We start from the raw sequence: 57,671 nt of genomic DNA, 5'->3' as shown, positions 1-57,671 counted from the left end.
AGTCCTCGGTGCCGAGTTCGACAGTCAAAAACTCGGTTCTTTCGGTGATGCCGCAGCATTGAGTTTCTGTCAGAACAAGATCGTCCCCACGGGAGAGGGTGGCGCAGTCGTTACTGATGACGACGAACTTGCGGAGCAGGTGAAACTGTATCGTTCACATGGCCGCGCGTCGAACGACTACTTCGAGAGTTCGGGATCCGGAGACTACGCCGAAGTCGGAACCAACATTCGAATGTCGGATCTCACAGCTGCGCTAGGATGTTCTCAGTTCGATCGAATGGATGAACTCATCCAAGGCCGTCGTCAGGCAGCCAACGAACTCAGCGATCGTCTCGCAGATGCCGATGGAGTACGACCACATACGTCTCTGGATACGGGAACCCACGTCTACCAGTTATATACCATAGAACTTGCGGAAGACATCAACCGCGATCACATGATCGAGACCTTGGAGAATCACAACATCTCGTCCAAAGTCTACTGGGATCCGGCCGTCCACCAGACTGAATATTATACGCGAACGAAGAACGATACACCCGATCTTCCCATTACTGAGGACATCGCGAGCCGTGTGCTCTCGTTACCGATGTATCCGAACCTTTCCAAGGCAGAGACGGACCGGATCGCTGATGCTGTGATCAAAGCGGTGAACCAGTAACTACACGACTACTTCGAAAACGGTTTATTAACGGGTTTAGGCATTCAACATATGCCATCCCTTGAAGGGAAAGACATTCTCGTCACTGGTGGATGCGGGTCCATCGGCTCTCGACTCGTTAAGAAGATCCTAGCTGATGGCCCATCAGTCGTCCGTGTATTCGACAACAACGAGGAGGCACTATTTGGACTACAAAAAGAGTTGGATGACGACACGCCGGTCCGTTATCTCCTTGGTGACATTCGCGACCAAGACCGCCTTGAACTCGCCGTCGAAGATATCGATGTCGTGTTTCATGCCGCCGCATTGAAACATGTCACACTGAACGAGTACAATCCGTTCGAGACCGTTCAGACGAACGTTAATGGGACACAGAATCTTATTCGAGCTGCGCTTGAGGAAGAAGTCGAATCGTTTGTCGGAGTAAGTACCGACAAGGCGTCGAATCCGACATCGGTGATGGGGGCAACGAAACTTCTCTCTGAACGGCTCATTATCGCTGCGAATACGTACAAAGGAAGTCGTGATACACGATTCGGTTCTGTGCGGTTCGGAAACGTATTGGGTTCCAGTGGTTCCGTCGTCCCCCTATTCCTAAACCAGATCCGTGAGGGAGGGCCGGTGACGGTTACGGACCCGGAGATGACGCGGTTCATTATGCCGATAAATGAGGCGGCTGAACTCGTCCTTCAGGCTCACGATCGGATGACCAGCGGTGAGGTGTTCGTTCTCAAGATGCCGACTTTCCGCGTCGGCACGCTTGCTGAGGCCATGGTAGAGGAGTACGCTTCTGAATTCGGGTATACTTCTGACGAGATCGAGATCGAGGTCATCGGTGCGCGACCCGGAGAACGTGTTCACGAGAAACTCATCTCAGTGGATGAAAGCGCTCAAGCCCGAGAACTTGAGAATATGTACGTGATCCTTCCGCAGATAGATGTATCAGGATACGAAGAATTGAACTACTCTCAGGCGGATCTGGTTGATGGAGAATACACGTCATCAGACGAAAATACTCTCTCTAAAGCAGAGATCGTGAAGAAAATTGATCAACATGTGTCTCAACACGTAGTATAGATGCGAATTCTACTTACTGGTCTCGGATCGATAGGTAGACGACATGCCCGCCTCCTCTATGAGGAACTAGAGGAGGTCGAACTATTGATCTACCGTAGTGGGACTTCCCAATCCGGTAATCCCTTCGGCGCACCCGAGTATACCGACTTACAAGATGTACTCGCACAAGACCCTGATATCGCGTTCATCACGAATCCGACACACAAACACATCGAAACTGCCACCGCTTGTGCCAGGGCAGGCTGTCATCTATTTATTGAGAAACCGCTTTCTCATACGCTAGAAAATGTTGAGAGGTTAATTGGAATTGCCAAAGAAAATGATTTGGTGACACATGTTGGCTGTCAACTACGATTCGATCCAACTCTGAACGCGGCACGCGAAATCATCAATAGTAATGATCTAGGAGATGTAATCTCGTTCCGGGCAACCTCGGGGTCGTATCTTCCGGAGTGGCGTCCAGAGCAGGATTATCGTGATTCCTATAGTGCAGACCCTGAACGTGGTGGTGGGGTTGTACTCGATCTAATTCACGAGATAGACTACACGTACTGGTTGTTCGATAACATTTCGTGTGTCGCCTCAGCGATCGCTCACACGGACACATTGGAAATCAATTCAGAGGCCATCGCAGAGGCTGTAATGAGGGTTCCAGGCGATGTCATCGGAAGTATTCATCTCGATTACTGTCGTCGTCAGCCAAAACGGGTACTAGAAGTCGTCTGTGAGGGCGGGACAGTCATCGCTGACTTACAGGAACAGATGTTGACGATAGAATGGCCGTCAACAACTGATACAGAATCGTTCGATTATGGACGTGATCGACGATTTGTGGCACAACTACACCACTTCATCGAGAATGTTCACTCAGGTGGGAAGTGTGACAACGATCTTAGCGAGGCAAAGGAAGTGTTACAAATAGCACTCGACGTAAAGGGGGAATACAATGGCTGAGATTCTCTGTACCATTTGTGCTCGTGGTGGATCGAAAGGTGTCCCAAACAAGAACCTCAGGGAAGTCGGTGGGAAGCCCTTAATCGGCCATGCTGTTTCCGATGCGCTTTCCTGGGAACGTGAGACTGATGTAGTCGTTTCGACTGACGACGAAACGATCGCCTCAGTTGCAGAAGAATTCGGCGCAGCGGTACCGTTTATGCGCCCGTCCGAACTTGCGAGTGACGAAGCAGCGAAACTTCCAGCGATACAACACGCTGTGGAGTATATAGAGACTGAGCGCGGCAAAACGTATGATTATGTGGTCGATATCGATGCGACTACTCCACTACGGCAGCCATCGGATATTGAGGATTGTTTTGAGGCCGTCGTTACTGATGAGGAAGCAACCAATGCTTACACCGTCTGTGAAGCGGATAAGAATCCGTATTTTAATATGGTTGAACTCGATGAAGATGGGTATGCTTCTCTTTCGAAATCTCTCGACGACGAAGTGGTCCGTCGACAGGACGCGCCAGTGGTGTACGAGATGAATGCAGCAGTGTACGTCTACGAGCGTGACTTTTTGATGAAAACCGATTCTACTCACAGTAATTATACTAAGATATCGGTGATGCCGCCCAAGCGTTCTGTCGATATTGACACTAAACTTGATTTACAATTCGTCGAGTTCATGTTTGAACAGGGTGAAGATGTAGATGACTAACGATCTATTTGATCTCACGGGCGAAGTGATCATCGTTACTGGTGGTGGCGGTCTAATCGGAGCGAACGTCTGTCGAATATTGGATCGTCACGGTGCCGACATCGTCGTGGCAGATCTCGACGAAAGCCGAGGATCCAAGGTCGCTGATCAGCTAGATCGTGGTATATTTCACCATTTAGACATTACTGATGTTGATTCAATTGACAGGATCTGTAATAAAATCTTCGATAATCACGGTCAGATCGACGGATTAGTCAATATGGCGTATCCTCGAACAAATGACTACGGGAAGCGATTTGAATACGTCGAGAAAGACGATCTAATGGCGAATATATCGTTACATCTTGGGGGATATTACGCCATGACGAAAGCAGTTGCGCTCCGAATGGTTGAACAAAATCTTGAAGGATCGATCGTGAATTTCAGTTCGATCTATGGAATACAGGCACCAGACTTCTCAATGTACGATCAGACGGAGATGACGAGTCCGATTGAGTACTCTATCATTAAGGCAGGGATTCTGAATTTCACTCGATATCTTGCTTCATATCTCGGTCAGGATGGGATTCGGATCAACAGTGTGAGTCCTGGCGGTGTTTTCAACGACCAAGACCAACGGTTTGTCGAAAACTACGAACGCGAAGTGCCACTTGGACGGATGGCGAAACCAACTGAAATTTCTGGGGCAGTTGTGTACCTCCTCAGCAACGCCGCCTCGTACGTTACAGGGCACAACCTCGTTGTAGACGGAGGATGGACGATCAAGTAAATCGCTTGGTTTGATCCTCTGTATCGCTCTAGTAAGACAAGATTGTTACCATCGGTATCTAAACAAAGAATATGAATAATCAGAAGCGGTCTATTCTTGTTCTTACTGGAACGAGAGCGGAGTACGGTCTGTTGAAATCGTCAATGGAGGAGATCCGAGACCACGAGGGTCTTTCATTATCAGTCGTCGCAACCGGAATGCATCTCTCTCCGAAGCACGGTATGACTGTCGACGATATTCGCGAAGACGGTTTCACGGTCGATCGAGAGGTACTCATGCAAGTCGACGGAGACTCTGGAACGGCAATGGCCAAATCAGTCGGTGTCGGAGTGATGGGCCTTACAGACGCTTTCAAAGATTTGGATCCGGATATCGTGTTACTACTCGGCGATCGTGATGAAGCTCTCGCTGGGGCACTCGCAGCGGCCCACATGAACATTCCCGTCGCCCATGTTCATGGAGGTGATTCGATGTACGGTGCGGTCATTGACGATAGTATCCGACACGCGATCACGAAGTTTGCCCATATTCATTTTCCGGCCTCCGAACTGAGTGCGGAACGTATCCGAAAGATGGGTGAAGAGGAATGGCGCATCACGATATCTGGTGCTCCCGGTCTTGATGACATCCTTGCTGGAGAGTATGCTGATCCAGAGATCATCTTTGATAAATACGATTTAGATCCCAACAAGCCGTCGCTACTCGTCGTACAGCATCCGGTAACGACACAGTCTGATCAAGCGAGGGACCAGATGGCAGCGACGCTCGATGCGGTGGAATCGTTCGATGTACAAGTAGTCCTCATTTATCCAAACTCCGACGCCGGCGGCGACGCGATCATATCCGAGATCGAATCGCGTAGCGATGCTCAATCGATTCGGACGTTTCGAAGTCTACCGCGTCGAGACTATCTTGGAATTATGGATACGGTGGATGTGATGGTCGGAAATTCTTCAAGCGGGATCATTGAAGCACCGTCTTTCTCTTTACCGGTCGTGGACGTTGGACCTCGACAAGAGGGACGGGAACGAGCTGAAAATACACTTTCTGTTGCCCATGATTCTTCGGATATTCGAGACGCAATCGCGATGTGTCTTGAAGATCCCGAATTCCAACAGCAGGTTGATCTATGTGAAAACCCATATGATTATACCGGGGCAGGTCGTCAGATTGCTGATCGTCTGTTTGAAGTTGAGGTTGATGAAAAACTCACACGAAAGCATCTAGCATACTGAAGGTATCTCTAGAATCTAGAGAACATATCTCAAGTACCGATAGCCTGTTAGCTACTATCTAGTTCTAATTCAGGAACGATGTCTACTTGTATGTAATATTTTTTGTTTTCTTTTTCATAATATGCTGCTTCTTCTATTTTGTTAGTAGTTAATGCCCGTATTTTTTTAATTAATTCCTCTGTTTTAACAGACTGTTCTAAGTTCAATTTTTGTATTTTTTTCAATTCATCTCTTGTGTGGGTAGTTGCTTCCGTCTCCGACTGAGGACTAGTAGTATAATTGAACTCAGCAAGATCTGGCCACGATTGTTTGAATAATTCGAACTCAGCAGTCAAAGCTTTCTGATACAGAGTATTGGCCGTATCTTCTGGTTTGATCTCGATCCTCTTTCGTGCGATTATATCTCCTGCGTCTATCTCTTCTTCCATAAAATGAAGTGTCGCACCGTAAGGTGTTTGATCAAGTATAGCCCAGCTCGGTGTGTGCCATCCACGATTATATGGCAAATATGCTGGATGTAAATTGACTACACCATGAATTGGTATCTCAAGAATTTCTTTTGGAATGAAATGCTGGAAATGTACTGAGATCATATAATCTGGAATGATCCTCTCGAGCCTCTTTTTGTTACTTTCACTTTTGAATTCTGTTCCTCTGAAAATCCGATCATCGTCCAAATGATTACATAATTTGATTAATTGCTCATCGTGTGATGCAGAACCTATATTTGGCAGGCATAATCCAGAAACTCTAACATCACTATCCAATAAATATCTCAATACGTTTACTGCTATTTTTCTGTCACCCGCAAATATTATCTCAGGTTTTTCCATTATAATTTACTCACTTCAACATCTATATCTGCGATCGTTATTGGCTCTCCCTGAGAAATACTTCGAATTATTTTTTTTCCAACAACGGAATCATACTTTCGTGGTGAGATACCTTCTTCGGGTCGGAGGAGCGCAATATTGCTTTCTTCCAGTAGATCTCCTGAATTGAGGTCTGAGGCAGCATGAAGGCTTTTTCGTATTGTTCTGATATTCTCCTGTTCGCTTTCAGTTGGTTGCTTTCTTGGATTTCCTCTAATTCGCGCCGCAGTATGAACTAAAGCGACAGCGCGGTCCAGCTCTTCTGGTTCAAGTGATGCTTCGTGATCCGGTCCGGGTAGTGTAGAATCTAGCGTGAAATGCTTTTCAAGAATGGATGCGCCAGCTGCGACAGCGAAAGCCGGTGTTTCCGACAAAACGGTATGATCTGAGTATCCTACAGATACGTCTAGTTCTTTTCTGATCGTCTCCATCGCTCTGAGGTTCACGTCATCCGGGGAACAGGGATATGTCGACGTACAATGGAGAAAGACGACATCTGCTCGCGGATCTACTGATTGGATCGTGTCATACGCTTCCTTCACCTCCTCTAGTGTACCCATTCCAGTGCTCACAATCAGTGGTAAATCGAACCCAGCCACATGCTTGATTAATGGGATATTGGTGAGTTCACCTGACCCGAGTTTGATCGCGCTTACTCCAAGCTGTTTTAGCATATCTGCGCTCTCACGGTCGAATGGTGTTGAGAGAAACGTAATCTCTTTTTCAGAGCAGTAATCCAGTAATAATTTGTGTGCTTCCCGATCAAGTTCGTACCGCTTTAGCATCTCATACTGGCTTCCTTCACCAGTTGTTTCCGTCTGGTAATCTGCTTTATTAGCGTTGGGAGTAACCAATCGCTCTGCGGTGAACGTCTGGAATTTCACTGCATCAGCTCCCGCCTCTACAGCAACATCTATGAGTTCTTTTGCTTTTTTCAACTCTCCATTGTGGTTGACACCTGCCTCCGCAATGAAAAACGGCGAAGAGTCTGGACCGATTTGGATGCCATCGATCTCCATAGTCCAATTGTTATTTAGAAGAATATAGACTTGATCATCGATTCATCTCTACTAATCAAGCACTCTTTGGAAGGGATAGTCATCGACACATGTCATACTGAGATCAATCTCTATTGTTGAATCTCGATCGTTGGAGGGCTACCGATTCGCCTGGATCCCGTACAGCTCCGCGTACTTCCCGCCTTCTGCCACGAGTTCGTCGTGCTGTCCCGTCTCCGTAACTCGTCCCTCTTCGATAGTGTAGATCCGGTCGGCGTTCTTCACCGTCGATAGCCGGTGGGCGATCGTGACGACCGTGTAGTCCCGATCCATCTCCTCGATCGCTTGCTGGACCTGCTTTTCCAGGTTGGAGTCGAGGTCGCTCGTCGCCTCGTCGAGGATCAACACGTCGGCGTCCTCGAGTAACGCCCGCGCGAGCGCGACACGCTGCTGTTGTCCGCCCGACAGCCGAACCCCGTCATCGCCGAGAAGCGAGTCGTACCCGTCCGGGAGTTCGTCGATGAACTCGTCGACCTTGGCGATCGAACACACTCGGTCGAGGTCGTCATCCGATACAGCTCGATTCCCGAGCGTCAGGTTGTACCGGAGCGTGTCGTTGAAGATGAACGGATCCTGCCTGACCATCGAGAGTCGGTCGCGCCATTCCCCGATGTCCATCTCGTCGATCGGGATCCCGTTCGCTCTGATCTCGCCTTCGTCGACCGGATACAGCCGAGCAAGCAACGAGACGATCGTCGATTTCCCCGCGCCCGATTGCCCGACGAACCCGACGAAGTCGCCCTTCTCGACGGTGAAGTCGATCCCGCGGAGGACCTCGTCTTCGTCATCGTACGAGAAATGAACGTCGTCGAACTCGACCTCCCGGATCTCCTCGGGGACCTCCCGGCTCGATCCGGTCGGTTCGTGGTACGTCGCCAGCTCATCGGTGAACTGGATAGTGCGGACGAGGTGCGGGAGGTTGTTTTCGACTCTATAGTACAGCGTGTTCACTTGGCTCGCCTTCGGCCCAAGTCGGAACATTGCAAAGAGGAAGACACCGAGTTCGCCGACCGAGAGGCTCGCGAACGTCAACGCGAGATAGATGAGCACGAACACCGAAACCGCGACGACGAGGTTGTAGAAGTTCTGAATTGCGGCCTCGTTGCGCCGGAGAGCGATTTGCGACTCGGTGAACTGTTTAATCGCCTCTGTGAAGTCCTCGAAGAGTTCCTCGGCGAGCCCGAAGATCCGCACGTCGCGGATCCCTTGCGTCCCAGCCTGTGCGGCCTCCTGTCGCAGTTCGTTCGCCTCGGCGACCTTCTCTCCGACATCGTACCCCGAATCGATAACCCGGCGGAAGAAGACCGAGAATCCGCCGAGAACGACTCCCGTTATAATCGTCAGCACCGGCGCGATCACTAGTGCGACAGCGAAGTACACGCCGGCCAGAAAGAGTTGCTGAGTGAACTTGACCCCCTGATCGATCACTCGTCCCGCATAGTTCGTCTGCGTCACGATCGCGTTCAAAATATCATCAGATCCCTCCTTATCGAAGTACTCCACGCGCGCGTTCAGCGCGTTCCGGAACGCCCGCGTCTGGAGGTCCCGGATGTAGTAGGTCCGCAGCGCCTCCCGGAACCACGCGACCGCGAAGCTGGTCGTGTACCGTGCAACCATCACGGCCGACACGCCGACCACGACGTAGCCCAGCGTGAAGGGGATCCCGACCGCCTGATAGGCTGTGACGAACACCGCGAGCAGCCCCTCCGCCTCCCTCGCGGGGTCTTCGAGCTGGACGAGTTCGACGATCGGGAGGATGAAGCTTAGGCCGACGCCCTCGAGCACCGCGGCGACGACCCCGAGCACAACCACCGCCGTCGTGTACGTCGGGTTGTACTTCGCGACGTCGCGGAGGGCGTCGAGTTTCTCGCGTCTGGAGACCGGTTCGGGATCTGACGATGACATACAGGGAGTTGTCCGATTTCGGATGGCGACCCGAATAATGTCGTCGGTCTCGTCTCACGCTCCACTCACGATCCGTGTACGGACGTTCGTCGACCGAGTTCGCCCGGACCGCGCCCGTCCCGTCGCGACCTCGGGAAACACTGCGCTCCGCGTCCGTCTCGAGCGCGCGTTCGGACGGCGCGTCCGAGATCCGAACGCCCGCCTCGCGGCGCCCGTCGAGTGTCGTTTCGAGGTCGACTGCTCCCCGACGCACGGCGGAGGATCCCCACGACGCCGGTCACCGGTACGTCGTGACGCGTGGCGGTCGCCCGGCCGTCACTTCCTCGTCTCCGCGCCCTGAGCGCCGGCGAGGCGACCGTTCATCTGGATCGACCCGCTAGATCCGGGTCTGGCACGGTCGTCCGTCCGGATCGTGAGCGAATTCTACGACGAACCGCACATCGAGGGGCGACGCGTGACGGTACGGCGGATCCGCGGACTCGTCGAAGGCGCGAGAAAGTCGGCCGAAGGGTGGCCGCCCGGCTCGATCTGGACGTCGCTGACGTGTACGGCGCACTCGAGTACTCCCACAGTCACCCCGAAGAGATGCCTCGACCCGAGTGAATTGCCCTCTCGCGTGGCGGACTTCTCGGATCCCGTCACAGACCGACCACGCCATTGATCCCCGTCAGCGAGCCCGATTCTGTCTCGAACCCGATCTCCTTACGACTCCCGCACCAACGGCTCGTACCACTCCCGGTTTGCCTGATACCACTCGATGAACTCTCCTACCCCCTCCGTGATCGTCCGTGAGGGCTCATACACGATCAGCTCACCGGCCTTCTCCATACACCGAATTAGCGAAAGTGAAACGAGAGATCGGCGTACATATCACGTGTCTGAATGATCCGTGCGCATCATACGCTGATCGACGACCCAAACGAGACCAGCAAGCACCGCCGCGGCGACGACCGGCCACCGATCACTACTGAGATATAACCCATCGACGGCAAGCCCATGTGTGACGAACGGCCACAACAACGGACTCGTGATCCCGGACGGCTTATACAACAGCAAATCGAGCACGTAGTGGGAGCTGGCACCAACGGATAACAGAACGAACACGACACGCCGATACGCGTTCGGGACGAGGAGTGCGCCAATACACACGATCAGGAGCGTGCCACCGACGCGGTGGAGCGGACTCCACGTGAACGGGAGTCCCAAGAGCACTGAAATCGTTTCCTCGGGGACCACCAGATCGATCCGATTGAGGTCTGGGAGCGTCGACCCGATCATCACCGCCGTGACGAACGGATAGGAGATCCACTCGTACCGCCACGAGAGCACGATCGCGAGGACGTACCCGACCAAAATATGCGTGAAGAGATCAGCCACTGGCTTCCTCCTCCGACAGATAGCGGGTGTGAAGTGGTGTGTCCCGGGGTGAGAAGGCGACCGTCTCCGGATCGAATCGCCACCCATCGGCGATCCGGAGTGCAACGAACAGTGCGCCAAGCACCGAAACCGCGTACATGTACGTCGTCTCCCACGGCTCCCGGACGACCGTCCGGTCCCGATCCGCAGCAAGTGTCCCGTCCGTCGTGAGCGTGCCATCGACGATGACGTCTTGGCCAACGGCGACGTCCGGTGCATTCTCGACAGGGAGTCGTTGTGTGGTGGTGCCGTCGGTGACCTCGATGATCACCGGGTCAGTTGCGATCACGACGCCACCGGTCTCGACGTGGTCGCCGGCCAGATCGGCTGGTGTCACGTCAGGCTCCGCGAGGTCAGGTCCCGGACTCGTGGGTGCTGGATATCCCGCGCCAGCAAGCACAAAGGCCCCGCTGAGAAGGACGACACAGACTCCGAGTGCGACGAGGCGGTACCCGACAGCACGAGACATCTAGGGAGTCGTCCGTCGGTAGCGAATAAAGATCCATCGATGGAGTGGTTCAGTGACCTGTCCACTCCTTTCGGCTTTCTGAAACCGGATCCACCTACGACGACCGCACCAACGGTTCGTACCACTCCCGGTTCGCCTGATACCACTCGATGAACTCGCCGACGCCCTCCGTGATCGTTCGTGAGGGCTCATACCCGATCAGTTCGCCGGCCTTCTCCACGGACGCGTGCGTGTGCTCGGCGTCGGCCTCGCGCGCGGATTCATACACGATCTCCAGTTCGGGCGCCAACTGATCCCGCACCGTCTCGGCCAACTCCTGAATCGAGATGTTGTCCGAGCTCCCGATGTTCACCACGTCGCCGTCAGCCGCATCGGAATCCAGTAGCGTCCGGTTCGCGTCCACCACGTCAGCCACGTAGGTGAAATCACGCGTCTGCTGTCCATCTCCATAGATCACCGGCGGCTCGCCGTTCAGACACCGCGAGACGAAGTTCGAGATCGCCATGTTGGGACGCATCCGCGGCCCGTACACCGTGAAGTACCGCAGACACACCGTCGGCAGGCCGTGAAGCTCCGTGTACACCCGCGCCATGTGCTCCTGGGTCAACTTCGTCACCCCGTAGGGACTCACGGGCTCGGTCGGGTGGTCCTCCTCGTAGGGCAATGAGTGCGGCTTGCCGTACACCGACGAGGAGCTCGCGAGGATCACTCGCTTCACGTCTGCCTCCTTGGACGCCTCGAGCAGGTTCACCGTCCCGTCGACGTTGATGTCGGTCACCGTCCGGGGGTTGTCCACGCTCTCGCGGACGCCCGCCTGCGCGGCTTGATGAACGACGATATCCGTGTCGTCGACGATTTTGTGGACTGTCTCGGGATCACGCACGTCGCCCTCGACGAACCGATACTCCGAATCGCCTTCGTCCGCCACCTCGCGGTGGACATCGAGGGTGTGGCGTTTGATGCCCTCGGCGTAGAAGGGTTCAAAGTTGTCGAGGACCGTCACGTCGTGGCCGTCGGCGAGGAACGACTCGGCGAGGTGGCCGCCGATGAACCCGGCCCCTCCCGTCACGAGAATTTGCATACGGGCCCTTCCAAAGGCCGACACAAAACTCGCGCGGTTCGTCGAACGGGTTGCCGGTCCCGAGTCTCCGCCCCGGGAATCGACTGGCGCGCTCCGGAAGCAGCCGTTGGCGAGACTGCGAACCACGGTTTCGAACACCAACGTGAGTATCGGAGTGCTCCTCGTGGGCAGCGACTACTCACCGACGCTGTTGAGCGCGCTATTCAACTCGAAGAGCTCGCGGACGACATCGCTGTCTGCGACCCGATACCGGCGTGGTGACGTGTTCGGAACTTCCTCGATGAGTTCGACCTCACACAAGAGGTCGGTGTAGTTGCCAACAGTTTGGCACGTGACGCCGGCGTGTTCCGCGAGTTCGGTTTTGTTGAACTCACGATTCGGCGGGAGATCAAGCAACGCGTCGACGAGAATCGGGATCGCATCGTGCTGCGTGAGGTAGAGCCACCCGCTCGGGTGTTCCTTCCGGAGTTGCTTTGTCGCCCCGCGGTCATCCGCGTGCTCCATACTGCTCATACAGGGAGACTCTATCTGTGTGTATAAGCGTTCTCACCAACGTTAACGGTCATTAACAGTCTTCGTGTAAGAAGGAGAACCGAAGAGCATGATCGGAAGTGACTCCACTATACTGAAGATCGATCGCGCCCCCGTCGCATTCATCGCCACCCCCACCCCACCATGTCAAGTGTTCTCTCCGGGGCAGGGTAGGACGCCCTCCGGTGTGACCCCAGCACTTGTTCCCAGGTCTGTCTAGACGATCGGCTCGACGACGATGTGCTCCTGTGTCAGTCGGGGACTCTTCGCGTTGCCGTTCTTTTCGTACCGAACGATACCTAGCTCTGCGAGCTTCGCCAGATCTTGACTGACCTGCGATTTGTCTCGATCCAGCTCCCGGGCGAGTCCTCGAACAGACCCGATTTCCTTCTCGCGGAGTGTCTCGATAATCTCACGACGCTTCGGTGTGAGAGCGATCTCTGCGCTTTCCCAGCTGATCACTTGGACACCTTCCATCCCACCTCGGGCGAGCGAGCGGGCCATCTCACCGCGAAGGTGACTGCGATCTTCCCGCCCTTCCATATCAATGGCAGTAGTTTCTGATTCAGTATCGGACATGTATTAGTCTCCTTATCGTTGTTTTAGAACCACAACGAGTTAAATGTTTCTGAAAGGCTAAATTGCGACGAATAGGGGCAGTTTTGATACCACAACGGTCAAAATCAATAGATTTAACTTTATCCGATACGTATACAATAAATGTAGGGGCGGTCTGCGTCTCTGAGACTGATTCACTACATACATGACTCGACAATCAGACTTTGAGTATGTCTACGAGGCGGATCGTGTTGGAGGAGTTGTGTTCCAGATCGGCGCGCGCGCCGATCCGAGCACAAACAATCCAGAGTCTTTTGCGGCCATCCTATTTTTCGAATTGGCTGATGGGTCCCGAATCGAGGTGGCAAAGGTGGATAACGCTGAACACGATGAGGGAGAAATCCACCTAGATCGGTTCTACCGGGAGATTGGTGCAGATATCAAGGATTTCGAAGTACCCATCTCAAATCTTTGGGAGGCTGAGGATCACCTCAATGAACACGCTCGAACGTACGGCCAAACCTACCTCAAAAACCACGGGAAGGGACTACGAGACGAAGGATAAGTCGGTGAGGAAGATTAGTCGTTGAGAATCTGCGAGAAGAAGGTACTTTCCACGGACCAACCTTGGGGTCGTGTCAGGATGAGGCGACAGATCTGTTGAGATGCCCAGAGAGAGACACGTTTCGGTCAGTACAGAGGACTCACGAATCGCTCGGCACAGGGTGTCCGAAGTATCACGTCCGATTCGGTAATGCCAAACACTATTATCTAGTACATGAATTATAAATTGTATGTCGAAGGCAGTTGGAGACCCCGAACGCGCCGTCAACGGCCTGCTGTCAGTTGCACAGCTGCTGGAAGAGCCACGACTGGCGCGGCTCTACACCTTCGTGCTCCGGCAAGAGGAGGTCACTATCGACGACATTGTCGATGAACTGGAGATTCCCCGGACGACAGCATATTCGGATGCCGGCTCGCTCGTTGAACTCGAGGTCCTCACTCGAGATGAGGACCAGAAAACACACACGTATTCAGCAGTCCCGATCACACTCTCGACAAATCTCGGTGGAGACGAGTATACGATCACGCCGACGCTCATCGAAGCATTCGGCCGATCGTCTCGCGATCAAGACCTCAACCTACTCATCGAGAGAGACGGTCTCGGAAAGCTCGCCGCCGCCCTGACGTATGCGATCCCGTACGCCAACGGGAACATGTCGGAGCGAGTTGCAGCACGAGAACTCGACCTTCAGCACGCGTTCGCAATTGCCGTGTTACAGGCACTACGAGACGTCGTCCTCGATATGGAATCGGTCGATCCCTATTTTGACGAGATTCGGGACGCTAATGAGAATCCGACGATTGAAGGCTGACTACGAGAGCGATGAGTGAGCCGTTCAACCCGTTGCAGAATTCGGTGACGTGGATCGCGGATACAGGATTGTTCATCGCGTGTGGTCGCCAACAGAACAACAAGTACACGGCTCTCGAACGCTTTGCTCAACGGAACGATCTCACATTTGTCATTCCGCAGCGGGTCTATGACGAGCTCGGTGGTGCGCCGAGGCGAAGTACGCCGGGACAGACTCCGATCAATAGCGCCATTGACGCCGGTTGGGTCACAGTCGCCGACGAGCCTGATTACACGAACGGCACCGTGTCAAGAGTGATGGACGACGTTCGGTCGTACATCGCTCGGTCCTCGAACAGAAGCGAGGATCGGATCGAAAAGGCTGACACCGTGCTTGCTGCGGCCGCAGTTGAATGGCTCGAAGACGATTCCCGTCACGCGCCCCGCCTCGTCCGTCTCGATCACGCCGGTCGTCGTCGCGACCGCGGGCTCGACGCTCCCCGCGAAGACGTTGTCGCCGTTCACTGAAACGCCAGTGTCTCCGGAACGAGTCGCGGGACGATCCCGTCGAAGTCGTCGTCGAAACTCAACACCCCGTCTATCTCGTGGTATTCGACCATCGCGACGGTCATCGCGTCCGTGAAGCTGAACTCGTGGTCGGCGTACGTCTGGTGGACGGACACGGCACGATCGAAGAGCGTGGGAGACGAGTGGAGTGATTCGATGGCCGAGGGATACCCCGCACCGCGAATGCGCCGTCCCACTTCGAGCCCGGCGTCGACATTTCCTGTCCGCCGCTGCGTCAGCGTGACTGTTTCGTCGTAGACGTAGTCGCTCGTCATCACGTGCCCGTATTCTGCGGACGAAAGGACGGTATTCAACGCGTCAGTACCGACCGTGTGTCGGCTGGCGTCGGTGTCGTGATGGGCGTAGAACACGCCGGTATCGACGAAGACGCTCATCCGTACAAGATATCGTCGATGTCGTCTTCCGTCGTTTCGACACCGGAGGCGATTGTCCCTTGGTTGAATTCCTCGAGTTCCGTTTCGTTCAGGGCTGTTGGTCCATCTCGGAACGAATCGATGAACTCCGCGCGGGAGTTGACCGCCGATTGGATCAGGGTAGAGAGAAGTTCCTGTTGGGTGACTTTCTTTCCCGTTTTGAGCCGGATCTCTGCCTGGAGTTCTTCGAGCTTTGATTTCGCGTCTTCATCCATCTTGACCGCTGTTGACATACAATCTGGTTGCGACTACAACCTAGTTAATGTTTCTACCAAAATCAGCGATGGTGGTTCTGACTGAACCAGACCGCTTTCTCTGTGGGCTCAACTTCGAGGTGTCAGCGATAGATCCCTCAGAATCCGTATTGTTATCACCCACATCCCACTCTGTTTCTCACTCCCGATATTTTGAGAACAACAATTAATTCTCATACTTCATTCGACACGAACACACCAACCGCACCGACCCCGCTGACCACCCAACACATACTCACCGTGAGCCAACCACGACGAACCCCACACCCCACATCCCGAACCGCCACCCCAAGTGACCACGCCCTCCCGCTCTCCCGCTAAATGGCCGCAACCCCAGAATCCCCCCAAACCGAAGACAACCGCGCTGAAGATGACCAGGAAGACTCCGCAACCCCAGACACGCTTCCAGACGAGAAGTTCGAGCCCAGCACACGCGCCCGATTCGAGCCATCCAAAGACAAACCCCAACGACGCTCGGCCTTTCGAATTCGACTCCCCATCATCAAAGACGAGTTCGAAACGCTCCCCGACTACATCCGCGGGTGTATCACCCAAGTCATCGAAGAAGTCCGCAAGGAAACCGCCGGTGGAATCAAACAGTTCGAAGTGCTCCAGTTCCCCGGCCCGGTTGGCTTGGAACTCATCTTAAGCATCGAGCCAAAACGAAACGACGGCCGAAGTATCAACCAGAGTACGATCGACGATTTCATAGACAGGACCCATCTGCCGGGCGTCAACAAAATCACCAAAGCGATCCAAAAATACGTTCCTGAAGAATGTACCGTCGAACGTGGGACCCTTGACCTCTCTCCACTCGGTAACACCCCAGTCAACGCGTCTCGGCTTCATCTCAAGAACACCCACGTGGTCAATCCCGTTGGCACGAGCGGTGTCGACGTGCTAGCGACGACGTTTGAGACACTGCGTGAGCACTCAGTAGCATTCTTGTATCAAACAATCTTTACACCAGCAGAGCACGGCCAGTACACTGCCACCGTTCGACTTGCGACGTATCCACCCCAGTTCGTCTTTACTGGCAAAGAGGGCTTCGCCGAGATCGCTGAACGCGGCCACCCATTTGATCTGGCGACGACGTTCAGCAAGTACAACTTCACGTCTAACTTTCGGGGACTCACTGACCGGTACTGGGAGACTGAGTACACCGAGAAAATCAATGGTAAGCCCGTAGCTAGCGCAAGCTACACTGACGAGATGGTAACAGCGCGCAAATCAAAAGCGCGGGCACGGCGTGAAGCGAACAAAGTGAAAGACATCGTGCTTGGCAAATCCGATTACTGGCATATGTTGTCTGCGAACGCAACGTGGGACTCACTGCTCGAAGATGAGCTCAACCGCTATGCCCGATTCTCAATCTCGGGACCGTTCTTGCCACAACTCACGGGCCTTGTTCGGTCACGCTGGAAGACCAACCCGTGGGCGGTCGTTCCAGGTCGTGATGCGCCCAGATTCTTCACAGAAGAGATACTCAGTACATACGGCTCAACGGCGCCAAACTACGGCGAAGATGATGAGTTCATCCCTGTCCCCGATGAGTCAGTACAAAACATCGGCAGCCCTGGACACCAGGGACACGTCCAGTCGATTATTGACATTTTCACCGAAGGCGGCGATGAGATCTACGAAATCACCCAGAACTCAAAGTCGCTGCCGGATATCGAACTCCACACAGAGACCGGTGCGATCAGTACCATCCCACTGACTGTTGACGATTCATACGTCTCTGTTGAGGCTGAATATAAGAACAACACAAAGGCGTCGACCACACTCGTCAACGCTGACCGCGCCTACGCCATGGGTCGCCACGTCATCTTCGTCTATACCTCACGAAAAAACGCAAAACGGGGCTTTACCCACCTCAGTCAGCCGTACAACGACGACCTCTCAGACCGAGATGATTGCGGTGTTCGGCTGTACAACCGTACAAGGCCAGTGCGGTGTCCCGATGACCGCATTCCGGTGTTGAAAGGCAGTGTCACAACCACCTGGGAGCTGTTTGGTCGCGATCGGCTTGTCGCTCGCGTCAACGGCGAGCGTATCGCGGGCGGCGCACCCGGCGGCGATGTCGGTGAGTTCTCGTGGGACACCCACTTCTACCAGGAGGTCGACGGCGTCCACCGCGTCGAAGAAGAAGATGGCACTGTCATTGCGGAGTACAATACCCCAGAGACGTTCACTTCAGAGTGGACGAAGATCAGCCTCCCACACATTCCCATTTGTGGTAACTACCTTCATTTCGCGACAGTTGCGTACCGTACCGAAGAGGGTGGTATTGACGTCTACTTCGACCCTCCAAGCTGGGATACGCCTGACAGCGTCGGCAAGATGAATCGACACCGTGGCTGTCTCGAAGCGTTCACTGATCAGCTCATCTGTGAGCGCGAAGACGCGCGCATCTCGTCGGGAGCACTCCAAACGTGGGCCCAACACTACTACACAGCTTCCTCAACACACGACACCCCACCGGGATCGATCATCGTCCAAGCGCTCCCCGACGAGATCAAAGACGCAAAGAAAGGCGGCACCAACAACCGCAATCCGCACTACCCGGAATACGACTGGGTCATCCCCCCAGAGATCGACACGCCCCATCGCCCGGGCGTTGAAGAGGGACTCACCGACCTCACCGAAACACTCACAGAGACGTCGGTGGCCGACGTCGAGATCGACACAGACGAGGCGGAATGAAACACATCACAACGGGGAGTCATCCCGCTGCGCCGTGGGCTGCTGTCGAGTTCGTCACCACGAGCAAGTCACCAGCTGGATACCACGGGACGCCCATCTCACGACTCCTCGCGCGGGTGATCTATCGGGCGCTTTTCGACGAACACCTCAACACTGTCACGTTGCTCGCGGTCTCTGGACACCATCGTGAGCGGTATCTGCTCCGCTCGCGACCGACCACACACTCCACTGAGAGCACTGAGAGGCTCGCCAGCATTGCCAACGATGAACTCCCACTCGACGTTGGCATCTCAATTGTCGAGGTCGACCCAGCACCACTCGGCAACACCCCCGTGCCCGTCCACCGACTGCTCACAACACGCGATCACCCAGTCGAGCGCGCCCGGACATCGACGCCAACACCAGTCGAACAACTCCTCGAGATCGCCGCCGGTATTCGCCCACATGCGATCCAACTCGTCGTCGGTCGATTCGAGAGTGAGTGTGTTGAAGTGAGCCTCCGCATCGCAGATTTCTCACCTGAGGTGGCCACCCACACGGCTGCGGGTGACGCCCACTATCATCAGGACGCGCCTGATATGACAGCCCCCTTCGACGCATTCAATCTCACGACGAACCGTGAGCTCATCTTCGATCACGGCTGGGAACTCCACACAGAACCCCGCGTGTCTGGGCCACCCGCCCCGATGGTGACACACGAGCACGGGGCGACTACAAAAATCTCGACGATTGCGTCTGCTCGCACGCTCTCACGGACCCCAACAGAGTATGCGGCGTTGTTCTCTGACCACCCACCTGCGGCCCCACTCACGTCGACGTACGCCCAACATGGCGTACTTCCGTGGATTCGGCTCGATACAGAACTCTTACCAGCATTTTGTGGGCTGCGAGAACAAACGTACCACGTCTCGCCGTGGGACACTTTCGGTCGCGCACCACCACGGATTACCCCTCAGTACACCCTGCGGAAGCCAACGCCGCCGGCAGCGTCGCCGCCGCCATCGGCTCCCATTCCGACCGCTGCGGAACTCGAGATTGAATCCTCGTTTGGTCGAACCGCTCTCGAGTGGGCCCGTGAACAGGGTGGGAACATCACCGACGACCACTCCAGTCCGTTCGAGGAGTTCACCGCGGTGTACCCAGACCGGACACATCGCTGTGTCATTGTGACCGATCCACAGTTCGTGCGTGGCGACCTGATTGCGGTCGCCGCTGACGTCCATCAGTCGTCGACAACTGATCGGCTCACGGTCTTCACAGACGCAACCGAAGTCGCTGCTCGCGCACGGCACTGTCTCCAACAACCGTTCGAGATCACCGCCGCTGGCACGCGATTGTACGAACGATCGACACCCCTTCGTGAAGACATCGCCACGGCCGTTCGAGAACGGACAGCCAACACCGAGTGGACGCTCACTCCAGACGGAGTGGTAGTGTACCACCACAAGGGGAACGCGGTACTGAGCCGATCTCGCGATGGATCGTTCAGTACACTTGTCTCGGACTTCCCGCGAGCATACCAACAGGACGATGAGATTCTTGTCCGGACCGCTGCTGGCGACAACCAGCTTTCGTATGCCACCCGCGACGCGTTTTTCGAGGCGTGTGCGTTTGTTCGCCGCCCAGCCGTCCCTACCTGGCTTGCCGCCGGCCTCGAGTTCGTCACGGTCCTCACTCAGGAAGCGAGTGCCCTGCGAGAATATCAGCAGCAAGCCTCGTGGGATTGCCCGCAGTTACCCACCCGGGATCAGGCTGCCGCGGCCGACTTCTTCGCTATCTATACTGTCTCAGATTCTGAGAAGTCACTCGCTGTTTCGGCCGTCGAAGCCGAGTTTGTTGCGTGGCTTCGCCACCAATCTGAAGAGCCGATATCGGGGTCGTTCGCGCACAATTTGAAGAGCCAATTTCCCGGAAGCCTGTCAGATCTTCATGTCGATGAGCTCCCGGGTCGAACGTGGCGATACCCGTTCGAGACGTCAGGGGGATAGGCTCGGATAGCCCTACGTGTGTGGTCCTTGCTCGTGGCACGCTCATTATTGTCTAATTGTTGACTCTCTACAGATCGCATCTCTTCAGCTACTCATCCGCTGACTCTGTGTCGGATCAAGTCGTCAATAAGCCCAGATCGTGGATGAGTGGGATCGATGAGCGGGGTTGAATAAAAATGAGGGGAATGAGGGGGTAATGAGAGGGTCTAATCGCAAGACGTGAACGACATGATGGGGTCACCGAGACGACTGATAATAGTAATAATAACCCCCAACCAACGGGTGATCAGAGACCAGCGGAACCACTCTCAGGACGGAGCCAGAACAACCCCGAGTTCTTCGCTCAGAGATAGAATCGATCCATCTCTATCGGATATCTAACTGGAGTTGTAGTATATGCTATCTAATAGGTTCTTGTGTGTCGCGTAGCCTCTGTTCTGTTGTGATTCACTTCTTCCTCACTGCCGTAGTAACACCGATAGTTGGATCGGCGAGCGGATATTCGATGAAACCGAACAGATATCTTCTGGCCTCAAAATCTGGAGATCCTCCAGCCGATGCTGAGGTGAGAAACCGAGTCAAAATTGGGGGGCTGACGCGACTCGAGAAAATATATGAAATATGAGAGTATCTCTCCAGTAGACGAGCAGTTTTCCCAGACATGGGGATCGCCAGTCCTGTCCGTCCACCGCTTCGACAGCGCAGCAGAGAGGGTTCGTGGAGTGACTCCGAGGTGAATTCTTCTGGCTTGCTAGTGGGTCAACGCCGAAACGAGAAGTGAACTCCCTTATCTTCCTCGCTCCTACACTCGCTCTGTAGGGTTGGAGGCTCCACCTTGTTAGGCTGAACTTGGGTGCCTCTGTCTTGGGTTTGCGTACTGTGTCGCCAGGAGTCCTCGACACTGCTATCCCGATGTGAATTTTCTTGCCTCCGGGCCGGGAGGTGTCGATACTGGGCTCACAGCCGTAGTGAGTTGGTTCTTATTATTACTATTATCAGTCGTATCTGAATCCGCTAACTCCCTCACGTCATGCGATTTTTATCGATATACCACTCATCTAAGTTCGTCGTAAGTTTTGTCCCACTAATTGACCCCCTAATTGAATGTAGTGTATAAAAGCCCGCAAAACGCATCAAATCGTGAGTTCTTGTGTGATCTGCTGGCTGGTCTGTGAGTTAATGTGGCGACGCCGTGAGGTACGGCAAGAAACCACAAGAGCGATCGGTGGTGTCGCTTACGCGATCAATTCGGAGTCGTACTGCCTCGTAGTCCAGACTACTGTAGTCGAAGAGCCTGTCACGGGATTTCCTCCACAGCGCTGTCGAGTTCCTCGATGGTCGGCCCACCGTTACTGTGCTCGCGATCCTACACGATTCTCATACCAGGAAATGGACGAGAAGCGGCTTGAAACCCGTGATCCGGCCGATCGTGGCGTCTATCGCGATCAGGACACTATGGGTCTGGCTAGCGATCACTCCAGAGGGAGCGCTTCGTCGACAGTCTGGGGGCTGGCGTCACCGAACTCGGGACCTCCGTCTCGTCACAATGGCGGTTAAGTACCACTGTTGTCCGGTCGATCGGGTTCTAAAGCCCGAATCGTATCGGCTTCGGCGCGTTCGGGTTCGTTGCTATCTTTCTTCGAGGAGAGAATCCCGGCGTTTACAGTAGTTGCCGAATCAATTCCTTCTGTGATTAATTCTTGTTACTCGGGTTGAAAGGAATGTTAATGGCTACCCCGGTATGAATGCGCATATAAATGATTCCACTAGTCTCCGGGAAAACTACCGGAGACCACACGATCTGTTGGTAGTCAGCGACACTCAACTCAAGGTTCGGCAACTACTGTTTACGGCGGGAGTGAATCCGACAAGTCCTCTACAGACCACGTTCTGACGCTGATGCGGATATTTATGTAGCGTCACGTTGTAGCATGACGTACACCGAGGCGGTTTCACCGCCACACCGATAAACAGATAGTATGTCTGCCCCCAAAGTTGGCGAAAACGGAGACGAGGACAGTGACGAGTCCTCAGAAGCCGTTTCTGCCGAGGAAGCACTCGATATGCTGCCTGATAAGGAAGAATTCGAGTCTGAATTCTAACGGCAGTTTTTATTTTCCTCTATGCTCTGGGAAAATATATATCCAAGGGGTCGTAGATATTTATCACTCGTTTTTGAGCGCGTCGTACATGTTCCGGTTCGAATCTCGGTCGTCCGCCGCCACCCGCCGGACCAGTTCCCGCCGGATGTCCTCTATCACCTCATCGAGCGGAGATGCTGTTTCCGTCCTGTCCTCCGTGGCCATACCGAAACGGATATTTCGAACGCCGTTGATCGTTCGGGTTCGAGGGGTCACCGGTCAACTGGTCCAGTCTGTACTGGACGAGTTCGTCTCGCCATTCGTCGATCTCACCGATCAGAGCCAACTCCTCGGTCTAAAACATTGCTAGCTACCGGCGATTCGTCGGTATCGTTCGTCGTCGAGCCCGGCCTCGACTCGATCGACTCAAACTCCGCCGACTGATGTCATGTACCTATTCATGCGATCATTATATATCTCATGAGACGCTATCTGAGAGCGGCGATCGACTCTCATGAGCCGTAACGACACCAAGCACGTTCAAACCGAGCTCGACGCGGACGAATACGAACGATTCCGAGCGTTCGCGGACGAACACGGACTGTCACTCAAGGAGGCCGGACGCGAGGCGCTGGTCGAATGGATCGATCGACAGCAGCGAGCGGACCCAAACGATCAGGCGTTCACCGTTCTCGAGACCCTCGAGGAGGACTCCTTGCCGGAGTCGGCTGAGACCGACGCCCGCACTGAAACGGATCTCATCGACGAGTGGGACGGAAGCGACGAATCGTTCACGCTCGCCGACGCTCCTGGGCAGTCTCGATAATGGCAGAGCCAGTCGAGACGCCTATCGGTACCGTGACAGCCGAACACTTCCGGCCGGGGCACGTCCGACATCGGATCGTCATCGGCCCGAAGTTTCTCTACGCGCTGTTCAATCCTCGCGACCAGATGCACGCCGTCTCGCGAGCGTTCATGACCTTCCTTCGTGACGGTGATCTCCCTTATCGACGACTCATCGTCAACGACCACATCGTCGATGAGGCGGCCACCCGGCTGAAGAAACAGGCGTCGATGACGAACGCCGTCTCGTTCCTGACAACGCTCGACGAGAGTTCCCTCTATCGGTTCGAAACCGTCTCCGAGAGCGTCTTCACCGACGCCAAAGCGACGTTCACCGAGTGGACGGATCTGGACGCGTCGTTCACTGATTTCGTCGTCGCCGCACACATGGACGAACTGGACGTCGATCACGTGCTCACGTTCGATCGTCACTACGATGCCTTCGACGTCACCACGCTTCCGTATCGCAGCTAGGTATGAGAAGAGCGTGTCGATGGCCTCGTTCCTGCGGTGCTTGGCGCGGTCAGGGGACGATCGAGGCGGCCTCGTCCTATCTGGCCGCGTCCATGCGGGAGACGCCGCACACCGATCACCGAACCCCATCGACGGGACTACCGGGTCCAGAAGCCACGCTGGCGGTCTTCGATCTCCGAAAGCACCGTCGAGAGAACGTCACGCCAGTCGGTCGGGTGTGTCGTATCGTTGCCGGGAGTTGGGGCCTCTGGTCCCGGATGGACGTGGTCGCGAGCGTTGTGACCAGACGGATGTCTATCCCACCGGTGATCGAACGCCCCCGTCTCGTGGGTTTCGTGATAGTGGAGCGAGAAGTCCCCGTTTTCGAACCAGACAATCTCTAACCGGGCACTCCGAACCCGGTTAGGGTAGAGTTGCCTATTGTACTGACAGACCAGTCGTTCGGGCGCGAAGCCAGGCTGGTCATCAACTTCGGTGAACCGATCATCCGTCGCGAGACGCTCCCGAATGACCTCTATCCGGTCGAAATCGATAGGCCCACCGGAGATCGAACTCCTTGTCTCGTCCTCGCAGCCGGCAGTCATGCCGCGGATTCGAGATCCGTGGCGTCGCCGGACGTGGGAGTGAGTGCTCGTTCGAGGAGAGACACACGACGACGAGCAGTTTTCCACGACGAGAGTTGCTCCCAGACCGCCTCGATAGACTGGTCGCTTGCTGCGGCATACTGTGTGATCGAGACGCCCGTCGGGGACTCGGCGTCAAATTCAGCTGCGAGTGTATCCGCCCGCTCTGATTCCGACTGTAGCAGGGCAAGCAACTCTTCGGTAGCGTATTCGCGTCGGAGCGTCTGGACGCGTCGCCAGTTCAGGTACTCCTGATTCCGTTCGTAGGTGACCGGCGAGTCCGTGACCCGGGTGACGATACCCATCCGTTCGAACCAGTCCAAGTATTCACGTGCGGCGTCGACCCCGTGTCCCGCACGCTCGGCAACCTCGCTGGCTGTCGCCGGGTCGTCGAGTCCGAGCACGGCATCGAAAAAGTCGTCCCGTGTTCGATCACCACGGACAACCTCCTCCGGCGGGGTCAGCGCGTCAAAGTTCGGCGCCCGTTCGTCGGTGTCGGCTTGGATATCCGAACCCGGATCCTCCATATCCCACCAGACGGCTCAAAACGTGATAAAACTTTCTTGGACGGATTATCCCGCTTTAACGATCTCGTCGTCGCCACACACATGGACGAGCTGGATGTCGATCACGTGCTCACGCTCGATCGTCACGACGATGCCTTCGACGTCACCACGCTCTCGTATCGCAGCCAGATGAAACGAGCGTGTTGACGGTCCGTCACGGGATCTCCTCCACAGTGCGGTCGAGCTCCTCGGTGGTTGACCACTCCAGGACCCGCTCACCTACCGCCACCTCGAGGGCGGCCAGATGCGAGGCAGCCATCCCGTTCTCGTATTGCGCCCGCTGTGTGTCCGGATCGTCGTACACGCGCTTTAGCAGCCACAGCACATCTCGCACGCTCGTCTGCTGGCGGTACAGATAGCCAAGCTCCCAGACGTGCCCGCCATCGAAGTCCTCGATCACGCCGATGACCCACGTCGCCTGCGCCGACAACACCTCGAAGGCTGGCGCCCACAGATCGAGGTCGTCGGCGTCGAACCCGAACTCCTCCAGCCTGAACGCGATGGCGTCCCGGCGGTCGTCCAACCGAGCGCATACCCGCCGGCGACGCTCCCCATGCTCGCCTGACCCGCTGCCGATCACGAGATACCGACGATCGGCCCGGCGGACATCGTCGAACCGGGGTCCATGTAGTCCGTTCTTGAGTCGCTGGTGTTGCTCGGGCGTCAGAGACAGCGACTCCCCGTCGTATAGACCCGCCCCCTCGACGCTCCCGACGAGGTCGCCCTTCGAGTCGTTTCGAGCGGTACCGTGGGTGTCGTTGTGAGCGTGGTCGTCTCCCTCGTCCATCCTACAGAGACATCCAATTCGGGATCCAATAGTAGTATCGGTTATGTTACTATTTGATCAATCGATTGTATTCAGCGACCAAGTGTTTATCTCTCCCCCGTCCGTAGGAGCGCGTATGAACCCTCGAACCGCGGAGACGGACGCGACGGATCCCGGCGGAACGGACGCGCCGAACGCGGGGTCGGCGCCCGACGGGTTCGACACGTGGCGGGCGCTGCAAAAGGCCACCGACCGGCCCCGTGCGAACCTGATCGCGGACGTGGTCGGTCACCCGCAGGGTGCGCCGAGCGTGCGGGAGCTCGACTACATGAACCCGGAGCTCGGAGAGGATGCGATCCGGCGGCACCTCGGTGTATTGCGGGACGCCGGTGTGGTCACGGAACTGGTGGTCGAGCCCGGAGAGCGCGTGCGTGGCTACCCATACAAGTTCTACCGACTCACCGAGGAGGCTCGGGAGCTGTTCGACCGGAACGACCTGTTTCCGGCGGACGCGTGGCGGCGACAGTACGCCCGCGTCGAGAAGACCGGCGAGATCGCCGAACTCGAGTCGATGCCCCGCCCAGAGTGACTGGTTGTGTGTCTCTCGGTCAGTCCCCACCGACACCAACTGAGAGAAACACTCGATACGGTGAGGTAGCAGGCAGAAATATCCAGCTGTCCACATCGAACAAATCACCCATCGCGATAGACTACATGAATCGGCGACACAAGAATAATATAGCCACTTCTACTATCGACTGCCATGACCTCCGACGATCCGGCCGGAGCGTTCGGACTCGCCGAGGGATTCGGCGCGGACCTCGAGTCCGAACCCGCCGACGAGCGGGTGTATCGGGTCGCGCTCCAGCTGTACGACCCGGCGGGCGTGTCGGCGATCGCGGAGCGCGCCTCGTGTGCGCCGGACACCGCCCGGCGGCATCTCGAGCGGCTGGCCCACATCGGGGTCATCGAACCCGTCTCGGAGTCCCCGCTCACGTACGTCCGAAACGAGTCGTACTTCGAGTGGCGGCTTCGGAACCGGCTCGCGGACCTGTCACATGACGAGCTTCACGACGCCCTTGCCGAGCTCACCGACCGCGAGGCGACGTTTCGCGAGCGCTTCGACGCGGCGTCGCCGACGGCGGTGGACGCGTTCGACCACGCCGACTACGACGATCTGGAGGACGTGTGGCTCGCGTTGAGCGAGTGGCACACCCTCCGAGAACGGATCGACCGACTGGAGGCCGTCCGGCGGGATCGCGGCTCGGACTCGTCTCTCGAGGAGAACGCCGCGTGACCGGTTTCGACCGGTCACGGTCCGTCGACGAGGCGACGCTGCGCTATCTCGCCCGCGCGTTCGGTCGCCGACCCGAGGTGGAACACACGTCGCTGTTTCCCACGAACAACCTGGAGAGCCTCGTCGTGACGCTCGACGCCGAGTACTATCCCGAATATGTCGAGAGCGTCTCGCTCGAGCTCCGTGCGTACACGAACGGCGACTTTCACGTCTCGTACCACGAGACACGCGCCGGCGACCGACGACGGTGTCGATGGGATCGACACGACCAGCCACACAACGCTCGGGATCACTACCATCCACTTCCGGACGCAGGCACGGCCGCCGCGGTCGACCGGAACTACGCGACGGATCTCACGCGTGTTTTCGAGGAGACCGTGCTCCCGTGGGTCGACGACCGAGTCGGCACGCTGTGGGAGTCGGCCACCGACTGATCCCATCGAGGACGGAGATCTGGATGCTCTCGTCGCAGTACAACAGCCGCTTGACTTCCTCCCCGCCCTGAACAGTAGTTGTCGAATCAATACCTTCTGTGATTAATTCTTGTTACTCGAATTGAAAGGAATGTTAATGGCTACCCCTATATGAATGCGCATATAAATGATTCCACCAGTCTCCGGGAAAACTACCGGAGACCACACGATCTGTTGGTAGTCAGCGACACTCAACTCGAGGTTCGGCAACTACTGTGAAGCGTGAGGCTTCCGCTTGCTATCGGTCATGTGGAGACAGACTCCAAAGGCGAGATCCGGAAGTCGTCGGTGTGGTCGTCGTGGTACGCAAGCATCCGGCAACTCCACCTTCAGTATGGTAGTTCAAACTATTATAGTTCAAACTATTATTATTTAGACTCTAATTACGAGGCACATATATACCTCCCACCCTGACTGGAGGTATGGATCAGTTCGTCAATCGCGTCGATGAACTCGATCGGTTACAGACGCTCTATAAGAGTGATGCTGCGGAACTCGCGATCGTCTATGGACGTCGCCAGATCGGCAAGAGCGAACTCGTCCGCCGATCGATCGCTGACCGCGACGATGCGGTGTACTATCAGGCGGTCCAAGGAACGTCGAGGACACAACTCAGGCGGTTCGTCGAGGCAGCAGCGACGACGTATCCAGATATCACGGCCGTCAAAGAGGAGTGGGAGCCGCTCTTGGCGTACCTCACCGAGAGAGACGCCATTATCGTCATCGACGAATTTCCGTACCTTATCGAATCGAACGACGGGCTCCCGTCGATCATACAACATTTGTGGGATACGGCCGTCCACGAAAGCCAGGCAACGCTCGTACTCACGGGATCTGCGATCGGCATGATTCATACCCACGTCCTCGATGGCGGTGCACCGCTCTACGGCCGGGTGTCCCAGACACCGAACGGCCGCCTCGAACTCGCCCAGCTGCCGTTTCGCACCGTCCACGAGTTCGTGCCGACGTACGATCCCGAAGAGCGGGTGTTCGTCTATGGCGTCTTCGGCGGCACACCCCGATATCTCAGCCCGCTCGATCCGTCACAGAGCCTCGGAGAGAACATCACGCGGCTGCTGTGCGATCCGGATGGCCCACTCCACGACGAGCCCGAAACCGTCCTCCAAATGGAGCTCAACGAGGTGAACACGTATTTTTCCGTGCTCGAGTCGATGGCTAGCGGGAACCGTCGTCGAAACGAGATCGCTCAGGGGGCTGGGATCGAGAGCACCAACACGTCGTACTACTTCGACCGGCTGGAAACGCTCCAAATCATCGAGAAACACTATCCGGCACTCTCCGACCCGGCACGCAGCAAGCGGACACGATACCGGATTCGAGACCCTGTCTTCCGGTTTTACTTTCGGTATCTCTACGGCCGCGAGGGGCAGTACGAACTCTACGGCGAGAACGTCTATACGGATCTCATCGAACCAGAATTGCCCGATTTCGTCAGCGAAACGTTTGAATCGCTCTGTCACCAGGCGGTGCCGGCACTCTATTCAGACTACCAGCTCACACAAGTGCCAACCCAGTGGTGGTACAAGAGCCGGGAGGTGGATATCGTCGCGCCAACTGACGAGTCAACGCTGATCGCTGGTGAAGTGAAATTCACGAGTACCCCCCTCAGTTATGCTGTACTTTCGGATCTCGAAGACGACGTGGAGCACGTCGACTGGACGCCCACGGGGGGTGGTGAGCCGACGTATGAATTCGCCTTGTTCAGCCGCTCCGGGTTCAACCCCTCCGTCGAAGAAGCCGCAGACGAACGTGATGACCTCCGCCTCTTCGATCTGTCCGATACCGTTGCCGTTCTCGAGAATGGACCCTCTCACTGAGCCGAATATTGCTGACGGAGCCAGTCGACGCCCATTGGTACCGTGACGGCCGAAGGCTCCCGGTCGGATCACGAGACATCGGATCGTCGTCGGCCCGAAGTTTCTATTCTCCACGCGTCAACTCGCTCGCCTGCTCCACGTTCGCGGGCGTGTTCACGTTCACGCGCCCGCCGAACCGCACGTTCAAAGCCTCGTAGCCCGCCCGTGCCAACGACCCCACGCCCTCACTCTCGAGACCATCGAGAATGAAACCCATAGACGGTGGGCCAGACGCAGTCGGTAGCGGGTGCTCATGAATCGTAGATCCTGATCTGTCTCTCCCGGTGTCGAAGAATTAAAACTGCTGTTTTGGAGGGCAACGACATCCACAACGGAGATACACGATGTGAGTCTTAACGATTGTGGTTACCTACTCTCTTACTCGCTCGCGGCTGGCATCGCTTGGCAAGTAGGGGATGGACTGTTCTGATGAGCCGCATCGACATTGGGATTTAAAAACACAAATTTACTTGGAAAAATAACCTTATTCATGAAAATTAGAGGCCAGATATTTTACAGACAGCAGATTTAGTCAGGGCTTGATGATCTTCAACGACACATTGAGACAGACGAGAAAAACGTCTTGATCTGTATTACTATATACAGATCTACCCACTGATGGGGTTAATGGTGGCTGATAAACGGGGGAAAATATTGCGAGTAGAGACTCATAGAACGACGAGCTTCAACTCTCATCGCTGTACTGAGGACGGAAGATCTGCGAAGTTCCTGAAAACACCTCCTGTCGACAAACGCCTTGTCTGTATAAGCGACTGTGAACCGAGCAATACAGCTCTACACGATATTGGTCGTCAATACCAGTCGATACAAAAGAGAGTGGTTACTGCTGGTCAGGACTCTCTGTGTCTCCTTGCCGAGAGTGGGGTCGGCTCATGACGACGACACGCAAGCAGTTTAATGCGGTCTTTTTTTCGTGTCTCATGATCATCTCGATGGTCGGTGGGTCCGTCGCCTTTGGTGGTCTCGCAACGGCGGCCCACGATTCGACCGTCGAAGGAAACGATGGAACGCTCACGAACGAGGATCCGGGGTCCGAACAGAACACGACCAGTGAGTCCGAGAGTACAGGCACTGTTCAGTCGGACATCGTCGTGGCGGCCGATCCAGCAGTAGGTGATTTCGATTCGATCCAATCGGCGATCGATGATGCGACCGACGGTGACACGATCGAAGTTCGTCCGGGAACGTACACGGAGGCAGTCGTCATCAGAAAGAACATCTCGCTTATTGCGCCGGATGGAGCAACGGTCGAGAACGAGTCGATCGACTATCCAGCAGGGATCCAAGTGTTGGGGCCAGCCACGCCGACTATCTCCGGATTCACCATCACAGGATGGAGGTCGGGATTCAGCGCGGGAGGATCCGAGGGTGCGTGGACGCTCCGGGATACCATGATCACGGATAGTGAATTCGGAGTCGGTGCTGCCGGGACGCCAGCCTCGTGGACGGTCGCCAACGTAACTGTGACTGATACACCGACCGGCCTGGTCGCATTCGAGAGTACCGGTGACTGGAGCGTTCGTGAGTCGACGTTCCGGCGGACCGGCGGAATCTCCGCGGACGACTCTACCGGCGACTGGACGATCTCGCGGACCACCGTCCGAAACGGCACCGACGAGGAAGCCATCAACGCCGAGGATTCCACCGGTCAGTGGACGGTGGCGAACGCGACGTTCGTCGACAACGAAGACGGTATCCGGGCCGTCGGAGCGACGGACGACTGGACGGTTCGGGACTCGACCATCGACGGCGCGACGAACAACGGTGTCAGCGCCGAAGAAACCGACGGTGACTGGACACTCGACAGCGTCACCATCAGCGAGACGGGCGGCGCCGCGGTTGATGCCACAAGAGCCGAAGGGCAGTGGACGATCAAACAGTCACGACTGCGAAACGTTTCGGGAGCGGGTGTCGTCGCAGACGAAGCGACGGAAGGCAACGCCACACACAACTACTGGGGCGCGTCTGATGGACCAAGTGGTAATTTCAACGGCTCCGGCGCTGCGGCCTTCGAGAACGTCGTCATCAGCCCGTTTTACACGGACGCCGAGCTAACGACGCTCTCCGAGGAACCACCCGCAAGAGAAGTGACCATCGAGCACGATCCGTCCTCCGGAAGTACCAGCGGCATCGGAGGCGATCCGAAACTCGTCGCTGAGAAGCTCAACATCGTGCCCGGAGGCAGTGAATCTTCGATCGCCGTGGGTGGTGACAGTTCCGTCGCGTTCGAGATCGCGAAACCATCGACTGGTCAAACGGTGACCGTCGAACCAGAAGCCGGTGAACCGACGGTTTCTGCTGAATCGATCGGATTCGGGATTTACAGTGGCGACGGAACGATTGGAGATTCCGCCACCATCCTTGCTGACTCGACGCGAATCAACGTCTCCGTCTCCGGTGACACTGGAATGTTTGCCGATGGTGTCGCCAACGACAGGACCGAAACGTCCGATCCGTTCGCCGAGTACGAAGTCCGATTGCTACGGGACGGCGACGTCGTCGACTCGACTGAGCCACGGTTGATCGGTATCGGATACAACATCGGCGACGGGATCAAGCAAAACGCCACGGCTGGTGAGATCGAATTCAGTATTCCCCGCGAAAACCTGAACGAAGGGATTGACTCCGAGTGGGTTGCCGCATTCAGTCTGGGCAACGATATCGAGTTTGCGCCAGTCGAAGTCGAGAACGAAGCGGGCGATGAGACGTTCAATTTCACCGTTGATGTCAGTGATGTGCCGCCGGGCGAGTACACGTACCGGCTCGAGTTATACGACCACGACGGATTACCGGGCGGTGGAGAGTTGGACGACCGGGTGATCAATGTCTTCGGCGTCGATGAAGTCGTGGTCGAATCCGAGAACGTGGTCGATCCTCCAGTCTCGATCGAACACAACCCTGGTTCTTCAACGATTAGCACACCAACCGGGGACGGCAGTGTGTACGCAGATCAACTCGACATCTTCGTCGACACCGACGACCCGGTCACCTTCGGCGGTGAAGGCGATCTGCGGCTCCGGGTCGTCGATCCCGATACCGGGGACGCCGTCACGTACACGCCGACGAACGACGCGCGGACGGTTCCACTCGATGAGATCTATCGGCTCGGCTTCCAGAACGACGGAACCGGCGAGCCGCAAGCGCAGATTCTTCCGTTCCCCGACAGTGATTCTGCGTTGAATTCCGACAATATCGACGTAACCGTCGAAGGAGATACGGGTATCTACACTGACGGGACGTTCAACGAGTACGTCGTCGAGTTGGTTGATGAGGAGGGAGACGTCATCGATAGCACCGACGAACGGCTCGTGGGAATGGGCTATGAGGCAACGTTCGAACAGAACGGGGACATCGCCACCATCACGCGTGATCCAGCCGTCGGTGAAAACTGGACCGTCGAATTCCGGGTCGTGGGTGATAACCGTACGATCCCACCTAGTGAACAGATCATCGATCAGGTCGAGATCGATCACGCAGATAGCGATGGCGAGTTCGAGATCCCGTTGAACGAACTCGATGTGGATCCGGGTGAATATCGATGGGATCTCGTGATCGTCGACGAACAGCGGGCGGAGTTGGACCGTGAGCGGATCATCTCGCTCAGCGGGAGTCCACAGACAGGAAACGGAGTCCGTATTCGAGAACCAATCGCGAATGAACAGCTCGAAATCACCAATATCAACGCGGATGGAACCGTCTCTGCGGGAGAGATAATCGAGATAAACACTACCGTCAGAAACACCGGAGAAATAGAGACAACACAAGACGTCACGTTCACCGTAAACGATACTCTCGTCGAAACGAGAGACACTATTACACTTGGAGCCGGTGAGACTCAACAGCTTACATTCACGGCGCCAACCAACGAGGTCGACGCCGGGAAGACGCTTCCATTTACGGTCGAAACTACCGACGATGACGGGTCCGGGAGTATTGAAGTGTTGAATGAGTCGGAATTCACGGTCTCGCTCGATTCAAACGCCACTGAGACCACACTCACTGAGGAGACGAATCTATCCGTCGTCGTTGAAGTCGAGAACGTCGGCGGCGTCTCCGATTCTCAGACGATCGCCGTGGATCTACTGAACCAAACTGAAGACGGAACCAGAACCCCCGTCTCCGGACCGCGTGAATCCGTCGAACTCGACCCCGGAGAGAACACCACGATCGAAACCACGGTAGAAACCGATGGGCTTGCTCCGGGAGCGTACACGATCACGACCTATTCCGAAGATGTCGAGGACAATCTCGGCGTGACGATCCGCGACGAACCCGAACTTGAGTTGGCGATCACGGAGTTCAACGATTCAGTCGTTGCCGGCGATACGGTGAGCGTCACAGCGAACGTCACGGACATCGACGACACCACCCATGGAGAACAGCTCGAGTTCGTCGTCGACGGTGAGATTGTGGAAACGCGGACTATTGAACCGAGTACAACCAAATCAGACTACGACGTCTCGGGACAACGAGGAATCGCTCTCGCCGAAGACTCCATCTACGTAACCGAAAACGGAGACATAGTAGAGATCGACCGCGAGACTGGTGATATCGTCTCGCAATTTGCCGCGCCTGACGGCACTCCTCGTGGGCTCACGTATGCAGACGGCTCACTCTGGTTTACCGACACGACGGATGCCAACTTCGAAGGCGGGATCGTTGAACTCGATCCCGAGACTGGTGCCGTTCGATCACAGATCACCAACGACCGATACGATCCTAGCGACCTCGCATACGAAGACGGGTCGCTGTGGGTCCTCGAGGTCACGTCCAATAGCGTTCGAGAGTTGGATCCAGACACGGGCGAACAACTCTCACAGTTCGATGTGGGAGCTTCACTCGATACGACCAGTCCGAGGGGGCTTTCGTATCAAAACGAAACGCTGTGGGTCGGCACCAGCGATACAAACGAACTCGGACAGTTTACGACTGATGGGAGACTGATCCAGCGTACCGGCAAGCGTGTGACGGGTTATCGAAGCCTCGCTTCCGATGGGAGAGCATTGTACGGTCCCGATACGGACGGACATCTAACCGTTCTCCGTCAGTTCGATGATTCCGATCCCGTCTCGAGAGAGCAGCCGACGGAGAGGTTCGTGTACCAAACGAACGAGTCGGACGTCCCGGAGATCACTGCTGCGGTCACGAGTGAATCCGCGAACGATAGCGTAACCGTGTCTGTAAATGAGCCAGCAGGGTCGGATCCGACGGACCAGCTTGTCGTTGATAGCATTCAGGGCCCGAGTACGATTACACAAACACAGCGGCCCTCCGTCTCTGCGACGGTCACGAATCCCACGTCAAACAACACGACAGAATCGGTTGCGTTCGGGTTTGACGTCGATCAAGACGGCACTCTCGAGACGATCAGCACGCGAGAACTGACGCTTGCGCCAGGAGCGAACACCACGGTCGGATTCACTGCCCCGACTTCCTTCGACCCTGGTGAATACTCGTACGGCATTATTGCGGCAGACGAGACGCAACGGCAGGTGACGGTGGTCGGTGAGGAATTCGAAACGGCCGTGTCGACTGGTGACCCACACCTCGTGACGTTCGACGGGGTTGCTTACGACTACATGGCGGCCGGCGAGTACACGCTCGTCCGGGAGCCGGCGGGATCGCTCGAAATTCAGGCTCGTCAGGAGCCGATCGACCGTAGTAACTCAGTCACGATCAACACGGCGCTCGCGACGACAGTCGGCGGAGAGTCAGTCGTGATCGACGTGACCGATTCGACGCCCGTCCAGATCAACGGTACACCCACCGAGATCAGCGATGGTGAAGCAGTCGCCGTCGGCAATGGAACGATTGAGCGTACTGGAAGTAGCTACGCGATCGTCTATCCGGGCGAAGATGACGACCCCGGCCCAACCGATGAACGAGTCGTAGTCGACGTCTTCGACAACCGGATCGACATCGAAGTCCGACTCGATGCGGATCGAAACCGCCCGGTCGAGGGCATCCTCGGCAATATCGACGACAACAGTTCGAACGATATCGCGCTCGCGAACGGGACCGTGGTGTCGAACCCGTCCAACTCCAACGAGCTGTACGGGTCGTTCCGCGATGACTGGCGAGTCACCGAGAACACGACGCTGTTCGAGTACGAAGGTGACAACGGTCCGGAGACGTACTACGACCCAACGATTCCCCGTGGTAGTTTCACGGTAAACGATATCGATCCGGACACGCGTACCGAAGCAGAACAGCTCGCAGCAGAAGCCGGCCTCACACCGGGCACGTCGGCATACCGGAACGCGCTCATCGATTACGCGTTGACGGGTGACGAGAGCTACTTCTCCTCAGCGCAACAGCAGAACGCGAGTACCGATATCAACGAGACAGTCACGCCTGACCGGCCACCCGAACTGAACGGGTCGAACACGCTGTCGGTGACGGCGACGAACGCGAGCGGTGACATCGTTCCCGGGGCCGAAATCAAACTCTACAATGACAGCTTCGTCATTCTGAACAGCCGACAGGCCAATCAGAGTGGTATTGGGTCGTGGTCCACGCTGACTGCCGGCGAGTACAACGTCGAACTGTACGGGCCTGAGGGTTCCTTCTGGGGCAGCACAAGCGTCACAGTGGATAACGGCGCGAGCACGACGGTTCAGCGGACGGCTCCGCGGCTGTCGCAGGTCACGCTTGAGGGTGATGAGAACGGCGACGGTGGCTTCTACGGTGGTCAGCCGGTTACGATCAGCCCGGAGGTTCGTAACGACGGTCCCGAACGTCCCGTACGGGTGCAGATCCATGTGGATACGAATAACGACAACTCTGCGGAGAAGAACGTCTTTCGGGGAGGCTTGGGGACGAACATCTCGTCCGATGAAACTGGGTTCTACGGCTATGAGTATGATCCGTCCACGAATGGAACGAAGCAGGTGCGGGTGGTTACCGAAGCATACCTCAATAACGAGTGGACAAAGACTGATGATAGTAAATTGTCTGAGAGTCTTAAAGTTGAACACAATATTGTCGGGTACGATCCCCAGAATCAGACGTATAATAATATTACAACTAGCATAAATACTCGAACAAACCCCTCGGCATCTGCTTCTCTACCGAATGATGTTCGAATATCGAATGTATCCTTACCAGGAATGGATTATACAGGTGGAAAAAGAGTTATAAATTCAACTCGCAAATATCCGTGGAGCCCGGTCGGGGAATTAGTGCTTTGGAATAACCGTGGGAATAGCCCTGGTTACAGGGAACAGGGACACTGTACAGCGACTATTATTGATGAAAACCATATTATTACTGCCGCACACTGCGTGTATGGTAGTGACTATTCAAGAGATTCACTAATCTCGAGTGGTCAAAGAATATGGGCTACAGAGGCAACTAAACCAGTAATAGAAGATACTGATGAAATTAGATTTGTGCCAGGGAGCAACAAAAGCAATAATATTGCGCCGAATGCGAGGGTAACTTACATACAAACCTACAAAAAGTGGACAAATAAAAAGAAGAGAACCCACGATTTGGCAGTGTTGACAATAGACGATCCTAATGGAGATATTAATGAGACAGTTATAGACAATCTTAATGGAAATGTCAACAGTACATTAGCATCCGAAACTGGAACATTTGGTTATGAAAGCTACTCTGAGGATAGCCCAGTATATGGCGCTGAAAACAGCCTCTTCACCGATAGTTCAGTTGATGACGTACATGCAACTGGCTATCCAAAAAAAGGCCCTTACGTTGCTAGAGACAAAGCGGGGTATCCAGAGTCCGAACAGTGGGACATAATTGGTGATGGCCAAGGCACCTCTCCTTGGACATACGGAGATTGTAGATCTAATAATATGTGTCATCAATTAGCCACCAGTGGACCGCTTGATGAATCGCTTTACGGAGGACAGAGTGGTGGGCCGGTGTGGAAGGATTCGGAAGGTATAAACGCCAAACCAGAAATAATTTCTATTCTGAGTGCTGCTCCTTTCATTCGGGGCCCAGCCGATGCGATAAAAGATAATATTGCTATTCGTATTAATGATAAAAAGTATAGTGATATTGGGGAAATGATCAATAATGGTTATGAGCAGATTCCACAAGAGAATCCTGTGTTGGATCTACCCACACAACCGGATGGTGACGAGTCCGGCTCCGCCACCGGCGATCCACACCTCACCACCTATGACGGCGTCGCCTACGACTTCCAGGCCGCCGGCGAGTTCATCCTCACGAACGACAGCGACGGCAGCCCGCACGTCCAGGCTCGCCTCCGGCCGGTCGCCGATCGAGACGTGAGCGTCATCTCGGCGGTCGCGACGGAACTCAACGGGACGACCGTCACCATTGATGCTCGCGACGAACAGATGCTGACCGTCGACGGGATCGCACGCTCGCTCGAAACCGGAGAATCCCTCGCGGTCGGCGACGGGGAGATCTTCCGGACGCCAGAAACGTACATCGTAGTCTATCCGGGAGCAGACGGCGACGTTGACGATGGTGACTCACGGCTGGAAGCAACCGTCGCGGGTGATCGTCTCGACGTGGTCGTCAAGCCGAACCGAACTGCCGTCGATTCGATGACGGGACTCCTCGGAAGCCCGGACGGGAACCCGGACAACGACCTCATGCTCGCGGACGGGACGACGCTGTCGACCTCTCCGTCCTTCGAGACACTGTACGGACAGTACCGCGAGGACTACCGCGTCACGGCCGAGAACTCCCTGTTCGATTACGACGCGGGTGAGAGCGCGGCCGGGTTCTACGATCCGAACTACCCGTCCGATCCGGTGACGGTCGACGATCTCCCGGCAGATGATCGTGAAGTGGCGATCGAGGCGGCGACGAACGCCGGACTCGAACCCGGAACGGCACAGTTCCGTGACGCAGTTCTCGACTATGCGCTCACCGAGGATCCGTCGTACCTCGCGTCCGCGTCGATGGCGGCAGACGAGACGGAAGTGACGACTGATACGACGTCGGCTGAGACAACGCTCACGGCACCGGAACTGACCGTCGAAGCGGGTCAGGTGACGAGCGAAGCCCAGCCACTGGACGTTACGGTCGGAGCCGACCATTCTGCTCCTGACGACGTGCGTGTCGTGATCGCCAACGGAACGCAAACCGTCCTCGAAAAGAACGTCACGGGCGCCTTCGAGAGCGAGGAGACGATCTCGTGGGATACGACCGTTGATGGCGAGCCGGTCGCCGACGGGGTGTACACGCTGGGCGTCATCGCGACCAGCGAGACCGGCGTCAGGAACACGAGCACTCGCGGTCTGCTCGTCGACAACACGCCACCGTCGGTGACGGTCGAGACGAATGACACAGATCTCAACGCAACTGTCGATAACACGACCGTTGCGTTCAGCTACAACGATACGGCCGCCGGGGTTGACCCTGATTCAGTGAGCGTCCTCGAGGACGGCACCACCGTCACAGAGAGTGCTCGGGTCAACGAGAGTACCGTGAGATACGAACTCACCGACCTCGAACCGGGTGACAACCGGACAATCGAAGTCCGTGTTGCGGATGCCGCAGGAATCGAGACGAATCAGACGGTCTCTGTAACAGTTGCGACCGACGACGACTCTTCGGAAAGTGATGCTGATGGTGGCGGTGGTAGTGGTACTACTGGTGGTGGCGGTGGTGGTGGCACTACTGGCGGTGTCGGTGACACCACAGATGGTCAAGACGGCGACCTTGAGACACCGGACGGCCCGTCGATATCGACCACGAAGAGGGCAACGATCAGCGATACGGAACCCACGACTGCTGGAACGACCGTCAACGTCTCAGTCGGTCCACTCGAATGGGTCCGGTTCGGTGCTACTGAGATCGATGGATCGCTAACCGTTGGCGTCTACAACTCTACACCAGCACGCGGTCCACAACTCGCTGCTGACCAGCCATTCATTACTGGCGTGGATATCGGGACACCAGAGAGAGTGGCCAATCGGTCTGCGACTCTCCAACTGGAACTCACAGAAACGCAACTGAAAACCGTCAGCGCCAACGTTTCGACCAACGACCTCGTTGTTCTTCACGCCAGTTCGGGTGACGAGACGTACGAGCCGATCGAAACGGAGACGACGAGGGAGAATGGTCGTGTGGTACTGACTGCTGAAACGGATAGCTTCTCACGCTTCATCGTCACAGTCGATGATGACGCCGGTGAAGATGTCGAAGAACAGTCTTCGGACGCCGAAGAGTCATCGACTACGGATGAAACGGACACCGGGGAGCCATCGACTACGGATGAAACGGGCACTGGCGAATCATCGACCACAGATGACTCGACAGCAACAGCAGAAGGTGACACACCAGGTGATGAATCAACAGAATTCCCGCTCTCCAGAGTTGGGCTCATCATGGTAGCGTTTGTGCTCACCCTCGCGGCCGTGTTTGTGGGACGGCAAATAAAGAAACGGTGAAGCAGGAAGCCTCGGGGCGCCCCGAGGCACTCGCCTTGAACCGCCTGAAGATTTGGGGAATCTCACCGAATATATTCCGCGTACAAGTCCTGTATCCCCGGCATCCCGTCAGACACCCACACCACGATGCCCACGGCGGTGAGGACACCTCCAAACACAATCATCGGTGTCGCTTCAAGCGTGAGAAAGAATTCGATGAAACTCCGGGATTCACCCTCCGGTACTGGAGTCAACGGCCAAAGCCAATACCCGAGTCCAGAATACTCCTGTGAAAGCATTGGATGGATGCTATCCGCAACCAGATGCGAGAAGTACCCGATCGCAAACGCACCGACGAGTGTGCGCTGATCAGGGTACTGTGTGAGTGTTCGTAAGACGAGTACGATCTCCGTGAACGTGATCAGTGAGTGTGAGAGAGTTCGTCCGTACGGAAGCAGTGGGATCGTCCACGTCAGTGGCTTATCGATGAGATCGGGAAATTGTGTCCCAAATCCGAGCGTGAAGACCGTTAAGCCGATCGGTGGATGCCCGATCCTCCAGCGAGAATACAACGAGTAGATGAGATAGACGACCAATATCCGTTCACTCCTTCGGGAGGGGTCGCATGGTGCCGGTCGACACCGGATCCTTCCGCTGCGGTGAGAGTCTTGGATCGACGTGGATAGTTCACCGGGGCATCCGTTCCGTGAACGTCTCGTAGGCTTCGGCGATTGTCTCGACAATTTCGGCTTTGTCTTCGTCTGCGAGGCTGTCGCCCCGAAATTCGATGAGCGAATCGAGGACGACTTCAAATTTTGGCTCTGTAGTTTCGGTACACGGCGGCGGATTTCACGGGTATCTGACGCTCCGGCGAAGGTTGTAGACGGTGGCTTTCAGCAGCATTTCGCGGAACTCTAGCCACCAGCTGCGCGCACGCACGGCGGAGCCGAGCGTGCGCTTGATCGACGAGAAGACGGTTTCTGACATGGAGCGCTGGTGGTACCGATCACCGTCCATGCGGGCGTTGTGGGCGTGATCGAGTGGATTCATGATCCGGTGTTTAATCAGCGGTCTGATGCCGTTTTCGCGGAGTTCATCGCGGAAGGCTTTGGCGTCGTAGCCGCGATCAGCAGCGAGGCTCCGCAGGTCGCCGGCGTTGCGCCGAGCGACCTGCGGGCCGATCTTCGCATCGTGTTTCTTGGAGGTCGTCGAGTGGATGTCGGTGATGTACAGCGTTTCGACATCCACGAGAGCGGTGACTTTTAGCGCTCGAACGCGGTAGTTCGTGCGGTTAGCGTAGTGGCGGCTGGGCTGATCACGGTCAAAGCCAGTCGAATCGATAGCAGCGTGGCCGGTGCGTTTCTCGGCTGACGCGCCGAGAAACGCACGCCACGTCTTGGTCGGAATCCGCTCAAACCACGTGCGAAGCACCGTGTAGTGTGGAAGTTTGGTGAGTCCGATCTCTTCAAGTACGCCGGGCATTTCTGAGAGCAAATCCACCGCAACGCGGTAGGATTTGCCCAGCTCGATGCGGAGTGCATGCACGGTGAGCATCGCCCACTCTGCGAACCCGCCTCCCCCTTCGGGGTCGGCGGGTTCGTCCGGATTAGCGACAACTGATTTAGCCTTAGCCACCGTAACACGCGTGAAGAGACGGATTTCGGATCTCACACCGATCTGTCTCTTCGCTTTCTACCCAGATAACGGAGTCGTCGGCTTCACGTCTAGCGAAACTACAGAGCCCAAATTTTGATGGATCAGTAGCCTTTGCCACGACTGTCCAGCCGTCCGCGTCGGTGTATGCGAGAGACGCCACGACGTTCGCCGTGAACACGAGGATGTCCCGAATGCCGCCAAGCGTTCCGTCGTCTCCGACAAGACTGTCCGGAGTCGTCGGTATCACGAGTAGGTTGTCACGCTCGTGGGACAATGTGAGTGTCTCGCTAGCCAAGAGCGGCCGGTCGGGGAGTCCGCTGATCATTCTGCTCTCGACTGGGTGTGATACTCTCGTCCGGTCTTAAACTGCGTCAACTCTTCGATCCGGCTCTCCAGTTCTTCGATCTCCTCGCGAAGTTCCGTGGCCTCGGGGTCGTCGCTCGTGGCGAGCCGATCTTTCAGTCCTTGTAGTCGCGTTTCTCGCTGTTCCTCATCCACTTCGGCCTTCCGGACGTACTCCGTCTCCTCGATGTCGTACACGTCCGATTCGGAGAGTTCCGTCACGTCGAGAGCGGAATCGACCTTGTCGCGGTCGACGCTCAACACGCGCTCGCGGTCGATGCCCGCGTCCTCCAGCGTAGCCAGTACCTCCTCGTCGTCTCTGAGGTCTCGGTTGCGACGCGCCGTTCGTTGCACGGAGCCGAACTGGCCGTGAACGGGCTGGTCGTGGTGCAGCCGATCCAACAACACGTTGGTCACGTTCTGGCGCAGGTCGTTGGCATCGCGCTGAATGTCCGAGAGCAAGGTGTAGAGATTGATGAGGGCGGGCGTATCGAGCGCCTTGAGCGAGGAGAGATCGTTCCGCTCTAGCGCATCGATGAGAAGGAGCGCATCGCTGTAGACATCCACGTCGGGCTCCGTGCGCTCGGTGGCTTCCTCCGCTGATTCGGTGTCGTCTGCTCCCGTGATGATCTGGCTTCCGGTCGGTTCGTCGGTTTCGCGGATCACACCCGCGCTCTCGCCGACCTCGAATCGGGGATGCAGACTCAACACGGCGGGATACGGATCGGCATCGGGCGGGAGCCGCGAAAGATCGAATCCATCGGAAGCGTCACTGATGCGCTCGTAGAGCGTCTCGAACTGGTCGCGCTGGAGCGGCCGTGTCTCGTCCACGTCACGGTCGAGAAATTCGACGACGATTCGGTGTTCCTGTACGTCGGTGATCTGGAAACGATCCTGAGAGAGTGGTGTGAGCAGAGTCGCATCCGCGGCGAGACCCTCGCACTCGTCGAGGAGCGTGTGCCATGTGACGCTGAACGGCATTACCGGGTGTATCGTCGGGAGACAGGTAAAGCGTGAGGGTGGTTCGCTCAGATACCGAGATCGCGGAACGTCCAGTCGTTCGGCAGGTTTGCGTCGAAGCCGGCCTCTTCGACGAGATCACGGATGCGCTGTTCGACTGTTTCGTCCAGCTCGAACGTGTAGTCGAATTCCTCGTCCCAGTCGTAGTACTGCGGCATCCCCGGCCAGTGGTCGTCCGTCTTCAGCCCGTAGACGCAATCGAGAAGGTAGCGACGATACGGCATATCGTCACGGGTGATGCGAGGGAGCGTCCCGTCGATCGACTGATCTCTCACCAACGTTTCGAGCAGATCGACCGCCGCGTACTGGTCAGCGTAGAACGCGTGTTCGAGCGTCGGGTTGACGGAGAAGATGTCTTCCGAGGCGCGGGCGCGGAGATGGTCGACCACCGAGTAGTCGGGATGGCCGATTCCCCACCCGTATGCGTGGACTTCCTCCCGCGCAGTATCAGCCGTATCGGCGGCAGTGACTGCGACGCCATCGAGGTACTCGAGCGCCGCAACTGGAATCGCCGACACGCCATCGGTCAACCGCGTGCGGATCACATTCCGTCCCACGGCATTCGCGATCGTGGGCGTCACAAGCGGAATCTCGTCATCGACAGTCGGATCGTGCGCATCGATCATATCCTCGAGAAAACTCCAGCCATCTGATCGCGCCGCCTCGTCAAGGGCGTCACTAACCCGCTCGTGGTACGGCCAGAACACGTCCCGGTATGTATCGCTACTGTTGGCTTCCTCGAGCGCTGACTCGAACTCGCCCCGAAACCCCTGTATCGGAACCTCACGCGACACGGGCACGAAGTCGGATATTCGACGATCCGCGGACGGGTGCGTGAACTGGAGGACCGGGATCTACTACGGAAGGACGACGATGGCTATTACGAACTGACCGAGCGAGGGCAGTCGTATCTCTCCGGCGACATCGACGCAGACGAACTCGAGTAATTGCCGACCCAAACCTCTACGCAGCTCGGAGTTCCCGCACCGTGTCGGCCGGGATCGTGATTCCACCGTCATCGACAGTCACCGAGCCGTCTACCACGTCGTCGAGGAGGTATCGAAGGTCTTGGATGAACGACGCCGGTCGGTTGACTTGGATGCGTTTCGTCGACTTGTCATCGTAGTTCAATCCGCGGTGACGAACGTAGATCTGTGCGAACGACCGGCGGGCGGGGGCCGGTACTTCCCACACGACCGGTGGAAGCCGCTCGAGCGTCGTCTTGTCCCCGTGAGCCGCCCCCATCGTGACGAGGCACCGACCGAGTACTGAGGCGTCCTCCTTCGGGACGAGCTCGGTCGCGCGACTGTCGGCATCGGCGTTGCGGGTCGTCGTCTCGACTCCGACCCGCTTGAAGGCGTGTCGTATCTCGTCGAGATCAACACGTCGGCCGGGAGCGACGGCCGGAGTGAACCATTTTTTCGAGATACTGCCGCCTGCGAGGACGTGCGCGAGGAGATCGACGAGACCGGCGGCCACCTCGTTGTCGGGTTCGGGCTCGAGCCATCCGTGATCGATCGCCGTGTTGATCGCACGAACCGGATCAGGAACACCGTCGTCGAGCCATCCGCGGACCCGACTGGCAGGGAGTTCGAGCGCTCGGCCGACGCGGACTCGTCCGGCCTTCGGGTGTTCGGCTGCGTACTCCTGGACGCGACGGTAATCGAGGACCTTCTCCCACGGATCGGGATACACCCGATCGGTGTACGTTCGCGCGAGGGCTTGGGGCGTGGGCTCCATTAAGCACATCTTATACGTTAGACGTTTTCACTCTATTGAACTAATTTTCATCCGTGATATTCGTGCCAGCAAATACTTATACAGGGTTCCCTTATCTTCTATTAACCAGCAACCGGTCGAGGGGTCGAAAGATATGTTCGTCCGCTCGAATCGGTGAACAGCTGGGTTCAACTATGAAACCAAACAAACTGTTCAACACAGACGACCGTGCTGTGAGTCCCGTGATCGGCGTCATATTGATGGTCGCAATCACCGTCATCCTGGCTGCCGTCATCGGGACGTTCGTGCTCGGACTCGGTGACTCGCTCGGAGACAATCAGCCGAGCGCACAATTGACTTCTGACGTTGACGAGACCAACCAAGGAATTACCATTGAACACGGCGGTGGGGATCCAATTCCTGGTGGAGAAATGGAAGTGATTTTCACTGATGTGACAAATGATGAGAGCGTTACTGTGGGAGAAGTTAGTAGTGGATTCTCCGTCGGAGAATCCGTCTCTGGTCAGAATGCAAGCATTGCGGCAGGTGATGCCCCTACTGTTGATGTTGCCAGTGGTGAAAACTACCGTGTGAGAGTTATTCACGTGCCCAGTGAGTCTATCATACTTGAGGAGACCTTCCAGGCAGATCAGAGCTTTGAGATGGGTATATTTGATCTAAGTTAGACCCTACTTCCGCCGGTTTTTTTTATTCTCAACGAAGGCCGTAATCGTATGATAGACTTTATCGACGATCATATCTGAGATGGTCAATACATCCGATTCGCTTTGTTCCTGTTCTTAATCATTCACCGCCACCGGCTTTCGACTCGTGTCCTGTACCGCAACCCAAGCACATCGGTATTGAACCGCTGGATCGTCACCGGATTCAGTTCATCGCGGGCGTTCCGGATGTTCTCCTCTGACTGAATGAGGTGTGCGAGCGCGGCATCAATTACCACGCTCATCGCGGATCGTCGTCGGGACCGCTCGCGACAATTTCGCTCGCCTTTTCGAGCTGCCACTCGCGTTCGTCGGTGAGTTTCAGGCTAGTTCGACGGCTCATTCATATACCTCCGTATGTACGGGGGTCGCGATCCCGTCGTTCTGGAGTGACTGAACGGGTCCGCGTTGAAGTGGCACCGACCGACCGACCACGATCTCGACGACGGCCACCCGCAACCCAACCGATTTCTATGTACTTCGGTCGTCTTCGAGGACCATCGAAGTACATAGATCGCGGTTCGTGAATACATCCACGTCGAACCCCACGGGGTCGCCTCGAGAACCCCCTTCCGGCGGGTTTCACGCGCGATCAACTCGATGCCATCGTCTTTCTCGGCGAGCGAGGGGGTGGCGGCCCCGATGAGTACAAGCCAGACGAGCCTGTCTGCGTCGAATTCTAGTGGCCGCACCATGCGGAGGTGGATTCGGAAGATGAGGTCAGAAAGTCGTGAGTGTGGTCGTAGTAGTACGCGAGTGCCCGGTGGACGTCGCTGAGAGTGAGATCGGGGTATAGTTATGTGATCTCGTCAGGGCTGTACCTGCTGTGTTCGTACGCTGACGCGATGTCTTTAACGCGGATCCCCGTCTCCTCGATGGTCGACGCACCGTCCCTGTGCTCGCGATCCCGAACAATTCCCATACCTGGAAATGGCCGAGAAGCGGCTTGAAACCCGTGGTCCGGCCGATTGTGCCGTCCGCCGAGAGCAGGACACCCCGGATCTGGCTAGCCGATCACTCCAGAGGGAGCGCGTTGCCGACAGTCTGGGGATCGGCGTCACCGAACTCGGGAACCTCCGTCTCGTCACAATGGCGGTCAAGTACCACAATTCTATTGAAATCCTCTTCTTCAGATAGGTTATCGTCTGAAACAACTGTTTGCTGAAGACTGTATTTCCAACGAAAGACACATTGACCTACGTATGGTGATTGTACATCTGGACACTTTTCAAGGTCTGTACCGGCAGCTAGACGATTGTGTGTGGCCTATTCCGTGTTTCCTACGCTCTTCTCGTTGGTCTCGTCTCCGCAGTGGGTGTATTTGCTGTTAGGCTCTTACTGCCGGGTGATGGAAGTTTTGGACCAGTAATGATGGGAATCACAATGGCTGTCGTCTACTATGCCTTTGATCCAAATATGCGACCTTCTTCTGTACTGACTGAAGCTAATTTAGAACGTATCATCTGCTGAAGATGTGAACAAAGCCCCACGCCCGAGAATGTCAACAGGGAACACACCTGCCACTGACGCTCCTCGAGTACGCATGACCCACTCGACCCGCGATGTCGACGGATGGTCCGGTGGACGTATGGCGACGCCAGTACCCCCGCATCGAGAAGACCAGTGGGATCACCAAACTCGAAGAGATGCCTCGGCCCAAGTGATCTCCGATAAATCCGATCTCTCGATATGAAGCCCTTCTATCCTCCCGAGAAGGGCATAGACCCCGTACGATTCGTCGAATTCGAACACATGGTTCGAACCCACACCCCTCGTTTCGTCTGTTCTTCTCCAGTTGAACACCCTCCACTCGTTTCACGACGTATCGTCACGGCCCATGGTCTCGAAGGTCTACCGGACACACCCCTCGTTTCGTCTGTTCTGCCTCCCAAAAGAGGGCTTCACGTCGACTCGGCTTCGATCGCATCCCGCGTTTCGAGGACGATGGTCGGATCGAGTGCCAGCTCGTACTGGTAGTGGGCGCCACCTGCGCGTCCCTCGTTGTGTTCAGTTCGTTCGAGAAACCCGAGCATGGTGAGATCGGCGAGATGATTTTGGATACTCTTGAGCGTGGTGAGCGGGTCTTGCTGTCTCCCTTCAGCTACGCGAACGTATGCCTGCTGTACTTCCTTCGACTTGGCGGGCGTCGATCCGCTGACTTCGAGTTTCGCGAGTGCTTCGAGGATCAATTGACCGTGCATGGTCTGATCACGCAGCTTGTTCTCGACACGACCGCGCTGAACGCGATCGACCGCGACCTCGATGTGTTCATCCGTGACCTCGCTGGCACCGTTCTCCTCGGCAACGTCGCCACCCTCTCGGAGCAGGTCGATGGCTTGCCGTGCGCTTCCAGTGTCCTTTGCTGCGTTGGCCGCAGCGAGTTTGATCGCCGAATCGTCCCACGCATCCTCGATCAACGCTTTCTCGACTCACGTCGTGAGGATCGACCGAAGTTCGGTGTCTCGGCGGTTTCCTACGAACCGATTTGCTAAGTCGTCGTTTCCCTCGATGGGAGAGTACGTTTCGTCTGTCTTGTGGTCGGAATCATGGCCGGAAGCGATACACGGACGGTATATTTCGTCTGTCTTCGACGTTGTCGAACGGCTCGGTCGACGAGCGTCCGCTGTGTGGGTGGCTCTCACACGTAGTGTCCTGTGCCGTCGTTCGGCGTTTCGATTCTTGGGAGCGTGTGCTTCACTGGGAGAGAGTTCGTTTCGTGTGTCTTGGATTCGTTGCGTGGCGTTCACCGGTGAACACGGTCGTCGTGGCTCACACGGAGAGTGGCTTTCGTCTGTCTTCGTGGGAACCGTTGCGCCCGTGTGACGTGGAAAACCATCGAGACGGGTGGACGCACGACAAAGACAAACGAGACTAACAAAAGCAGGTTTTAAATATAATTGGGCAGTGTTAGCTAATAGACCAATGGCCGGGCCGTTCAGCGACATCGAGCGATCGATATTTGCTGCCAAAGAGGTCCTCTCAGAGGATCATCAACCCGATAAGATCCTTGAGCGTGACGAGGAGATCGACGAGTATCGCCACGCGCTCCAGGACGTTCTCTTCGGTCGGACTCCACAGAACGTCATGTTGTACGGGAAGGCGGGCCTCGGGAAAACCGCCGTCACGAAATACATGATGGAAGCACTCCGAGACGAGATCACGGAACGGCCGGACGCCGACGAGTTACACGTCCACGAGTTGAACTGTAACGGGAAGACCGTCTACTCCGTCGTCCGTACGCTCGTCAACGAACTACTTCCGGAGACTGCGAGCGTGTTTCCGAAACGTGGATTGAGTACGTCCGACGCGTTCGAGGAACTCTACGCTCAACTCGATCGGCTCGGCGGAACACACCTCGTCGTCTTCGACGAGATCGATCACCTCGATGACGTCGATACGCTCCTGTATGAACTGCCTCGTGCGAGATCGATCGGTCACATCACGAACTCGAAGATCGGCATCATCGGGATCAGTAACAACTACACTTTCAGACGGAGTCTCTCTCCGAAGGTCAAAGACACGCTGATGGAATCTGAGATCTCCTTTAGCCCGTACGACGCGAGCGAACTACGAGCGATACTCGACGACCGCATCGACCGTGCGTTCGTTGACGGCGTCTGTGACGACTCGGCAATCGCGAGAGCAGCGGCGATCGCAGCGAAGGATCGGGGTAACGCACGACAGGCGATCGATCTCCTTCGGGTCGGTGGAGAAGTGGCCAAAAAGCGGGGCGACGATCACGTCGACGATTCACACATCGTTGAGGCACAGGAACTCGTTCAACGTGGACGGTTACGAAATCGGATCCGAGACCAGACCCAGCACGCCCAACTCCTCTTGGAAACCCTCGCGTACATCGAGCAGCGAGGGGATACACCGACTCGTTCGAAGACGATCAAAACTCGGTACGAAGACGTCGCTGCGTCTCACGCGGCCGATCCGCTCACGACGCTCAAGAGTATTCAGAACCATCTCTCGGATCTCCACATGCTCGGATTCCTCCAGCGAAGTGGCCAGAATCACGGTGAGAGTGGCGGAAGGTACTACGAGTACAGTCTGGATCTCGATCCCGAGATTGTTCTCGACATCAGACGGGAGATCGAAACGGAGCGCGATCCCCGTTGATGTCAGGACAGCCCCTCCACTCTTCCGAGTAAGACAGACGAAACGTACTCTCTCAGTATCGTTCTCTCAGTACCAGCTCGACACGTGGCGTTCGGAGTTACTTGTCGAGACAGAAGAAATGTACTCTCCGTCTCCTCCACGACACGTCGAGACGGATGGCAACCTGGACAGACGAAACGTACTCTCTCACTTCTCGAGCGACGTGCCATTTCTCGAAGGACCTCATCTCGGACGTACATCTCCTTCTCAACGATCTACAGACGCCCTGGCGTCCGAATCCGAACGCCTTCGAAAGGGGAACCGTTTTACTCCCCGCCTAATACCCATGGGATAATGCGATTCACGGGTGGTCCCTCATGGAACTGATCGACGACGACGGCGACCTCTTTGGCGTCGTCAACGTCGTCGACGCGCTCGTCGTGCTGTTGGTCCTCGCGGTCGGCGTCGCCGGTATCGCGCTCGTATTCTCCGATGACCCCGCGCCTGAACCCGATACTGACACCACGTACGCAACCCTTGATATGGGTACACAGCCGACCTACATCGTCGACGCGATAAACGAGGGCGACACCTACAGCCCGAACGATGTCTCGACGATGACCGTCACCGATGTCCACCTCACGCCACGTGGAGACGACATCGGCGTCACTCTCCGAGTCGAACTCGAGGGTGAACTCGACGGTGATTCTATCGCCTACGGGGACGCCCCGCCACGACTCGGCCGGAGCCTCACGCTCGCGACCTCTCGCTACGAGGTGAGCGGACAGATCCGCGGCGTCAGCGACGGCGACGCGCTCGAGCGCGAGGAGACTACCGTGATCGTCCGCGACACGCTCGATAGCGAGACTGCGGCCGATATCGCCGCCGGCGACGAGGTACGCCTGGCCGGCCGCACCGTCGCGACCGTCGAGGACGTCACGACGTACGCGACGGGCGACCCGTCTCAGAGCCGGGTGTTCCTCGAGACAACGCTTGATGCCCACCGCGAGGACGGTCGGACTCGCTTCGGTGGCGTTCCCCTCCGCCGCGGACAACCGCTCACCCTGCCTGCCGACGACTACACTGTCGACGGGACGATTGAGCGCGTCAACGGCGACCTCCAGTTGGGCGAGACTACGACCCGCACGGTCACCATCCGGATGGACGAGGTTCGTCAGGACATGGCCGACGCGATCCGCCCGGGGATGCGCGAGGGATCCGTGAGCGACCCCGTCGCCGAGATCGTTGCCGTCGAGACGGAGCCGTCGATCATCATCGCGACCGGCGAGAACGGGAGCGTCAACGTCGTCGACCATCCCGTCAACCGCGACGTGACGATCACCGCGGAGTTCCAGGTTCGCGAAACGACGACCGGCGTCCAGTTCAAGGGTGAATCCCTGCGTAGCGGGTCGACGGTCACGCTCGACCTCGGGACGGTCGTCATCGACGCGGAGGTGGTGAGCGTCGCCGGATGATCCGTGGTCGTCACGGTCCACGCGTCCGCCCACAGTCCTCGAGCGCCCGCTCTCCACGCGGCCGTCCCTCGGAGGTGTCCGCCGCGTGACCACGCGCTCAACGGACGGGTCCGGTCACACTCGCTCGGGCGGATCGTCGAACGGCGACGAGCCGGCCGCGATCGCTGGATCGACGATCGTCTCGGCAATGCGAACCGTCGGGAGTCACGTCGCCGCCTGGGTCCGCAGCTCCGCGATCTACGCCTGGCTCACGGCCGAGCCGGATCCGGAGGTGATCGTTATCGACCTCCGCGAGACGTGGACGGTTGGCCCCTTCCTCAAGATCCTCGACTGGGTCATCGATTTCCTGATCGGTGCCATGGGGGGTTCGATCTTTGCGAAGGCGGCCGGAGCTGCAGTGAGTCAAACTCGAGAAACGCCGCTGCGTGTCGGTGGCGGGTTCACGCTTCTCGCAGGACTGGCACTCTTCCTCGTCACGGTCGCCGGCGACGCCGTCTCGACGACGCTTCTGGTGGGCGCGCTCGTCGTCTCCACGGTCGGTGCCGTGGGGCTGCGCGACCGGCGGAGCTGGGGAGAACTCCGCGACACGCGCGTCGTCGAACTTCTCATCCGCGCACTCGAGCCGCCGGCTCCTCCGGAGGGGGCCGATGGATCGGCTGCTTCGGATGGTTCCGTTGTTTCCTCTGAGTCTTCCGACCCTGACGGACCCAGTTTGACGGAGCGTGACGCCTCGTCGAGCGACGCGGAATCGGACCCCGTCACCGATGACGCCGCCACAACAGCCGACGATCCGGAGCCAACGCTCTTTCCGGACGACCCGAGTGATCCTTCGGACGACACGGAGTCGACGTTGTTCCCGGATGACTCTGTGGACTCATCGGATAACACGAAATCGGAATCGACTCGAGACGACGATCGATCCTGATCGCTGTTCGACTCATACGATCCGATCCGGCAGCCGTTCGCGTAGTCACCGGACCCACCACACCATGTGTATTGGTACCAACCACATGTAGACCGAATCGGCGCTTCTTAAGTACCCGGATCGCGCCAGTGTGAGACGTGACGGACACCCTCCTGATCGCGGTCCTTGCCGGGATCGTCCAAGGCGTCGTGGAGTGGCTGCCGGTCTCGAGTCAGGGAAACCTCGCACTGTTTCTCACGTTCGTCGGCACGGAGCCGGACGCCGCCTTACAGCTCGCGCTCTTCTTACAGGTCGGGACGACGCTTTCGGCGGCAACGTACTATCGCACGGAGATCCTGACCGCGCTGCGCGCGACGCCCGGCTGGCGACCTGCCGGAGCGTACGACGGTGATAACGCGCTCGTTTCATATATCGTCCTCGCCAGCGCGATGACTGGCCTCGTTGGGATCCCGCTGTACGTCTTCGCCGTCGATCTGGCTGGCCGGCTCACCGGCGGCGTATTCATCGCCGTCATCGGCGTTCTGTTGGTCGCGACTGGCGTCTTGACGTACGCCTCCGAGGCGGTGTCCATGGGGGGGAGCACGGAGCCGACCCTCGTCGATTCACTACTCGTTGGGGCGGTCCAAGGCGTTGCGATCCTCCCGGGGATCTCGCGTTCGGGAGTGACGACGAGCGCACTGTTGTTCCGGAGTTACGACCCGCCGGCGGCGTTCCGACTCTCGTTCCTGCTCTCGATCCCCGCGAGTCTCGGAGCGGCGGTCCTGACACTGCTCGATGCTGGGGGACTGCCCGGGATCGAACCCACTTCGGCCGCCGTCGCGCTCGTGGTGAGTGCCGTCGTCGGCTACATCACGATCGACGCGCTAATGCGGGTCGTCGAGCGGATTCCATTTTGGGCCGTCTGTTTCGGCCTCGGCGCGCTCGCAATCGTGGGTGGTGGGATCGTCTCTGTCGTGGTGTGAACTGACCGACAGCAAGCGGAAGCCTCCCCGATCACCTGCCTGAGCGAAGTAGGGTGGGGTAGTTGACTTTCTTTCTCGTGGTTGGCTGGACGGTATCCTTTTGCTGATGCGACGCCTGTCGCCGATCATGAGTGTCACGATCTCTCCCCCGACCGAACGGACCTGCGAACTATGCGGCCGCGCCGAGCGCTGGGACGCCGACACGGAGGGGTGGCGCATCGACGGGGAGCCCGGCGACGTCTACTGTATCCACGACTGGGACGTCAACGGAACGTACGCACCCTTCGAAGAGAATTGACGAACGTCCGCAACCTACTCTATTCAACCCGTTTTTGAGTCATGTTCGAGGATATATGTCCAATCTATCCGCACATATGGGATAACTAACTGATCAATCGTAGATAGTGATAAACCGTATCAATCCCTGATAGATAATTACCTTATATTCCCTAATGTGTGTACGATGGATCCTACCCATATCAGGGTTATTCCTTTAACTCATGATTCGAGAGGAGGTGTATGACCAAGTCACGTAGTACCATCCCCGAGCTGGAGACGGCCCGGGACGGCCGCGACGCGGGGCTCGCCTCCCCGACCGATGACCGCTCGAACTGCGGGATCGGCGGCGTCATCGACCTCGACGGCACGCCCGCACACGACACGGTACGCGACGCCGTTCGACTCTTAGAGAATCTCGAACACCGTGGAACGACCGGTGCGGAAGAGAACACTGGCGACGGGGCCGGGATCATGGTCGCGCGGCCCGACGAGTTCTTCGAGGCGGTCGTCGACGCCGACCTTCCAGAGGAGTACGCCGTCGGCTCCGTCTTCATGCCGCCGGAACCCGGCGTCCGCGCGGAGATCCACGACGTCATCGCCGAGGTGCTCTCCGTCTACGGCCTGGAAGTGCTCGCCTGGCGGTCGGTCCCGACCGACAACGACGACCTCGGCGAGACCGCCGTCGAGTCGGAACCCCACGTCGCCCAGCTGTTCGTCGCCCCCGTCGAGGGAGCCGGCCTCGCCGAGCGGTTCACCGACCCCTCGGCGGATCCCGACGCCGACCCCGAACTGCTCGGGTTCGACCGCGCGCTGTACGCCGCCCGTCGCGAGATCGAGAACGTCGTGAGCGACGTCGACGGCGCGGGGCGCTTTTACGTCTGCTCGTTCGACCGCCAGCGCGTCGTGTACAAGGGGCTGCTCAAGGGTTCACAGCTTTCCGGGTACTACCCCGACCTCGAGGACGAGCGGTTCGCGAGCCACGTCGCGTTGGTCCACGCGCGCTTCTCGACGAACACGCTCGGCGCGTGGCACCTCGCGCACCCGTACCGCAACGTGGTCCACAACGGCGAGTTCAACACGATCCGCGGGAACGTCAACTGGATGCGCGCCCGCGAGAACGACCTGGACCACCCGGCATTCGGCGCGGAGCTCGAGACGATCCGGCCGGTGATCGACGATCCGAACCAGTCCGACACCGCCAGTCTCGACAACGCGATCGAGCTCCTCTTGCAGACCGGGCGCGACCTCCCGCACGTCCTGCGGATGCTCGTTCCCGAGGCGTTCCGTGACGACGACCTCATGGCCGAGGAACGCGCGGACTTCTACGACTACCACGCCTCGCTCGTCGAGCCATGGGACGGCCCCGCCCTCGTCATCGGCTTCGACGGCGACCGCGTCGCGGGCGTGCTCGACCGCAACGGCCTCCGTCCGTGCCGGTATGAGGTCACGACCGACAACCGGCTCGTCGTCGGTAGCGAGGTCGGCGCGCTCCCGACCGACGCCGCCGACGTGACGCGCCGCGGCCGCCTCCAACCCGGCGAGATCTTCGTCGCCGACCCCGAAGAGGGGCGGATCGTCCCCGACGACGAGGTGTTTGACGAGCTCACCGACGAGAAGTACGGCGAGTGGGTCGACGACGGGCAGGTCGAACTCGACGCCCTCGTCGACGGGAATTCGGAGTTCGACGAGCTCGATGGACGGTCTGACGACGAGACAGAGTACACCGTCCGGGCCCACCAAGCCGCCTTCGGCTACACCACGGACTCGCTGAACCACCTCGTGGAGCCGATGGCAGAGGCGGGGAAAGACCCCGTTGGGTCGATGGGCGACGACACCCCGCTGTCGGTGCTCGCCGACGTCGACCGGCCGCTTTTCACCTACTTCAAACAGCTGTTCGCGCAGGTGTCGAACCCACCGATCGACTACATCCGCGAGGAGCTCGTCACCTCCCTCGAGTCGCGGATCGGCAACCAGCGCAACCTGCTCGCGGAGACGCCCGAACACGCCCGCCAGATCGTCGCCGACTCCCCGGTGCTCTCCGATACCGAGGCAGCCGCGCTGAAGGAACTCGATGGCGATTCCGGATTCTCCGCCGAGACCGTCGACACCACCTATGACCGGAGCACGTCGCTCACCGACGCGGTCACCCGGATCCGGAGTGAGGCGACCGACGCGATCGAGGGCGGCGCGGACGTAGTCGTCCTCTCGGACCGGGCGATCGGGTCCGCCCGACTCGCGGTCCCGAGCCTGCTCGCGACCGGCGCGGTCCATCACCACCTCGTTCGCAACGGACTGCGCAACCGCGCGGGCCTCGTCATCGAGTCCGGCGAGCCCCACGAGGTCCATCACCTCGCCACGCTGGTCGGGTACGGCGCGGACGCGGTCGACCCGTACCTCGCGTACGCCTCCATCGCCGACGTGGTCGCGGGCCCCGACGGCGCGGACGAGGCGGACGCGCTCGCCGCCTACCGGGGCGCGTTGGAGGACGGCCTCCTGAAGACGATGGCGAAGATGGGGATCTCGACGGTCGAGTCCTATCAGGGCGCACAGATCTTCGAGGCGGTCGGGCTCGACTCCGGGCTCGTCGCCGAGTTCTTCGAGGGCACCGAGATCCGCACCGAGGGGATCGGGATCGAGGAGATCGAAGACGACCTCCGGACCCGTCACGCGATGGCCTTCGGCGTCGACCCCGAACTCGAGACGGTCGGCGAGTACGAGAACCGCTCGTCGGGCGTCCACCACGGCTGGAACCCCCAGACGGTCGGGACGCTCCAGCAGGCGGTACGGAGCGGCGACTACGAGCAGTACGGGGAGTTCGCCGAACTGGTCAACGACCAGTCCGAGACGCTTCAGACGCTGCGGGGACTCCTCGAGTTCGACTCCGACCGCGACCCGGTCCCGCTCGAGGAAGTGGAGCCCGTCGAGTCGATCGTCGAGCGCTTCTCGACGGCCGCGATGAGCCTCGGGAGCCTCTCGCCGGAGGCCCACGAGAACAACGCGATCGCGATGAACCGCCTCGGCGCGAAATCCAACACCGGCGAGGGCGGCGAGCCGCCCGAGCGGTTCGACACCGAAAAGGAGTGCAACGTCAAGCAGGTCGCCTCCGGCCGCTTCGGCGTCACCGCAGAGTACCTCGCGAACGCCGACGAACTCCAGATCAAGATGGCACAGGGGTCAAAACCCGGTGAGGGCGGCCACCTGCCCGGCGAGAAGGTCAACGAGATGATCGCCCACGTCCGGTGTTCCACGCCCGGCGTGGGGCTCATCTCCCCGCCCCCGCAACACGACATCTACTCGATCGAGGACCTCAAACAGCTCATCTTCGATCTGAAGGCCGCGAACCCCTCGGCCGACGTCAACGTGAAGCTCGTCTCGGAGGCCGGGATCGGCACCATCGCAGCGGGCGTCGCGAAGGCGAACGCTGACGTGGTCCACATCTCCGGTCACTCCGGCGGAACGGGGGCGTCGCCGAAGACGTCGATTAAGAACGCGGGGCTCCCGTGGGAGCTCGGGCTCGCGGAGGCGAATCAGATGCTTCGCGCGACCGGACTGCGCGATCGGATCCGCGTGACCGCCGACGGCGGGCTCAAGACCGGCCGCGACGTGGCCGTCGCCGCGGCACTCGGCGCGGAGGAGTACGTCTTCGGCACCGCCTCGCTCGTCACCTCCGGCTGCGTGATGGCCCGGCAGTGTCACGAGAACACGTGCCCGGTGGGCGTCGCCACCCAGCGCGAGGACCTCCGCCAGCGCTTTCCCGGCCAACCCGACCACGTCATCAACTACATGACGTTCATCGCCCAGGAGCTACGCGAGCTCATGGCCGAGCTGGGGTTCACGGATCTCGAGGAGTTCATCGGCCGGCCGGATCTGTTGAGCCAGCGCGAGACCGACCACGAGAAGGCGAGCCACCTCGACCTCTCGGCGGTGATCGCCGACCCCGCCGGCGACTCCCGGACCAAGACCCGCGCGCAGGCCCACGCCGGCATCGAGGAGCTGCTCGACTGGGACCTGATCGAGGAGGCGTCACCCGCCATCGAGGACGGCACGCCCGTCGCGCTCACCCGCGACATCGACAACGTCGACCGCGCGGTGGGCGCGACCCTCTCGAACCGGGTCGTCTCCGCTCACGGCGGCGAGGGGCTCGCGGACGACACCGTCACCTGTCGGTTCGACGGCCATGCCGGACAGAGCTTCGGCGCATTCCTCGCGCGGGGGATCACGATGGAGCTCGCCGGCGCGGCCAACGACTACGTCGGCAAGGGGCTCTCCGGCGGCCGGATCGTGATCTCGACGCCCGAGGACGCGGGCTACGACCCGGCCGAGAACGTCGTCGCCGGCAACGTCTGTCTGTACGGCGCGACCGCGGGCGAGACGTACGTCAACGGCGTCGTCGGCGAGCGCTTCGGCGTCCGCAACTCGGGCGTCAAGGCGGTCGTCGAGGGCGTCGGCGACCACGGCTGTGAGTACATGACCGG

At 57.6% G+C, this 57,671-nt stretch carries 48 protein-coding genes and 2 pseudogenes (2 of these 50 cut by a window edge); 27 read left to right on the top strand and 23 right to left on the bottom strand.

Features of this window, described 5'->3' with window-relative positions:
• The 6 genes from F3H10_RS05435 to neuC all read left to right on the top strand — a co-directional run.
• Positions 1-658, top strand: partial view of a DegT/DnrJ/EryC1/StrS family aminotransferase gene (locus F3H10_RS05435; protein WP_149783806.1) — the 3' portion only. Its footprint begins 482 nt before the window's first position; the window shows 658 of its 1,140 coding nt (coding positions 483-1,140); its start codon lies beyond the left edge, outside the window; its stop codon occupies positions 656-658.
• A 51-nt stretch (positions 659-709) separates the two neighbouring features.
• Entirely contained in the window at positions 710-1,735 is a 1,026-nt protein-coding gene (locus tag F3H10_RS05430; RefSeq protein ID WP_149783805.1) for an SDR family NAD(P)-dependent oxidoreductase, read from the top strand.
• Positions 1,736-2,689 carry a Gfo/Idh/MocA family protein gene (locus F3H10_RS05425; RefSeq protein WP_149783804.1) on the top strand — a complete coding sequence of 318 codons (954 nt, stop codon included), beginning with the start codon at positions 1,736-1,738 and terminating at the stop codon, positions 2,687-2,689.
• On the top strand, positions 2,682-3,395 hold the full coding sequence (locus F3H10_RS05420; protein WP_149783803.1) for an acylneuraminate cytidylyltransferase family protein: 714 nt from the start codon (positions 2,682-2,684) through the stop codon (positions 3,393-3,395). Before F3H10_RS05425 ends, F3H10_RS05420 begins: the two co-directional genes overlap by 8 nt.
• Positions 3,388-4,164: an oxidoreductase gene (locus F3H10_RS05415; RefSeq protein ID WP_149783802.1), complete on the top strand. Its 777-nt coding sequence runs from the start codon at positions 3,388-3,390 to the stop codon at positions 4,162-4,164. Before F3H10_RS05420 ends, F3H10_RS05415 begins: the two co-directional genes overlap by 8 nt.
• Before the next feature lie 71 nt (positions 4,165-4,235).
• The gene (gene neuC, locus F3H10_RS05410; RefSeq protein ID WP_149783801.1) at positions 4,236-5,399 is read left to right on the top strand and encodes a UDP-N-acetylglucosamine 2-epimerase; all 1,164 of its coding nucleotides are present in this window, start codon (positions 4,236-4,238) and stop codon (positions 5,397-5,399) included.
• A gap of 47 nt (positions 5,400-5,446) precedes the next feature.
• Here neuC and F3H10_RS05405 read toward each other — a convergent pair whose 3' ends face one another.
• The 9 genes and pseudogenes from F3H10_RS05405 to F3H10_RS05355 all read right to left on the bottom strand — a co-directional run bounded on the left by F3H10_RS05405 (position 5,447) and on the right by F3H10_RS05355 (position 13,310).
• Entirely contained in the window at positions 5,447-6,232 is a 786-nt protein-coding gene (locus tag F3H10_RS05405; protein WP_149783800.1) for a formyltransferase family protein, read from the bottom strand.
• Positions 6,232-7,290 carry an N-acetylneuraminate synthase gene (gene neuB, locus F3H10_RS05400; protein WP_149783799.1) on the bottom strand — a complete coding sequence of 353 codons (1,059 nt, stop codon included), beginning with the start codon at positions 7,288-7,290 and terminating at the stop codon, positions 6,232-6,234. The genes F3H10_RS05405 and neuB overlap by 1 nt, the downstream gene beginning before the upstream one ends.
• A gap of 138 nt (positions 7,291-7,428) precedes the next feature.
• A complete protein-coding gene (locus tag F3H10_RS05395; RefSeq protein ID WP_149783798.1) occupies positions 7,429-9,234 on the bottom strand; it encodes an ABC transporter ATP-binding protein in 1,806 nt (601 codons plus the stop codon).
• 702 nt (positions 9,235-9,936) lie between these two features.
• Positions 9,937-10,062 (bottom strand): annotated as a pseudogene (locus F3H10_RS05380) (UDP-glucose 4-epimerase); the annotation flags it as partial.
• 42 nt (positions 10,063-10,104) lie between these two features.
• Positions 10,105-10,611: a metal-dependent hydrolase gene (locus F3H10_RS05375; RefSeq protein ID WP_149783797.1), complete on the bottom strand. Its 507-nt coding sequence runs from the start codon at positions 10,609-10,611 to the stop codon at positions 10,105-10,107.
• The gene (locus tag F3H10_RS05370; RefSeq protein WP_149783796.1) at positions 10,604-11,119 is read right to left on the bottom strand and encodes a hypothetical protein; all 516 of its coding nucleotides are present in this window, start codon (positions 11,117-11,119) and stop codon (positions 10,604-10,606) included. Before F3H10_RS05370 ends, F3H10_RS05375 begins: the two co-directional genes overlap by 8 nt.
• A gap of 94 nt (positions 11,120-11,213) precedes the next feature.
• Positions 11,214-12,200 carry an SDR family oxidoreductase gene (locus F3H10_RS05365; RefSeq protein ID WP_149783795.1) on the bottom strand — a complete coding sequence of 329 codons (987 nt, stop codon included), beginning with the start codon at positions 12,198-12,200 and terminating at the stop codon, positions 11,214-11,216.
• A 174-nt stretch (positions 12,201-12,374) separates the two neighbouring features.
• Positions 12,375-12,713: a hypothetical protein gene (locus tag F3H10_RS05360; RefSeq protein WP_188127870.1), complete on the bottom strand. Its 339-nt coding sequence runs from the start codon at positions 12,711-12,713 to the stop codon at positions 12,375-12,377.
• Positions 12,714-12,947: 234 nt separating this feature from the next.
• On the bottom strand, positions 12,948-13,310 hold the full coding sequence (locus F3H10_RS05355; protein ID WP_223174209.1) for an HVO_A0114 family putative DNA-binding protein: 363 nt from the start codon (positions 13,308-13,310) through the stop codon (positions 12,948-12,950).
• Between the two features lie 241 nt (positions 13,311-13,551).
• Here F3H10_RS05355 and F3H10_RS05350 point away from each other — a divergent pair, with 241 nt between their 5' ends.
• The 3 genes from F3H10_RS05350 (at position 13,552) to F3H10_RS05340 (ending at position 15,171) form a co-directional block, all read left to right on the top strand.
• Positions 13,552-13,854: a DUF7718 family protein gene (locus F3H10_RS05350; protein ID WP_149783794.1), complete on the top strand. Its 303-nt coding sequence runs from the start codon at positions 13,552-13,554 to the stop codon at positions 13,852-13,854.
• Between the two features lie 229 nt (positions 13,855-14,083).
• Positions 14,084-14,665, top strand: coding sequence for a DUF7437 domain-containing protein (locus F3H10_RS05345; protein WP_149783793.1), 582 nt, complete (start codon positions 14,084-14,086; stop codon positions 14,663-14,665).
• Between the two features lie 11 nt (positions 14,666-14,676).
• Positions 14,677-15,171 (top strand): hypothetical protein, encoded by a 495-nt coding sequence (locus F3H10_RS05340; RefSeq protein ID WP_223174208.1) that lies wholly within the window; start codon positions 14,677-14,679, stop codon positions 15,169-15,171.
• Here the strand turns inward: F3H10_RS05340 and F3H10_RS05330 are convergent.
• Both F3H10_RS05330 and F3H10_RS05325 read right to left on the bottom strand, forming a co-directional pair.
• Positions 15,165-15,605, bottom strand: a complete 441-nt coding sequence (locus tag F3H10_RS05330) for a type II toxin-antitoxin system VapC family toxin (protein ID WP_149783792.1) — start codon at positions 15,603-15,605, stop codon at positions 15,165-15,167. The two genes, F3H10_RS05340 and F3H10_RS05330, sit on opposite strands and share 7 nt — an antisense overlap.
• Entirely contained in the window at positions 15,602-15,877 is a 276-nt protein-coding gene (locus F3H10_RS05325; RefSeq protein WP_149783791.1) for a hypothetical protein, read from the bottom strand. Before F3H10_RS05325 ends, F3H10_RS05330 begins: the two co-directional genes overlap by 4 nt.
• A gap of 342 nt (positions 15,878-16,219) precedes the next feature.
• On the opposite strand from F3H10_RS05325, the gene F3H10_RS05320 reads away from it, so the two are divergent.
• From F3H10_RS05320 to F3H10_RS16430, 3 genes are all read left to right on the top strand, one after another.
• Complete coding sequence (locus tag F3H10_RS05320) at positions 16,220-18,604, top strand: hypothetical protein (protein WP_149783790.1); 2,385 nt, start codon at positions 16,220-16,222, stop codon at positions 18,602-18,604.
• Positions 18,601-20,592, top strand: coding sequence for a hypothetical protein (locus F3H10_RS05315; protein WP_149783789.1), 1,992 nt, complete (start codon positions 18,601-18,603; stop codon positions 20,590-20,592). Before F3H10_RS05320 ends, F3H10_RS05315 begins: the two co-directional genes overlap by 4 nt.
• A 1,979-nt stretch (positions 20,593-22,571) precedes the next feature.
• Positions 22,572-22,694 carry a hypothetical protein gene (locus F3H10_RS16430; RefSeq protein ID WP_262488556.1) on the top strand — a complete coding sequence of 41 codons (123 nt, stop codon included), beginning with the start codon at positions 22,572-22,574 and terminating at the stop codon, positions 22,692-22,694.
• 63 nt (positions 22,695-22,757) lie between these two features.
• On the opposite strand, the gene F3H10_RS15975 is transcribed toward F3H10_RS16430, so the two are convergent.
• A complete protein-coding gene (locus F3H10_RS15975) occupies positions 22,758-22,898 on the bottom strand; it encodes a hypothetical protein (protein WP_188127869.1) in 141 nt (46 codons plus the stop codon).
• A gap of 289 nt (positions 22,899-23,187) precedes the next feature.
• Here F3H10_RS15975 and F3H10_RS05305 point away from each other — a divergent pair, with 289 nt between their 5' ends.
• Complete coding sequence (locus F3H10_RS05305) at positions 23,188-23,499, top strand: hypothetical protein (protein ID WP_149783788.1); 312 nt, start codon at positions 23,188-23,190, stop codon at positions 23,497-23,499.
• Positions 23,499-23,990 carry a type II toxin-antitoxin system VapC family toxin gene (locus F3H10_RS05300; protein WP_223174207.1) on the top strand — a complete coding sequence of 164 codons (492 nt, stop codon included), beginning with the start codon at positions 23,499-23,501 and terminating at the stop codon, positions 23,988-23,990. Before F3H10_RS05305 ends, F3H10_RS05300 begins: the two co-directional genes overlap by 1 nt.
• A 137-nt stretch (positions 23,991-24,127) precedes the next feature.
• Here F3H10_RS05300 and F3H10_RS05295 read toward each other — a convergent pair whose 3' ends face one another.
• From F3H10_RS05295 to F3H10_RS05285, 3 genes are all read right to left on the bottom strand, one after another.
• Positions 24,128-24,574, bottom strand: coding sequence for a hypothetical protein (locus tag F3H10_RS05295; protein WP_149783787.1), 447 nt, complete (start codon positions 24,572-24,574; stop codon positions 24,128-24,130).
• Entirely contained in the window at positions 24,571-25,140 is a 570-nt protein-coding gene (locus F3H10_RS05290) for a DUF7342 family protein (protein ID WP_149783786.1), read from the bottom strand. Before F3H10_RS05290 ends, F3H10_RS05295 begins: the two co-directional genes overlap by 4 nt.
• Positions 25,141-25,333: 193 nt before the next feature.
• Positions 25,334-25,966: an aminopeptidase gene (locus F3H10_RS05285; RefSeq protein WP_223174206.1), complete on the bottom strand. Its 633-nt coding sequence runs from the start codon at positions 25,964-25,966 to the stop codon at positions 25,334-25,336.
• A gap of 115 nt (positions 25,967-26,081) precedes the next feature.
• On the opposite strand from F3H10_RS05285, the gene F3H10_RS05280 reads away from it, so the two are divergent.
• The 5 genes from F3H10_RS05280 (at position 26,082) to F3H10_RS05255 (ending at position 40,013) form a co-directional block, all read left to right on the top strand.
• Positions 26,082-26,534 (top strand): helix-turn-helix domain-containing protein, encoded by a 453-nt coding sequence (locus F3H10_RS05280; protein WP_149783785.1) that lies wholly within the window; start codon positions 26,082-26,084, stop codon positions 26,532-26,534.
• A 174-nt stretch (positions 26,535-26,708) separates the two neighbouring features.
• On the top strand, positions 26,709-27,242 hold the full coding sequence (locus tag F3H10_RS05275) for a DUF7342 family protein (RefSeq protein WP_149783784.1): 534 nt from the start codon (positions 26,709-26,711) through the stop codon (positions 27,240-27,242).
• Entirely contained in the window at positions 27,239-27,676 is a 438-nt protein-coding gene (locus F3H10_RS05270; RefSeq protein WP_149783783.1) for a hypothetical protein, read from the top strand. Before F3H10_RS05275 ends, F3H10_RS05270 begins: the two co-directional genes overlap by 4 nt.
• Positions 27,677-28,137: 461 nt before the next feature.
• Complete coding sequence (locus F3H10_RS05265; protein WP_149783782.1) at positions 28,138-29,553, top strand: ATP-binding protein; 1,416 nt, start codon at positions 28,138-28,140, stop codon at positions 29,551-29,553.
• Positions 29,554-30,485: 932 nt separating this feature from the next.
• Positions 30,486-40,013: a VWD domain-containing protein gene (locus tag F3H10_RS05255; RefSeq protein WP_149783781.1), complete on the top strand. Its 9,528-nt coding sequence runs from the start codon at positions 30,486-30,488 to the stop codon at positions 40,011-40,013.
• Positions 40,014-40,075: 62 nt separating this feature from the next.
• Here the strand turns inward: F3H10_RS05255 and F3H10_RS16540 are convergent, their stop codons facing one another.
• The 5 genes from F3H10_RS16540 to F3H10_RS05230 all read right to left on the bottom strand — a co-directional run bounded on the left by F3H10_RS16540 (position 40,076) and on the right by F3H10_RS05230 (position 43,804).
• Complete coding sequence (locus tag F3H10_RS16540) at positions 40,076-40,564, bottom strand: metal-dependent hydrolase (protein WP_223174222.1); 489 nt, start codon at positions 40,562-40,564, stop codon at positions 40,076-40,078.
• A gap of 277 nt (positions 40,565-40,841) precedes the next feature.
• The gene (locus tag F3H10_RS05245; protein WP_149783779.1) at positions 40,842-41,663 is read right to left on the bottom strand and encodes an IS5 family transposase; all 822 of its coding nucleotides are present in this window, start codon (positions 41,661-41,663) and stop codon (positions 40,842-40,844) included.
• Positions 41,620-41,973: a hypothetical protein gene (locus F3H10_RS05240; protein WP_223174205.1), complete on the bottom strand. Its 354-nt coding sequence runs from the start codon at positions 41,971-41,973 to the stop codon at positions 41,620-41,622. The genes F3H10_RS05245 and F3H10_RS05240 overlap by 44 nt, the downstream gene beginning before the upstream one ends.
• Positions 41,970-42,971 carry a hypothetical protein gene (locus tag F3H10_RS05235; protein ID WP_149783778.1) on the bottom strand — a complete coding sequence of 334 codons (1,002 nt, stop codon included), beginning with the start codon at positions 42,969-42,971 and terminating at the stop codon, positions 41,970-41,972. Before F3H10_RS05235 ends, F3H10_RS05240 begins: the two co-directional genes overlap by 4 nt.
• 47 nt (positions 42,972-43,018) lie before the next feature.
• Complete coding sequence (locus F3H10_RS05230) at positions 43,019-43,804, bottom strand: hypothetical protein (RefSeq protein ID WP_223174204.1); 786 nt, start codon at positions 43,802-43,804, stop codon at positions 43,019-43,021.
• 36 nt (positions 43,805-43,840) lie between these two features.
• Between F3H10_RS05230 and F3H10_RS05225 the strand changes: the two genes are divergently transcribed.
• Positions 43,841-43,957 (top strand): hypothetical protein, encoded by a 117-nt coding sequence (locus F3H10_RS05225; protein ID WP_262488555.1) that lies wholly within the window; start codon positions 43,841-43,843, stop codon positions 43,955-43,957.
• Positions 43,958-43,973: 16 nt separating this feature from the next.
• On the opposite strand, the gene F3H10_RS05220 is transcribed toward F3H10_RS05225, so the two are convergent.
• Complete coding sequence (locus F3H10_RS05220) at positions 43,974-44,750, bottom strand: hypothetical protein (protein WP_149783777.1); 777 nt, start codon at positions 44,748-44,750, stop codon at positions 43,974-43,976.
• A gap of 173 nt (positions 44,751-44,923) precedes the next feature.
• Here F3H10_RS05220 and F3H10_RS05215 point away from each other — a divergent pair, with 173 nt between their 5' ends.
• The gene (locus tag F3H10_RS05215) at positions 44,924-45,415 is read left to right on the top strand and encodes a type IV pilin (RefSeq protein WP_149783776.1); all 492 of its coding nucleotides are present in this window, start codon (positions 44,924-44,926) and stop codon (positions 45,413-45,415) included.
• 122 nt (positions 45,416-45,537) lie between these two features.
• Here the strand turns inward: F3H10_RS05215 and F3H10_RS16535 are convergent.
• Positions 45,538-45,794: pseudogene (locus tag F3H10_RS16535) on the bottom strand (DUF7386 family protein).
• Positions 45,795-47,352: 1,558 nt separating this feature from the next.
• Entirely contained in the window at positions 47,353-47,868 is a 516-nt protein-coding gene (locus tag F3H10_RS16250) for a cell division control protein 6-like protein (RefSeq protein ID WP_223174202.1), read from the bottom strand.
• Between the two features lie 505 nt (positions 47,869-48,373).
• On the opposite strand from F3H10_RS16250, the gene F3H10_RS05200 reads away from it, so the two are divergent.
• The 6 genes from F3H10_RS05200 to gltB form a co-directional block, all read left to right on the top strand.
• Positions 48,374-49,576: an orc1/cdc6 family replication initiation protein gene (locus F3H10_RS05200; protein ID WP_149783775.1), complete on the top strand. Its 1,203-nt coding sequence runs from the start codon at positions 48,374-48,376 to the stop codon at positions 49,574-49,576.
• 356 nt (positions 49,577-49,932) lie between these two features.
• Positions 49,933-51,030, top strand: a complete 1,098-nt coding sequence (locus tag F3H10_RS05195) for a DUF4330 domain-containing protein (RefSeq protein WP_149783774.1) — start codon at positions 49,933-49,935, stop codon at positions 51,028-51,030.
• 187 nt (positions 51,031-51,217) lie between these two features.
• Positions 51,218-51,955 carry a hypothetical protein gene (locus F3H10_RS05190; protein WP_149783773.1) on the top strand — a complete coding sequence of 246 codons (738 nt, stop codon included), beginning with the start codon at positions 51,218-51,220 and terminating at the stop codon, positions 51,953-51,955.
• 137 nt (positions 51,956-52,092) lie between these two features.
• On the top strand, positions 52,093-52,917 hold the full coding sequence (locus F3H10_RS05185) for an undecaprenyl-diphosphate phosphatase (RefSeq protein ID WP_149783772.1): 825 nt from the start codon (positions 52,093-52,095) through the stop codon (positions 52,915-52,917).
• A gap of 127 nt (positions 52,918-53,044) precedes the next feature.
• Positions 53,045-53,215 (top strand): HEWD family protein, encoded by a 171-nt coding sequence (locus tag F3H10_RS15965; protein ID WP_188127867.1) that lies wholly within the window; start codon positions 53,045-53,047, stop codon positions 53,213-53,215.
• Between the two features lie 221 nt (positions 53,216-53,436).
• On the top strand, positions 53,437-57,671 hold the 5' portion of the coding sequence (gene gltB, locus F3H10_RS05180) for a glutamate synthase large subunit (protein WP_149783771.1). The gene runs 394 nt beyond the window's last position; only the first 4,235 of its 4,629 coding nucleotides appear in the window; its start codon is at positions 53,437-53,439; the stop codon falls past the right edge of the window.

The organism is Halorubrum aquaticum, from assembly GCF_900113615.1.
In the GTDB taxonomy this organism is placed as follows: Archaea; Halobacteriota; Halobacteria; order Halobacteriales; family Haloferacaceae; genus Halorubrum; species Halorubrum aquaticum.
Note: the sequence above shows the minus strand (reverse complement) of the source record. Positions and strands in the feature narration are given on the sequence as shown.

Bases quoted from the DNA above. Each gene is read 5' to 3' on its own strand.
- F3H10_RS05430 (WP_149783805.1), top strand. From the start codon at position 710: ATGCCATCCCTTGAAGGGAAAGACATTCTCGTCACTGGTGGATGCGGG.
- F3H10_RS05425 (WP_149783804.1), top strand. From the start codon at position 1,736: ATGCGAATTCTACTTACTGGTCTCGGATCGATAGGTAGACGACATGCC.
- F3H10_RS05420 (WP_149783803.1), top strand. From the start codon at position 2,682: ATGGCTGAGATTCTCTGTACCATTTGTGCTCGTGGTGGATCGAAAGGT.
- F3H10_RS05415 (WP_149783802.1), top strand. From the start codon at position 3,388: ATGACTAACGATCTATTTGATCTCACGGGCGAAGTGATCATCGTTACT.
- neuC (WP_149783801.1), top strand. From the start codon at position 4,236: ATGAATAATCAGAAGCGGTCTATTCTTGTTCTTACTGGAACGAGAGCG.
- F3H10_RS05405 (WP_149783800.1), bottom strand. From the start codon at position 6,232: ATGGAAAAACCTGAGATAATATTTGCGGGTGACAGAAAAATAGCAGTA.
- neuB (WP_149783799.1), bottom strand. From the start codon at position 7,290: ATGGAGATCGATGGCATCCAAATCGGTCCAGACTCTTCGCCGTTTTTC.
- F3H10_RS05395 (WP_149783798.1), bottom strand. From the start codon at position 9,234: ATGTCATCGTCAGATCCCGAACCGGTCTCCAGACGCGAGAAACTCGAC.
- F3H10_RS05370 (WP_149783796.1), bottom strand. From the start codon at position 11,119: ATGTCTCGTGCTGTCGGGTACCGCCTCGTCGCACTCGGAGTCTGTGTC.
- F3H10_RS05365 (WP_149783795.1), bottom strand. From the start codon at position 12,200: ATGCAAATTCTCGTGACGGGAGGGGCCGGGTTCATCGGCGGCCACCTC.
- F3H10_RS05360 (WP_188127870.1), bottom strand. From the start codon at position 12,713: ATGAGCAGTATGGAGCACGCGGATGACCGCGGGGCGACAAAGCAACTC.
- F3H10_RS05355 (WP_223174209.1), bottom strand. From the start codon at position 13,310: ATGTCCGATACTGAATCAGAAACTACTGCCATTGATATGGAAGGGCGG.
- F3H10_RS05345 (WP_149783793.1), top strand. From the start codon at position 14,084: ATGTCGAAGGCAGTTGGAGACCCCGAACGCGCCGTCAACGGCCTGCTG.
- F3H10_RS05340 (WP_223174208.1), top strand. From the start codon at position 14,677: ATGAGTGAGCCGTTCAACCCGTTGCAGAATTCGGTGACGTGGATCGCG.
- F3H10_RS05330 (WP_149783792.1), bottom strand. From the start codon at position 15,605: ATGAGCGTCTTCGTCGATACCGGCGTGTTCTACGCCCATCACGACACC.
- F3H10_RS05325 (WP_149783791.1), bottom strand. From the start codon at position 15,877: ATGTCAACAGCGGTCAAGATGGATGAAGACGCGAAATCAAAGCTCGAA.
- F3H10_RS05320 (WP_149783790.1), top strand. From the start codon at position 16,220: ATGGCCGCAACCCCAGAATCCCCCCAAACCGAAGACAACCGCGCTGAA.
- F3H10_RS05315 (WP_149783789.1), top strand. From the start codon at position 18,601: ATGAAACACATCACAACGGGGAGTCATCCCGCTGCGCCGTGGGCTGCT.
- F3H10_RS16430 (WP_262488556.1), top strand. From the start codon at position 22,572: ATGTCTGCCCCCAAAGTTGGCGAAAACGGAGACGAGGACAGTGACGAG.
- F3H10_RS15975 (WP_188127869.1), bottom strand. From the start codon at position 22,898: ATGGCCACGGAGGACAGGACGGAAACAGCATCTCCGCTCGATGAGGTG.
- F3H10_RS05305 (WP_149783788.1), top strand. From the start codon at position 23,188: ATGAGCCGTAACGACACCAAGCACGTTCAAACCGAGCTCGACGCGGAC.
- F3H10_RS05300 (WP_223174207.1), top strand. From the start codon at position 23,499: ATGGCAGAGCCAGTCGAGACGCCTATCGGTACCGTGACAGCCGAACAC.
- F3H10_RS05295 (WP_149783787.1), bottom strand. From the start codon at position 24,574: ATGACTGCCGGCTGCGAGGACGAGACAAGGAGTTCGATCTCCGGTGGG.
- F3H10_RS05290 (WP_149783786.1), bottom strand. From the start codon at position 25,140: ATGGAGGATCCGGGTTCGGATATCCAAGCCGACACCGACGAACGGGCG.
- F3H10_RS05285 (WP_223174206.1), bottom strand. From the start codon at position 25,966: ATGGACGAGGGAGACGACCACGCTCACAACGACACCCACGGTACCGCT.
- F3H10_RS05280 (WP_149783785.1), top strand. From the start codon at position 26,082: ATGAACCCTCGAACCGCGGAGACGGACGCGACGGATCCCGGCGGAACG.
- F3H10_RS05275 (WP_149783784.1), top strand. From the start codon at position 26,709: ATGACCTCCGACGATCCGGCCGGAGCGTTCGGACTCGCCGAGGGATTC.
- F3H10_RS05265 (WP_149783782.1), top strand. From the start codon at position 28,138: ATGGATCAGTTCGTCAATCGCGTCGATGAACTCGATCGGTTACAGACG.
- F3H10_RS05255 (WP_149783781.1), top strand. From the start codon at position 30,486: ATGACGACGACACGCAAGCAGTTTAATGCGGTCTTTTTTTCGTGTCTC.
- F3H10_RS05240 (WP_223174205.1), bottom strand. From the start codon at position 41,973: ATGATCAGCGGACTCCCCGACCGGCCGCTCTTGGCTAGCGAGACACTC.
- F3H10_RS05235 (WP_149783778.1), bottom strand. From the start codon at position 42,971: ATGCCGTTCAGCGTCACATGGCACACGCTCCTCGACGAGTGCGAGGGT.
- F3H10_RS05220 (WP_149783777.1), bottom strand. From the start codon at position 44,750: ATGGAGCCCACGCCCCAAGCCCTCGCGCGAACGTACACCGATCGGGTG.
- F3H10_RS05215 (WP_149783776.1), top strand. From the start codon at position 44,924: ATGAAACCAAACAAACTGTTCAACACAGACGACCGTGCTGTGAGTCCC.
- F3H10_RS05200 (WP_149783775.1), top strand. From the start codon at position 48,374: ATGGCCGGGCCGTTCAGCGACATCGAGCGATCGATATTTGCTGCCAAA.
- F3H10_RS05195 (WP_149783774.1), top strand. From the start codon at position 49,933: ATGGAACTGATCGACGACGACGGCGACCTCTTTGGCGTCGTCAACGTC.
- F3H10_RS05190 (WP_149783773.1), top strand. From the start codon at position 51,218: ATGCGAACCGTCGGGAGTCACGTCGCCGCCTGGGTCCGCAGCTCCGCG.
- F3H10_RS15965 (WP_188127867.1), top strand. From the start codon at position 53,045: ATGAGTGTCACGATCTCTCCCCCGACCGAACGGACCTGCGAACTATGC.